The organism is Pannonibacter carbonis, assembly GCF_003012935.1.
GTDB lineage: Bacteria > Pseudomonadota > Alphaproteobacteria > Rhizobiales > Stappiaceae > Pannonibacter > Pannonibacter carbonis.
Window position 1 is genome coordinate 1 of the sequence record NZ_PUDR01000014.1, and the last position, 54,534, is coordinate 54,534.

General features: G+C 62.9%; 62 protein-coding genes (1 of these 62 only partly in view). 32 read left to right on the plus strand and 30 right to left on the minus strand.

What is annotated here, in order from left to right:
- Window positions 1-75 precede the first annotated feature (75 nt).
- A complete protein-coding gene (locus C8348_RS22445) occupies window positions 76-222 on the minus strand; it encodes a type II toxin-antitoxin system MqsR family toxin (protein WP_198647113.1) in 147 nt (48 codons plus the stop codon).
- Entirely contained in the window at window positions 222-497 is a 276-nt protein-coding gene (locus C8348_RS22450; RefSeq protein ID WP_198647114.1) for a type II toxin-antitoxin system MqsR family toxin, read from the minus strand. Before C8348_RS22450 ends, C8348_RS22445 begins: the two co-directional genes overlap by 1 nt.
- 191 nt (window positions 498-688) lie before the next feature.
- On the opposite strand from C8348_RS22450, the gene C8348_RS17635 reads away from it, so the two are divergent.
- From C8348_RS17635 to C8348_RS17685, 11 genes are all read left to right on the plus strand, one after another.
- Complete coding sequence (locus C8348_RS17635) at window positions 689-2,404, plus strand: ParB/RepB/Spo0J family partition protein (protein ID WP_106754622.1); 1,716 nt, start codon at window positions 689-691, stop codon at window positions 2,402-2,404.
- Between the two features lie 92 nt (window positions 2,405-2,496).
- Window positions 2,497-2,970 carry a hypothetical protein gene (locus tag C8348_RS17640; RefSeq protein ID WP_106754704.1) on the plus strand — a complete coding sequence of 158 codons (474 nt, stop codon included), beginning with the start codon at window positions 2,497-2,499 and terminating at the stop codon, window positions 2,968-2,970.
- Window positions 2,967-3,854, plus strand: coding sequence for a DUF7007 domain-containing protein (locus C8348_RS17645; RefSeq protein WP_106754623.1), 888 nt, complete (start codon window positions 2,967-2,969; stop codon window positions 3,852-3,854). Before C8348_RS17640 ends, C8348_RS17645 begins: the two co-directional genes overlap by 4 nt.
- The gene (locus tag C8348_RS17650; RefSeq protein ID WP_106754624.1) at window positions 3,851-4,180 is read left to right on the plus strand and encodes a hypothetical protein; all 330 of its coding nucleotides are present in this window, start codon (window positions 3,851-3,853) and stop codon (window positions 4,178-4,180) included. Before C8348_RS17645 ends, C8348_RS17650 begins: the two co-directional genes overlap by 4 nt.
- 38 nt (window positions 4,181-4,218) lie before the next feature.
- Window positions 4,219-4,605, plus strand: coding sequence for a hypothetical protein (locus tag C8348_RS17655; protein WP_106754705.1), 387 nt, complete (start codon window positions 4,219-4,221; stop codon window positions 4,603-4,605).
- Window positions 4,606-4,653: 48 nt separating this feature from the next.
- Window positions 4,654-4,956 (plus strand): DUF7673 family protein, encoded by a 303-nt coding sequence (locus tag C8348_RS17660; protein ID WP_106754625.1) that lies wholly within the window; start codon window positions 4,654-4,656, stop codon window positions 4,954-4,956.
- A 569-nt stretch (window positions 4,957-5,525) separates the two neighbouring features.
- Complete coding sequence (locus C8348_RS17665) at window positions 5,526-6,113, plus strand: hypothetical protein (RefSeq protein ID WP_106754626.1); 588 nt, start codon at window positions 5,526-5,528, stop codon at window positions 6,111-6,113.
- A 301-nt stretch (window positions 6,114-6,414) separates the two neighbouring features.
- Complete coding sequence (locus C8348_RS17670; protein ID WP_106754627.1) at window positions 6,415-7,341, plus strand: ArdC family protein; 927 nt, start codon at window positions 6,415-6,417, stop codon at window positions 7,339-7,341.
- On the plus strand, window positions 7,341-8,282 hold the full coding sequence (locus C8348_RS17675) for a hypothetical protein (protein WP_106754628.1): 942 nt from the start codon (window positions 7,341-7,343) through the stop codon (window positions 8,280-8,282). The genes C8348_RS17670 and C8348_RS17675 overlap by 1 nt, the downstream gene beginning before the upstream one ends.
- A 337-nt stretch (window positions 8,283-8,619) precedes the next feature.
- Entirely contained in the window at window positions 8,620-8,934 is a 315-nt protein-coding gene (locus C8348_RS17680; protein ID WP_106754629.1) for a DUF736 domain-containing protein, read from the plus strand.
- Between the two features lie 654 nt (window positions 8,935-9,588).
- Complete coding sequence (locus tag C8348_RS17685; protein WP_106754706.1) at window positions 9,589-9,774, plus strand: hypothetical protein; 186 nt, start codon at window positions 9,589-9,591, stop codon at window positions 9,772-9,774.
- A 237-nt stretch (window positions 9,775-10,011) separates the two neighbouring features.
- Here the strand turns inward: C8348_RS17685 and C8348_RS17690 are convergent, their stop codons facing one another.
- Window positions 10,012-10,413, minus strand: a complete 402-nt coding sequence (locus tag C8348_RS17690; RefSeq protein ID WP_198647115.1) for a WGR domain-containing protein — start codon at window positions 10,411-10,413, stop codon at window positions 10,012-10,014.
- Between the two features lie 272 nt (window positions 10,414-10,685).
- On the opposite strand from C8348_RS17690, the gene C8348_RS17695 reads away from it, so the two are divergent.
- The 3 genes from C8348_RS17695 to C8348_RS17705 all read left to right on the plus strand — a co-directional run bounded on the left by C8348_RS17695 (window position 10,686) and on the right by C8348_RS17705 (window position 13,358).
- Window positions 10,686-11,525, plus strand: coding sequence for a type IV toxin-antitoxin system AbiEi family antitoxin domain-containing protein (locus C8348_RS17695; protein ID WP_106754631.1), 840 nt, complete (start codon window positions 10,686-10,688; stop codon window positions 11,523-11,525).
- Window positions 11,525-12,427, plus strand: a complete 903-nt coding sequence (locus C8348_RS17700) for a nucleotidyl transferase AbiEii/AbiGii toxin family protein (protein WP_106754632.1) — start codon at window positions 11,525-11,527, stop codon at window positions 12,425-12,427. Before C8348_RS17695 ends, C8348_RS17700 begins: the two co-directional genes overlap by 1 nt.
- 619 nt (window positions 12,428-13,046) lie before the next feature.
- On the plus strand, window positions 13,047-13,358 hold the full coding sequence (locus C8348_RS17705) for a DUF736 domain-containing protein (protein WP_106754633.1): 312 nt from the start codon (window positions 13,047-13,049) through the stop codon (window positions 13,356-13,358).
- A gap of 169 nt (window positions 13,359-13,527) precedes the next feature.
- Here C8348_RS17705 and C8348_RS17710 read toward each other — a convergent pair whose 3' ends face one another.
- The 4 genes from C8348_RS17710 to traC are packed head-to-tail and all read right to left on the minus strand — an operon-like array spanning window position 13,528 to window position 16,429.
- Window positions 13,528-14,040 carry a thermonuclease family protein gene (locus tag C8348_RS17710; RefSeq protein ID WP_198647116.1) on the minus strand — a complete coding sequence of 171 codons (513 nt, stop codon included), beginning with the start codon at window positions 14,038-14,040 and terminating at the stop codon, window positions 13,528-13,530.
- On the minus strand, window positions 14,037-15,926 hold the full coding sequence (gene traG / locus C8348_RS17715; RefSeq protein WP_106754634.1) for a Ti-type conjugative transfer system protein TraG: 1,890 nt from the start codon (window positions 15,924-15,926) through the stop codon (window positions 14,037-14,039). Before traG ends, C8348_RS17710 begins: the two co-directional genes overlap by 4 nt.
- Window positions 15,913-16,128, minus strand: coding sequence for a type IV conjugative transfer system coupling protein TraD (gene traD, locus C8348_RS17720; protein ID WP_106754635.1), 216 nt, complete (start codon window positions 16,126-16,128; stop codon window positions 15,913-15,915). The genes traG and traD overlap by 14 nt, the downstream gene beginning before the upstream one ends.
- A gap of 4 nt (window positions 16,129-16,132) precedes the next feature.
- Window positions 16,133-16,429: a conjugal transfer protein TraC gene (gene traC, locus C8348_RS17725; RefSeq protein WP_106754636.1), complete on the minus strand. Its 297-nt coding sequence runs from the start codon at window positions 16,427-16,429 to the stop codon at window positions 16,133-16,135.
- Window positions 16,430-16,706: 277 nt separating this feature from the next.
- Here traC and traA point away from each other — a divergent pair, with 277 nt between their 5' ends.
- From traA to C8348_RS17745, 4 genes are read left to right on the plus strand one after another with little or no spacing between them, the layout of a single operon-like run.
- Entirely contained in the window at window positions 16,707-20,015 is a 3,309-nt protein-coding gene (gene traA / locus C8348_RS17730) for a Ti-type conjugative transfer relaxase TraA (protein ID WP_106754637.1), read from the plus strand.
- Window positions 20,012-20,593 (plus strand): conjugative transfer signal peptidase TraF, encoded by a 582-nt coding sequence (traF, locus tag C8348_RS17735; RefSeq protein WP_244294047.1) that lies wholly within the window; start codon window positions 20,012-20,014, stop codon window positions 20,591-20,593. Before traA ends, traF begins: the two co-directional genes overlap by 4 nt.
- Window positions 20,514-21,749, plus strand: coding sequence for a conjugal transfer protein TraB (locus C8348_RS17740; RefSeq protein ID WP_106754639.1), 1,236 nt, complete (start codon window positions 20,514-20,516; stop codon window positions 21,747-21,749). The genes traF and C8348_RS17740 overlap by 80 nt, the downstream gene beginning before the upstream one ends.
- 15 nt (window positions 21,750-21,764) lie before the next feature.
- The gene (locus C8348_RS17745) at window positions 21,765-22,367 is read left to right on the plus strand and encodes a TraH family protein (RefSeq protein ID WP_106754640.1); all 603 of its coding nucleotides are present in this window, start codon (window positions 21,765-21,767) and stop codon (window positions 22,365-22,367) included.
- A gap of 21 nt (window positions 22,368-22,388) precedes the next feature.
- On the opposite strand, the gene C8348_RS17750 is transcribed toward C8348_RS17745, so the two are convergent.
- A complete protein-coding gene (locus C8348_RS17750; RefSeq protein ID WP_106754641.1) occupies window positions 22,389-23,438 on the minus strand; it encodes a PIN domain-containing protein in 1,050 nt (349 codons plus the stop codon).
- A complete protein-coding gene (locus C8348_RS17755; RefSeq protein WP_106754642.1) occupies window positions 23,435-23,818 on the minus strand; it encodes a type II toxin-antitoxin system VapC family toxin in 384 nt (127 codons plus the stop codon). Before C8348_RS17755 ends, C8348_RS17750 begins: the two co-directional genes overlap by 4 nt.
- Window positions 23,819-24,516: 698 nt before the next feature.
- Here C8348_RS17755 and C8348_RS17765 point away from each other — a divergent pair.
- Complete coding sequence (locus C8348_RS17765) at window positions 24,517-24,834, plus strand: transcriptional repressor TraM (protein ID WP_157950457.1); 318 nt, start codon at window positions 24,517-24,519, stop codon at window positions 24,832-24,834.
- Window positions 24,835-24,838: 4 nt separating this feature from the next.
- Here the strand turns inward: C8348_RS17765 and C8348_RS17770 are convergent, their stop codons facing one another.
- The 13 genes from C8348_RS17770 to traI form a co-directional block, all read right to left on the minus strand.
- Window positions 24,839-25,774 carry an autoinducer binding domain-containing protein gene (locus C8348_RS17770; protein ID WP_198647117.1) on the minus strand — a complete coding sequence of 312 codons (936 nt, stop codon included), beginning with the start codon at window positions 25,772-25,774 and terminating at the stop codon, window positions 24,839-24,841.
- Between the two features lie 131 nt (window positions 25,775-25,905).
- On the minus strand, window positions 25,906-27,204 hold the full coding sequence (gene trbI, locus C8348_RS17775; protein WP_106754644.1) for an IncP-type conjugal transfer protein TrbI: 1,299 nt from the start codon (window positions 27,202-27,204) through the stop codon (window positions 25,906-25,908).
- A gap of 17 nt (window positions 27,205-27,221) precedes the next feature.
- Complete coding sequence (gene trbH / locus C8348_RS17780; RefSeq protein ID WP_106754645.1) at window positions 27,222-27,677, minus strand: conjugal transfer protein TrbH; 456 nt, start codon at window positions 27,675-27,677, stop codon at window positions 27,222-27,224.
- Between the two features lie 4 nt (window positions 27,678-27,681).
- Window positions 27,682-28,518: a P-type conjugative transfer protein TrbG gene (trbG, locus tag C8348_RS17785; protein WP_106754646.1), complete on the minus strand. Its 837-nt coding sequence runs from the start codon at window positions 28,516-28,518 to the stop codon at window positions 27,682-27,684.
- 17 nt (window positions 28,519-28,535) lie between these two features.
- Window positions 28,536-29,201, minus strand: coding sequence for a conjugal transfer protein TrbF (trbF, locus tag C8348_RS17790; protein WP_106754647.1), 666 nt, complete (start codon window positions 29,199-29,201; stop codon window positions 28,536-28,538).
- Window positions 29,202-29,213: 12 nt separating this feature from the next.
- Entirely contained in the window at window positions 29,214-30,374 is a 1,161-nt protein-coding gene (gene trbL, locus C8348_RS17795; RefSeq protein WP_244294048.1) for a P-type conjugative transfer protein TrbL, read from the minus strand.
- A 29-nt stretch (window positions 30,375-30,403) separates the two neighbouring features.
- The gene (trbK, locus tag C8348_RS17800; RefSeq protein WP_106754649.1) at window positions 30,404-30,631 is read right to left on the minus strand and encodes an entry exclusion protein TrbK; all 228 of its coding nucleotides are present in this window, start codon (window positions 30,629-30,631) and stop codon (window positions 30,404-30,406) included.
- A complete protein-coding gene (trbJ, locus tag C8348_RS17805; RefSeq protein ID WP_244294049.1) occupies window positions 30,625-31,440 on the minus strand; it encodes a P-type conjugative transfer protein TrbJ in 816 nt (271 codons plus the stop codon). The genes trbK and trbJ overlap by 7 nt, the downstream gene beginning before the upstream one ends.
- Window positions 31,406-33,862, minus strand: a complete 2,457-nt coding sequence (locus tag C8348_RS17810) for a conjugal transfer protein TrbE (protein WP_106754650.1) — start codon at window positions 33,860-33,862, stop codon at window positions 31,406-31,408. The genes trbJ and C8348_RS17810 overlap by 35 nt, the downstream gene beginning before the upstream one ends.
- An 11-nt stretch (window positions 33,863-33,873) precedes the next feature.
- A complete protein-coding gene (locus C8348_RS17815) occupies window positions 33,874-34,173 on the minus strand; it encodes a conjugal transfer protein TrbD (RefSeq protein ID WP_106754651.1) in 300 nt (99 codons plus the stop codon).
- Entirely contained in the window at window positions 34,166-34,567 is a 402-nt protein-coding gene (locus tag C8348_RS17820; protein WP_106754652.1) for a TrbC/VirB2 family protein, read from the minus strand. The genes C8348_RS17815 and C8348_RS17820 overlap by 8 nt, the downstream gene beginning before the upstream one ends.
- On the minus strand, window positions 34,557-35,528 hold the full coding sequence (gene trbB, locus C8348_RS17825) for a P-type conjugative transfer ATPase TrbB (protein WP_106754653.1): 972 nt from the start codon (window positions 35,526-35,528) through the stop codon (window positions 34,557-34,559). Before trbB ends, C8348_RS17820 begins: the two co-directional genes overlap by 11 nt.
- A gap of 13 nt (window positions 35,529-35,541) precedes the next feature.
- Window positions 35,542-36,165, minus strand: coding sequence for an acyl-homoserine-lactone synthase (gene traI, locus C8348_RS17830; RefSeq protein WP_106754654.1), 624 nt, complete (start codon window positions 36,163-36,165; stop codon window positions 35,542-35,544).
- A gap of 394 nt (window positions 36,166-36,559) precedes the next feature.
- Here traI and repA point away from each other — a divergent pair, with 394 nt between their 5' ends.
- The 3 genes from repA to repC all read left to right on the plus strand — a co-directional run bounded on the left by repA (window position 36,560) and on the right by repC (window position 40,482).
- Window positions 36,560-37,774, plus strand: a complete 1,215-nt coding sequence (repA, locus tag C8348_RS17835; RefSeq protein WP_106754655.1) for a plasmid partitioning protein RepA — start codon at window positions 36,560-36,562, stop codon at window positions 37,772-37,774.
- A gap of 202 nt (window positions 37,775-37,976) precedes the next feature.
- Window positions 37,977-38,978, plus strand: a complete 1,002-nt coding sequence (repB, locus tag C8348_RS17840; RefSeq protein ID WP_106754656.1) for a plasmid partitioning protein RepB — start codon at window positions 37,977-37,979, stop codon at window positions 38,976-38,978.
- Window positions 38,979-39,165: 187 nt separating this feature from the next.
- Window positions 39,166-40,482 carry a plasmid replication protein RepC gene (gene repC / locus C8348_RS17845; RefSeq protein WP_106754657.1) on the plus strand — a complete coding sequence of 439 codons (1,317 nt, stop codon included), beginning with the start codon at window positions 39,166-39,168 and terminating at the stop codon, window positions 40,480-40,482.
- A 14-nt stretch (window positions 40,483-40,496) separates the two neighbouring features.
- Here the strand turns inward: repC and C8348_RS17850 are convergent, their stop codons facing one another.
- The gene (locus tag C8348_RS17850) at window positions 40,497-41,441 is read right to left on the minus strand and encodes a recombinase family protein (RefSeq protein ID WP_106754658.1); all 945 of its coding nucleotides are present in this window, start codon (window positions 41,439-41,441) and stop codon (window positions 40,497-40,499) included.
- A gap of 282 nt (window positions 41,442-41,723) precedes the next feature.
- Between C8348_RS17850 and C8348_RS17855 the strand changes: the two genes are divergently transcribed.
- Window positions 41,724-42,842 carry an RHE_PE00001 family protein gene (locus tag C8348_RS17855; RefSeq protein WP_106754659.1) on the plus strand — a complete coding sequence of 373 codons (1,119 nt, stop codon included), beginning with the start codon at window positions 41,724-41,726 and terminating at the stop codon, window positions 42,840-42,842.
- A gap of 14 nt (window positions 42,843-42,856) precedes the next feature.
- On the opposite strand, the gene C8348_RS17860 is transcribed toward C8348_RS17855, so the two are convergent.
- Genes C8348_RS17860 through C8348_RS17875 form a run of 4 tightly spaced genes read right to left on the minus strand, consistent with a single transcriptional unit; the run spans window position 42,857 to window position 46,849 of the window.
- A complete protein-coding gene (locus C8348_RS17860) occupies window positions 42,857-44,404 on the minus strand; it encodes an SAVED domain-containing protein (protein ID WP_106754660.1) in 1,548 nt (515 codons plus the stop codon).
- A gap of 9 nt (window positions 44,405-44,413) precedes the next feature.
- Window positions 44,414-45,361 carry an AAA family ATPase gene (locus C8348_RS17865; RefSeq protein ID WP_106754661.1) on the minus strand — a complete coding sequence of 316 codons (948 nt, stop codon included), beginning with the start codon at window positions 45,359-45,361 and terminating at the stop codon, window positions 44,414-44,416.
- The gene (locus tag C8348_RS17870) at window positions 45,361-45,876 is read right to left on the minus strand and encodes an HORMA-1 domain-containing protein (RefSeq protein ID WP_106754662.1); all 516 of its coding nucleotides are present in this window, start codon (window positions 45,874-45,876) and stop codon (window positions 45,361-45,363) included. The genes C8348_RS17865 and C8348_RS17870 overlap by 1 nt, the downstream gene beginning before the upstream one ends.
- Before the next feature lie 7 nt (window positions 45,877-45,883).
- On the minus strand, window positions 45,884-46,849 hold the full coding sequence (locus C8348_RS17875) for a CBASS oligonucleotide cyclase (RefSeq protein WP_106754663.1): 966 nt from the start codon (window positions 46,847-46,849) through the stop codon (window positions 45,884-45,886).
- A gap of 150 nt (window positions 46,850-46,999) precedes the next feature.
- Here C8348_RS17875 and C8348_RS17880 point away from each other — a divergent pair, with 150 nt between their 5' ends.
- The 7 genes from C8348_RS17880 (at window position 47,000) to C8348_RS17910 (ending at window position 51,550) form a co-directional block, all read left to right on the plus strand.
- On the plus strand, window positions 47,000-47,212 hold the full coding sequence (locus C8348_RS17880) for a transcriptional regulator (protein WP_106754710.1): 213 nt from the start codon (window positions 47,000-47,002) through the stop codon (window positions 47,210-47,212).
- Window positions 47,209-47,838 (plus strand): GNAT family protein, encoded by a 630-nt coding sequence (locus C8348_RS17885; protein WP_106754664.1) that lies wholly within the window; start codon window positions 47,209-47,211, stop codon window positions 47,836-47,838. Before C8348_RS17880 ends, C8348_RS17885 begins: the two co-directional genes overlap by 4 nt.
- A complete protein-coding gene (locus tag C8348_RS17890) occupies window positions 47,835-48,335 on the plus strand; it encodes a helix-turn-helix domain-containing protein (RefSeq protein ID WP_198647118.1) in 501 nt (166 codons plus the stop codon). The genes C8348_RS17885 and C8348_RS17890 overlap by 4 nt, the downstream gene beginning before the upstream one ends.
- Window positions 48,332-49,267: an ImmA/IrrE family metallo-endopeptidase gene (locus C8348_RS17895; RefSeq protein ID WP_106754665.1), complete on the plus strand. Its 936-nt coding sequence runs from the start codon at window positions 48,332-48,334 to the stop codon at window positions 49,265-49,267. The genes C8348_RS17890 and C8348_RS17895 overlap by 4 nt, the downstream gene beginning before the upstream one ends.
- A gap of 92 nt (window positions 49,268-49,359) precedes the next feature.
- On the plus strand, window positions 49,360-49,839 hold the full coding sequence (locus C8348_RS17900) for a cytochrome b (protein ID WP_106754666.1): 480 nt from the start codon (window positions 49,360-49,362) through the stop codon (window positions 49,837-49,839).
- A gap of 101 nt (window positions 49,840-49,940) precedes the next feature.
- A complete protein-coding gene (locus C8348_RS17905; RefSeq protein ID WP_106754667.1) occupies window positions 49,941-50,222 on the plus strand; it encodes a metal-sensing transcriptional repressor in 282 nt (93 codons plus the stop codon).
- An 11-nt stretch (window positions 50,223-50,233) separates the two neighbouring features.
- Window positions 50,234-51,550: an MFS transporter gene (locus C8348_RS17910; RefSeq protein WP_106754668.1), complete on the plus strand. Its 1,317-nt coding sequence runs from the start codon at window positions 50,234-50,236 to the stop codon at window positions 51,548-51,550.
- 39 nt (window positions 51,551-51,589) lie between these two features.
- On the opposite strand, the gene C8348_RS17915 is transcribed toward C8348_RS17910, so the two are convergent.
- From C8348_RS17915 to C8348_RS17925, 3 genes are read right to left on the minus strand one after another with little or no spacing between them, the layout of a single operon-like run.
- The gene (locus tag C8348_RS17915) at window positions 51,590-52,072 is read right to left on the minus strand and encodes a DUF305 domain-containing protein (RefSeq protein WP_244294050.1); all 483 of its coding nucleotides are present in this window, start codon (window positions 52,070-52,072) and stop codon (window positions 51,590-51,592) included.
- A 40-nt stretch (window positions 52,073-52,112) separates the two neighbouring features.
- Window positions 52,113-52,871 (minus strand): MauE/DoxX family redox-associated membrane protein, encoded by a 759-nt coding sequence (locus C8348_RS17920; RefSeq protein ID WP_106754670.1) that lies wholly within the window; start codon window positions 52,869-52,871, stop codon window positions 52,113-52,115.
- A 15-nt stretch (window positions 52,872-52,886) separates the two neighbouring features.
- A complete protein-coding gene (locus C8348_RS17925) occupies window positions 52,887-53,162 on the minus strand; it encodes a metal-sensitive transcriptional regulator (RefSeq protein WP_106754712.1) in 276 nt (91 codons plus the stop codon).
- A 102-nt stretch (window positions 53,163-53,264) separates the two neighbouring features.
- Here C8348_RS17925 and C8348_RS17930 point away from each other — a divergent pair, with 102 nt between their 5' ends.
- Together C8348_RS17930 and C8348_RS17935 are read left to right on the plus strand one after the other, a co-directional pair.
- Entirely contained in the window at window positions 53,265-54,449 is a 1,185-nt protein-coding gene (locus tag C8348_RS17930) for an MFS transporter (RefSeq protein ID WP_106754671.1), read from the plus strand.
- 2 nt (window positions 54,450-54,451) lie between these two features.
- Window positions 54,452-54,534, plus strand: partial view of an ATP-grasp domain-containing protein gene (locus C8348_RS17935; RefSeq protein ID WP_198647120.1) — the 5' end (the start) only. 1,246 nt of this gene lie beyond the right edge of the window; only the first 83 of its 1,329 coding nucleotides appear in the window; it begins with the start codon at window positions 54,452-54,454; its stop codon lies off the right edge, out of view.

Consider the following 54,534-nt stretch of genomic DNA (forward strand, 5'->3'; position numbering starts at 1 on the left):
CGCCACGACGCAGGGTTTCCCCGGTCTCCGGCGAAACGATCGTCTCCGGCAGCTTCTGTTTCGATACCGCCATGGTCATTTCTCCTTGAACGACATGACCGTGAACTCGGTGATGACGTCGGCCGGGAACTTCACGTAGAGCGTCAGATCCCGCGCCGGGACATGGTAGACGTCCTGCCAGAGCCGGTGATCAGCGAAGGTCGTCATCGACTTGTAGAACATTAGAACATGCGCCCCTCTATTCCGGCGATGGTTTCGACCACGCCCGACCGGTCGAAACCGACACTATTGGCATCGCGAAGCGCGGATGACGTCATCGCCAGCGTGCTGACCGATCCCAACGCGATCTTGATCGCCTCGAGATCATAGGTCGGGCGCTTTTTTTCCCATCGCTCAATCTGCCACCTTAATGGTGGCAAATAAAGAGAGATGAGAGAGGGGGAGGAGAAAGAAGACCTTGCTCGCGGATCGGCCGAGCCGGTGTCGCTGACGCTCAACCGCGTCCTGCGCGATCCCAGCCCGTCGTCCCGCGCAGGGCTGCTAGCCCCGCTTGTCCAGCCGGGCAGGGGTGCTCGGGCGCAGTTGCACCGCCCCGTCCGCTCCGCGGGCCGGAGGGGGTCTTCGGGAAGAAGACGGAGAGGGACCGGAGTGAGGCTCCGCGTCCGCAACCCCTGGAAGGAGCATTCCCATGCATCTGATGAAGGTCGATCCGCGCGCGCTAAAGGACAATCCCGACCGCACGCGTCAGACGAAGTCTACCCCGCAGGCCGACGCCCTGCTGCTGGCCACCATCAAGGCCGTCGGTCTCGTGCAGCCCCCGATGATCGCGCCGGAGAGCGGCGGCGGCAATGGCTACATCATCGACTCCGGCCATCGCCGCGTGAAGCAGGCGATCAAGGCCGGCCTCGAGGAGATCGAGGTTCTGGTGGTCGACGCCGCCAATGACAATGGCGCCATGCGCTCCATGGTCGAGAACATCGCCCGCGAACCGCTCAACCCGGTCGACCAGTGGCGCGCCATCGAGCGGCTCGTCGCACTCGGCTGGACCGAGGAGGCGATCGCCGTCGCGCTGGCCCTGCCGGTGCGCCAGATCCGCAAGCTCCGGCTGCTGGCCAACATCCTGGCTGCCATGCTGGACCAGATGGCGAAGGGCGACATGCCGAACGAGCAGCAACTCCGCACCATCGCGGCTGCCTCGCTCGACGAGCAGAAGGAGGTCTGGAAGGCGCACAAGCCGAAGAAGGGCGATCCTCAGGTGTCGTGGTGGAGCGTCGCCAACGCGCTCACGAAGAAGCGGATGTATGCGCGCGACGCCAGCTTCGGCGATGACCTGGCACAGGCCTATGGCATCCAGTGGGTCGAGGACCTGTTTGCGCAGGCCGATGAGGACTCGCGCTACACGACGGATGTCGAGGCCTTCCTCGGCGCGCAGCAGGAATGGATGACGAGCCACCTTCCGAAGAAGGGGATCGTCACCGAGGCTAATAACTGGGGTCAGCCCGAACTGCCGAAGAAGGCGGAGCGTCTCTACGGCAAGCCGGGCAAGGGCGACTGCACGGCGATGTATCTCGACCGCGAGGGCAAGGTGCAGACCGTGCACTACCGCATGCCCGAGGAGAAGAAGGCCAAGGGCAAGGCCGACGCGGCTGTCGACGATGTCGGTACGCTGGCGAAGCCCCGTCCGGACGTCACCCGCAAGGGCATCGAGATGATCGGCGATTTGCGCACCGACGCGCTGCACGAGGCGCTGTCGCGGGCGCCGATCGAGGACGACATGCTGATGGCGCTGCTGGTGCTCGCCTTCGCCGGTCAGAACGTCCGCGTCGATTCCGGCGCCGGCGGCGAGTTCCGGTGGGGCAGCCGCTTCGGGCGCCATGCGGCGGAACTGTTCGACCAGGAGGGTAAGCTCGCCTTCGACATGGACACGCTGCGCATCGCCATCCGGAGCGTGCTGATCGACGTGCTGTCGTGCCGGGAAAATGCGACGAAGTCGGGCATCCTCGCCCTCGTCGCCGGTGATGCGATTGGCGCGGACGGGTTCTTGCCAAACATGGGCAGCGACGACTTCCTGTCCTGCCTCTCGCGTCCGGCACTGGAGGCGTCGTGCAAGGATACGCCTGTCATGCCGCGCCAGCGCGTCAAGGACACGCGTGCCGCGCTGGTCGAGCATTTCAAGGAGGGGCACTTCGTCCACGGCTCAGCGCTGTTCGCGCCGGGCACCGCGACGCTGAGCAAGTGGCTCACGGAGCACAGCGCCAGCGCGGACGATGACGACGGCACGCCCGCCGATCAGGACGAGCTCGATGGCAACGAGGCGATCGAGCCTGCGCACGATTTCGACGCGGACGAGGACCGTTTCGACGAGGCCGACATCCCCGAGAGCTTCCGCGAAGCCGCCGAATAGGCCGCTCCCTCTTCTTCCGAATGCACTTCACCGCCGCCGGTCACTCCGGCGGCGGCTTCGTTTCAACGCCTCGCGCAATCACGGAGGACACCATGTCCGCACATCTCATCTATGACCACGCACCCATAGGTTCGCTCATTGCCTGGTCCGACGGCGCGCCACGCCCGCCGGAGCGTCATCGCAAAAAGCTCGCCGCCTGGCGGAGCACCAACAGCCGGGGGCGGCTGATCGCCAGGCGCGGGGACCGCGCGATCGGGAATCTCTCCCTTTCGGCTACCTTCACCGTGCACGAGGCCGATTACGGCGCCGGTGGCGTCGTCGCCATCCGCGTGCATCGCACCTTCTCGCTGGAATCGGCGCTCAGCTTCACCATCGTGGAACGTCCCGCCATCGGCTCGGTGCGCGTGTTCGACCGTGCTGGCGAAGGCGCCGAGCTCGTCCATCTCGCCACGCATCGCGCCGCGGCCGAGGAATGGCTGTCTCGGCACGGCTATCCCCGCGCCGTTCTCGAGGAGGTCACGGAAGACGAGGTCGGCGCCGACATCATTGAAGGGAGAGCGGCATGACCAGCCCCCTTCCTGCCGGAAGCCCTTCTTCCTCGAACGTCACCCTTCCGGAGGTGGCGTTTGGCATCAGCGCGGACGGCTACGCCGTCGGGCGCGTCGGCGACAATGCCTTTGCCATGCTGCCGGGTCGCGACGGGCGGCATTATCTCGCCAGCGGCTGGAGGATATCCCGTCCGCTGGCCGAATGGCGCCGAGACGATTTCTATGGCCATTCGGGCGAGATCGCCGATGAGGCGGCGTTCCGGCTCCGCGTGCAGGAAAACGCCGAGCATCAGCGTGAGTGTCATGTGCTCGGCCGTCGCAAGATCGCGTCGCGTCTTCCTACGCCGTGGGGCACATCGCAGGGCGCGACGGTCTATGCCGAGGGCGTCGAGTGTCATTCGACTGCCGGCCACGGCGGCTTCAAGCTTTCGGCCGAGCGCAATCGCAAGGTCCATACCCTGCTGCGGGTTGCGGGCGGCTTCTACGAGGAGGACGAGGCCTGGGCGATCGTGGCGATCACCTTCCCGCATCTGTTCACCAGCTTTGAGCGGCGCTGCGCCGAGCGGATCATGAAGGATAGCTGGCCGGATGCGTGGGAGACGATCTTCGGGACGATCCTAGCTCCGGGTGAATCGCGCGAGAAGGACCGTCGGGCATTCGAGGCGGCCCATGCCGGCAACTGGATTGTGATCTCGGCGATCACCTCCGATCAGCAGAGGGGCTTCGTCGAGTGTGTCGCGACACCGGGCGGGCGACTAGGGCCGGGGACCGAGGAACGGCGTTTTCTTGTCCCTTCGGATGAGTATTCGGTCCGGCGTTTCGGGTTCGTGATCGATGCCGATCGACATGCCGTCTATGGCGGACCGTCGAGCTTCATCGGCTGGCAGGGGAGGGGTTCATGACTCCCGACGCCGAGGCCCGTGCCCGGCTGTTCCGCATGGAGGAGGCGCGCCGGCAGATCCAGCGCCAGCTCGACCAGATCGAGCGGCAGATCACGCGGCGCATGACCGCGCTGATCCCGCAGCTCCAACCGAAGCGCACCGGCTACCGGCACGGGAAGCCGACTGATCCAAAGGCATTCCTCGAACGCTATCGCGCGCATCTGTCCGCGTTCACGGCCGAGCGCCAGCCCGAGATCGACGCGCTGTCCCGCAAGCTAGCCCGGCAGGACCAGGCCATCGCGGCGCTTCGGGCGCGGGGCGATCTCGACCTGCGTCGCGCTGCCTGACCGGCGGCGGATTCCGCAACATGGATATGGAGGGCGCTATGCCTGTCTACGTCATTGAAACCACCTATCACCTGCCGGTCTATCGGCAGCGGCTCTACGAGGCCGAAACCCTCGACGAAGCCTGTCGCCTCGCCATTGAGGACGAGGGCTGGGACGACGAGCGGTCCGACGTCGACACATCGGGCGAGACCTATGTCACCGGTATCTGGCAAGGCGCGGAACGGGCCTACCAGGGGACCGCTCTTCCTATCCCGGCCTCGTTCCACGAGACGGTCCAGTACGAGGCCGAGCTCTTCAACGAGCTTCGGGCGCTTGTTCGGGAGCCGGTGCGGCCAATGGGCCTGTCCCGGGAGGAATTCGAGCGCTGGCTCCCCAAGGCCCTCGCGACGATCGAAAAGGCCGATGCGATACAGAATGGCAGGTGAACGACCTCGGTACTTCTGCCATATTACTTGAATACAGGGAGCGCCGCGATGGACGAGACGACAAGAGCAGCTTTCGAACGGCTTCTGCACATCGCCCGCGGCGATACACATCAGTCGCGCCGTGTCGCGAACTTCGTCCTCGCATGGTGGAACGCCGACAGCCTCGGCGGGTTCGATCTCGCCGACCTGTTCGCGGTCGATGCGGCCATCGCCCAGGATATGGCGCAGGTCTTCGGCCATGTCGCCAGTCTCTCCGCCGCGGAGTACCCTAGTGAACATCGGGCCGAGATCGAGGCTGTCATCGCGCAATGGCGTCCGGACGTGTGGACGCGCTCGCTGGAGACAGCCTGAGCACAATCCGGCGTAGCTCATGTCGCGATAGGCACTGAGGCAGCAGCGGCATCATCTCTCCTGTCACCAACCTTCGAAACCGTCATCCCGGTGTTGTGATCACGCGCTCGGTTTGATACCGGCCAGATCATGTGGCGGGCGGCATGCTCGCGAAGAGCGCGCCCTGTCAGCGAGGCAGGAGTCGGACTCTCGGAAACACCCCACAGCGGAAAGCGGCGGAAGGGCAGGGAGGTGGCGGCGGGGAGCTGTTGTCTCCTTTCCGGTTGCCTCGGTTCACCTGAAACGCGCTCACCGGCATCTCCTCGGGTTTGCTGCGGTCTGAACCGTCTGCCGGGCACTTCAAGGCCGCGTGCCGCGCCGCGTGGCGGCCGGCCTGTACCGATCTCGGCAGACCGGGCCCGCGTCCTGCGCGAGGGCTTGCGCCCTGCTGGTCCGCAGACCAGGTCCGCTCGCCTGGCAAAGGCCGGACCCTGAAGCGCCCGGCGGCCGCCGGTTCCATTCGACCGCACCCGAGGGGACGCCGGCGAGCGCTGGCCAGGCCTCGGATCGAAACCGGAAAGGAACCCATCATGGCCAAGGCCGCCCAAACTTCCCGCTCATCCTCCCGTGTCGTCCAGCTCCGCAAGGGCACCACCGTTGAGATGGTCCGGCTTGCCTGCCCCGACGCCCACCAGGCCGCCCTTATCTCCGAGAGCTTCGGCCTCCCGGTCCTCGATAGCGACGGCATCCGCGAGCAGCACGAGCGCCTGATCGTCGAGAGCGCCGACGGCCTCAAGGAGGGGCTCGGCGAACGAGCGATGCAGATTCATCTGCAGCGCATCGTCGGCGCCTATGTCGGCTCCGCCCACGGAGCCGGCCAGTTCTACAGCCGGGCCGTTACGGAAGCGCGTGATGCCACCGCCAAATCGGCGAACGACATACGCGACGAGGACCTCGACGGTCCGGTCGGCTTCGACAGCGGCGCCCAGCGCAAACGCGAGTTCGCGGCCGACATGGGCCTTCAGGCCCACGCCCTTCGGATGGCGGCCGAGGGCGCCGTCGCCGCCTACGAACAGGTTGTCGGCGAACGCTGGAAGCCCTTCGAGCGGCCGGTCGACAATCCCGGCCACAGCGTCGATCGCAAGGCGGCCGAACTCCAGATGGCAGCTCTCGGCTGAGCCGCCTCGGGCGGGGCCTCAGTCCCGCCCTTCTCTCTCAATCGGCTGGCGTCGCTCCCGCGGCGCCAGCCTTTTTTCATATCGCTGCGCTCGGAGGAAGAAAAAGAGGGGGGATAGCGGCGCGCGTTCGCACCCCATCCCGACTCGTGGTCCTGCCGGGCCCGGCGGCTCGCGCAACGGCTTCGCCGTCCTCCACTCCGTTGCGGTCCCTGCGGGATGCGCAACCCTCCTGATCGACCCGGCCTCCGGACCGTCGTGACGGGGTCGCGATCGGCGCGACCTCCAAGACGGAGGTGTGAAAATGAGCAGGAAAGAAGAGAAGCCGCGCGTCGACGTCTATACGCGCATCACCGACAGGATCGTCGCGGATCTGGAAAAGGGCGTGCGGCCCTGGATGCAGCCCTGGCGTTCGAGGAACGCCATCGGCCGCGTAACTCGGCCATTGCGTCACAACGGCTTGCCGTATTCCGGCATGAACGTGTTGCTGCTGTGGTCCGAGGCCATGGCGCGGGGCTATGTCTCGCCGGTCTGGATGACCTTCAAGCAGGCGATCGAGCTCGGCGGCGCGGTACGCAAAGGCGAGACCGGTTCGACGGTCGTGTTCGCTAGCCGCTTCACCAAGGCCGAGGCCGACGGCCACGGTGGCGAAGTCGAGCGGGAAATGCCCTTCTTGAAGGCGTACACCGCGTTCAACGTGGCGCAGATCGACGGGCTGCCGGATGGCTATTATGCGAAGGCAGAGCCCGTCCGCGATCCGATCGAGCAGATTGAGGAGGCCGACCGCTTCTTCGCCAATACTGGCGCGGTGATCCGCCATGGCGGCGATCGCGCCTTCTATTCTCCCGGCAGCGATCACATCCAGATGCCGCCGTTCCAGACCTTCCGGGATGCAGCGAGCTACGTCGCCGTCCTCAGCCATGAGGTCACCCACTGGACGGCGGCGCCGCATCGCGTGAACCGCGATCTCAGCCGCTACGGCAAGGACCGGAGCGAGCGCGCCCGCGAGGAACTCATCGCCGAGTTGGGAAGCTGCTTCCTCTGTGCCGATCTCGGCATCGCACCGGAGCTCGAGCCGCGGCCGGATCATGCCAGCTATCTCGATTCCTGGCTCAAGGTGCTGGCCGAGGACAAGCGGGCGATCTTCACGGCGGCCGCGCATGCGCAACGCGCCGTGGCCTTCCTGCATGGTCTGCAGCCGGCAGCTTCCGAGGATCGGGAGGCCGCCTGATGTTCCACGCTCCGAATGCTACGGGGGAGGGCGGCGAGCCCTCCCCGATCCGGTTGCGCGCGCTCTCGCTCGGGGCCGGGGTCCAATCCACCACGCTGGCCCTGCTCGCCGCCCATGGCGAGATCGGGCCGATGCCCGACTGCGCCATCTTCGCCAACACCGGCTGGGAGCCGAAGGCGGTCTACGAACATCTCGCCTGGCTGATGTCGCCGAACGTACTGCCGTTCCCGGTGCACATCGTCTCGGCCGGTAGTATCCGCGACCAGCTCGTGCAGGCTGGGGAGGGTAATCGTTGGGCCTCGATCCCGGCCTTCGCGAAGACGGTCACGCCAGCCGGCGCCGAGGTTCCGGTCCTGGACATGGACGATGTCGGCGAGCTGGTTGAGGTCGCGACGCGGCGCACGACGACCGAAACCGTGTCCATCGGTATGATCCGCCGCCAGTGTACGACCGACTTCAAGATCGTGCCGATTCGCCGCAAAATCCGCGAGCTCGCCGGCCTCACCCGCAAGCGCTCCCCATCTTTTCCGGTCGTCGAATCCTGGATCGGGATCTCGACGGACGAGGTCGTGCGCGCGAAGCCGAGCTTCGAGCCGTGGCAGATCAAGCGTTTTCCGCTGATCGAGAAGCGCTTCAGCCGAAGGGATTGCCTTGCCTGGCTGCGCCGGCTCGGCTATCCGGAGCCTCCGAAATCCGCCTGCATCGGCTGCCCATTCCACGACAGCGCACGCTGGCGGAATATGCGCGACTATGATGCGGAAGCCTGGGCTGACGCGGTCGAGGTCGATCGCGCGCTGCGCCATGGCCTGCGCGGGATTCGTGGTGAGGTTTTCCTGCATCGCTCCTGCGTGCCGCTTGACGAGGCCGATCTTTCGACGGCGGCGGACCGTGGTCAGCTCGATCTGTTCGGCAACGAGTGCGAGGGCATGTGCGGCGTGTAGGCGCGTTTTCCGAGCATTTGAGACCGCTACGCAAGAGCAGGCATGACCGCGCCGCCATCATACGCCTTTCCTGTTTGATACGCCCGACCCACCTGCGGGCTCGATGGGGCATGTCTGACCGGAGACCGGCTGCGCCTCGACCGTTATCCCGCAACGGCCGTCCTCGACTTTCTTCCCCTGGCGCTGCGCGCCATTCCTCGCGGTTCAAGAAAGCCGCTTCCGGCCGCCCTCCATTGCATTGCGGCCCCGGTGGGGTGCGGTCCGATCGTCTCCGGTCTTTGCGACAGCCATCGAGGCGCGGTGGGCGTGGCTCGAAACTCAAGGAAAGGCACATATCATGGCGACCATCGGCTCCTTCATCAGCACCAGTAACGGCTTCTCAGGCTCGATCCGCACTCTCACCTTGAACGTCAAGGCCAAGTTCGTCCGCATCGAAAATCCCTCCGACAGGGGCCCGCACTTCCGGATCGTCGCGGGCGGAAACGTGGAACTGGGCGCCGCCTGGCAGAAGCACTCCGAGCAGACCGACCGCGACTACCTCTCGGTCAAGCTCGACGACCCGAGCTTCCCCGCTCCGATCTACGCCACCCTGGTCGAGGTGGAAGGCGAGGAAGGCCTTCAGTTGATCTGGTCCCGGCCGAACCGGGACTGAAGCTCTCCCGTCCAAAACGGCCCTGCCAGACGGCAGGGCCGTTTTCGTTTTGCTGTCAGCTTTTGACCGTATCAAACGCAGCCCGTGTTCCACGGCTCTCGCCAGGTGCCTGCCGATAATCGGCGCGATTCACTGCGGGTTCCCCCCAACCATATCGACGCATCGCGCACCGCTTGGCCCAGGGACGGGGCGATTCATGAGGGTTCTCGTCGTCAGCGCTCGGGAGACTATGATGGCCTTCTTCGAAGAGTGTGGATAGCCTGGCCGCGTGGGCGCGCGGCCGCCCATCCGTTGACCCAGTGCTGGGTTGGGTTCGCGGTGAGAGCCGAGCGTCGACATCGGCGTCATCGATGTTATTTTCCGTCGTCGCTGTTGGGCTTGCGGGCTGGTCGCCTCGGAAGACTGCGTCCGCTGGCGTATTGTTCGAGAAACAGAGCGACTATGCGCCACGAGGCTCCCCGAAGGCGGTCCAATCCCGCTTTCATATGATGGCGTCCTGGTCCAACCCCGGATCTTCCACGATCAACCCTTAAAGGGTCTGCTACGCGAGCGTGCGGCCGCTGCGGCTGCGCCTGCGCGGTGATCGCGACCGGTGGCCGGACCTTTGAGGATCCATCAGCGGGAATTGGCCCGCTCCAGATGGAGCCCCAGAAAATGGCACACGATCTCTCCCTCGCCCAAAATCACGCCTTCAACCTCGCCCGCACCCTCATGATCCCCGTCGTCCTCTTCCAGACCGGCTCCGAATACGGCGTCATGCCCGCCGAAGAGCTCGAAGGCGACGAGGTCGTCATCCTCTTCGAATACGATCCCTACGAGGGCGCCCGGGCGGTTCACTGAACCTTCCGCGGTCGCCGCTCCGACCCCGCCCGCGGGCGGGGTCCGTCGCGTCAGGCCGATGAGGCCCGGACAGGCATCGAGCCCGCCCAGCCCTCACAATGCGAGACAGAGCCGGTAGCTGGGCGCTGCGTCCGTAGGCATGGTGGACGGAAGGCTTCGGGGGCGGGCGTTTAGCCTGCACCATTCGCCGAAATCGCTTCTCCTGCTCAAGCGGGTGGTCGCGCTCTATCCTGCCGTTCAGAGCCGGTTCGAAAGCGGATGGCGGATTGGCCTTGGTCTGTCCCTCAGATGATAGCCACGTTGCCGCTTCAGGCGCAGCAACGCCAAGAACATGGCGACGGCTTCTTCTTCGCGAGGGAAATTGTGCTCCATCGTTTGGCCCTGCGATCCGATACGACCCCAACGGCGCGTCAGGCATATGTCGCCGAACAGCGTGGGCGCGATAGACATGGCGTAGAACCTTGCCATGTTCTTTGATGCGTCCTTCCGTTCGATATAGAGCTGATAGGGCTGCGTGATCATATCCAAAGAGTCGCGCAGCTTCGGTTTTGCGTCCAACGACTGTTTTGAATCGGTTACAGCCGTTCGATTCATGGGATTGATGGATGTCGTTCGGGCGAGGCGCTCGGACGAGCGCACGGCTCTATTCGCTGCGCTCACCGAACCCGCAAAACGGTTTCGGCCCGTGCGGGTGACGATCCTCTCGCAGCAGACCGATGGCAGGTGGCATTTCCCGAGGGCTTATGGTCCGTCGCCACGATGGATTCGAAATTGGCAAGATTATATTATATATGATTTTTGCCCCAAAGGGACTAAAAACTAATGCGAAACGATCAATGAGGTTGACGCACTGACACCAACGTTATAGATTGCTTGATATTTGATTATGGCCCTCGAAGGGCAATGAAGCCATGGACGTCAATCTCCGTACGCTCGGCCCGGCCGAGGCCAGGGTTGTCCTGTCGTTCCAGGAACAGGGACGAACGATCGTGCGCGTAGGCGACGTGAGGGAGATTCTTGGTTCAGAAAGCACCACCCGCAAGGTCATCCGCAATCTCGTGCGCAAGGGATGGCTGTCCCGCATCATCGGCGGCAGGTACATGCTGTTGCCGTCGGAATACGGTCCTGAGAGCTTTGGTGAGAACAACGTGCTGGCGCTTGCCGCTGCCGCTGTCGATCCGTCCTATGTCGGTTGGTGGTCTGCGGCCTCCTGGCATGGCTTTACGACCCAGCGCCCGATGATGGTCCTCGTAGCCGTGACCAGGCAGGTTCCCGCCAAGGTGATAGACGGAACGGAAGTCCGCTTCGTTCAGCTTGCGGAGCGCAAATTCTTCGGCTTCGAAAGCTACGACATCTATGGGCGTCAGGTTGCACTCTCGACGCCCGCCAAGACGCTGGTCGACTGCCTTGACCGACCCGACCTATGCGGGGGCCCCTCGGAACTGACCCGCATTGCGTATGCCGCGCTGGGCGACGTCGACCCGAAAGACCTCATCGACACCGTGCTCGCCTTGAAATCCAAAGCCGTTTCGCAGCGGCTCGGTTTCATTGCCGACCTCGTGGGACGGCCGCTGCCCCAGGATCAGCGTCAGGCCCTGCGTAGGAATATTCCATCAAGCTACCGGTCGCATTTCGGGCGGCCCGAGCGCCGGGAGGGCGACGTCGGCTATGTCGCCGCCTGGGGTCTGTTCGTCAATGCGAGAAAGAGCGACCTGATGGCTGAAGTCCTTCGCTCCGGAGGGGAAGGCTGATGCTGTCGGCGAACGAGCTCAGAAAGATCGCTGCGCGTTCGGGCGCGCGCGATATCGGCAATGTCGAGATCGACGTCATCCTCACCTTCCTGCTGCAGTTGTTCGCGGAGAAGGGCATCATGGACCATGTCGCCTTCAAAGGTGGCACGATGCTGCGCAAGATGGTGTTCGGGCCTCGCGGCCGCCTGTCGACGGATCTCGACTTCACGCGCCATAGCGACATTCCGATCGACGACCTCATGCTGATGATGCTCGAGGCTCTTGGCCAGCCCTATCACGGCCTGTCGTTTCGCTTCGACAAGGATAAAGATTGGTATCTCACGGACGACGGCTGCGCGGCCAACCCGGTCTGCTTTCATGACGACAATCCGAAAGGCGTGAAGATCAAGTTGCAGGTCAGCACGCGCGAGGAGCCGGTTTTGCCTGTGATGCCGGTTGACCAGATCAAGCAGGACTATTTCGCGCAGCTGCCCTTTGTCCCGGCCGCCATTCCCTCCTTGGCGTTCGAAGAGGCTGTCGCGGAGAAGATCCGCGCGGCCAGCCAGCGCTCCAAGATCCGCGATCTTCATGATTTGTCCGAAATCGCGGGGCGACCCCTCAACCAGGAACTGGTCCGCGCTCTTGCGGTCGTGAAGCTCTGGAACAGCGGCGGTGACGGGCTCGAATATGAGCGCTTCGCGGATCGAGTGAAGGGAAGCGCCGACTATGATATCGCCGACCTGACGAGCCTGCTGCGCCGGGATCAGAAGCCCGATCTCAAAGGGATGATTGCGCGCGTGATCGAGGGCTACCGCTTTCTCGGTAACTTGACCGATGCCGAAAGGCTGCTCGCCGGAGATGGCGCGCGCAAGAACCGCAGCGCTGCTAAAGACCTCGTTGATATCCTTCGGAAGGGCGGGTGATCCCGGCGGCCAACTCCATTTGCCTCGGGGCGTGCGCGGGGCCGCTAACGAGCGTGCGGCAGAGGCGGAGCTTGATCTGGCTTCGGCTCCAACCGCCTCAATAGGTGGGACCCCGGTACTCTCTGGAGGCCTCCTCCGCTTGTTCCGAGACGTCTGATGCCGCGCTGCGGTGATTGTCCGCCGGCCGCTTGCCCCGGCAATCGCTAGACGGCAGACGAGGTCAGGCTCGGGCTGATATGATGCTCTGGCAGGCGGTCTGAACGTCGTTTGAGAGCTCGGGTGATGGCGGGGTCCATCCATCCCCGTGGAGATCGCGAAGCGCGGCCAAACCATCTCCTGTCCGTTGTCATGGTCGCCGACCCTTCCGCGGGCTCGATGGGGCATGTCTGACCGCAGAACGGCTTCGCCTCGATCGTTCTCCCGCAACGGCATCGATCGATTTTCTGACCCCTGGCGGTCCCTGCGGGCGCCGCCATTCCTCACGAACTAACAAAATCGATAGTTGCCGCCCTCCATTGCATTGCGGCCCCTACGGGGTGCGGTCCGATCGTCTCCGGTCTTGTCGACAGCCATCGAGGCCGCGAAGGGCGCGCCCCGAAAACAGCAAAGGACGAGTACCATGGCCACCATCGGCACCTTTACCTCCACCGCTACTGGCTTCAACGGTTCGATCAAGACCCTCACCCTCAACGTCAAGGCCCGCTTCGAGCGGATCGAGAACCCCTCCGAGAAGGGCCCGCACTTCCGCATCTTCTCCGGCGCCGTCGAGCTGGGCGCGGCCTGGCAGAAGCACTCCGAGCAAAGCGGCCGCGACTATCTTTCTGTCAAGCTGGACGATCCAAGCTTCCCGGCACCGATCTACGCCACCCTGGTCGAGGTTGAAGGCGAGGAAGGCCTCTCGCTCATCTGGTCCCGGCCGAACCGGGATTGAGGAGCCGCCCCAACCGGCCCCGCCACTCGGCGGGGCCGGTTGGACGAGCGAACGGCTCTATGCGCAATGCGCGGTCGAACCCGCGGCGCGGGTCGACCTGCCGTGACGACCCTCCCGCAAACTTTGATTGCGGTGACAATATCCGCAATCGAGGCGGGGCCGTACCGGTTCAATCCAACGCGCACCAGTCGCGCCGTGCTTCGTTCCAGCGCCGCGCCAGCCCCTCCGCGACGAGCATCTCGCCGATGGACTGTTCGCCCCGAGTGACGGTCCGCAGCTTGCGGCCATACCGATCCATATCACGCCAGACCGATGACAGACTGAACCCGCCGGCGTTGAGGAGAACCAGCAACTGGTCGCGGGCGAGCTCACCGGCATGCCGTTCGTCGCGACAGCGCGGAGAAGCGATCTCTGGGGCGTCGATGTCGGCGATCCTGATCTTGTCACCCTTGAACCAGAACGTATCGCCGTCAACCACGCAATTGACCCGGACCGGTCCGTCGCACAGCGAAAACCGCGCCTCGTGCATGTCGATCCGGGGGAGCTGACGCAGCCGCCCGGCTTCCGTGCGTAACTTGTCGGCGAGTCCTTGCGCCGGACCGGCGCGCTGGAGCGCGGCGATCAGCAATACGCCGAGCAATACCGCGCCCAGGATGAGCAGGAGTAGGCGCGGGGCGATCACGTCTTTTTCTCCGGTCGAAACCGAACCTGCCTAACGCACGCCTTCATGTCGTTACGCCGGAACCAGATGGCGCGGCCGCATCGCAGCGGCGCGTTGCCGGCGGTGAACACGATCTGCTCGTCGGCCCGCATGCGCAGCACCTCGTGCGGCTGGATGAGCGGGCGGGAGGCGAGCTGCTTCGAGCGCGTGCGCGAGGACCCGGAGGATTGCGAGGAGCGGCTGACCTGGTCGATCTCGACCGTCGTCATGCCGCAGCGCCTGGAGATGTAGTCGGCTGTCTCGGGATCGTTGACGGCGGCAAAGCTGATCCATGACGCCGACTCGAACCATTTGCTCGCCGCGTCCCGGCCGCCCCAGGTCTCGCGCATCTGGCCGATGGATTGGAACAGCAGTAGCAGCGTGATGCCGTATTTCCGACCGGCGTCGCGCGCGGTTTCGAGGATGCGCATGAAGCCGAGCCGGGCCACCTCGTCGAGCAGGAAGAGCGCGCGCCCGGTCACGTCGCCATTGCGGTTATAGATCGCGTTCATGAAGGCGCCGATGATCACGCGGGCGAGCCCCGCATGGGTCTCCAGCGTCTTCAGGTCGAGATTGATGAACACGTCGGTTCCGCCACCTGCCAAATCGTCAGTGACGAAGGATCGGCCCGACACCAGCGCAGCGTAGTTGGGATAGCTCAGCCAGTGCGTCTCCTTCACCGCGTTGGCGTAGACACCGGAGAACGTCTCCGGCGTCATGTTGACGAAGACGGCGACGTTCTCCTTCACGAACTGCGATTCCGAACCGTCATAGATCGCCTGCAGCCGCTCGCGCAGCTTCGGCTCCGGCTCGGACAGATTGCCGCGCACCTGGCGCAGGGTCTGGTCCTTTTTTTCCGTATGCCCGGACAGGCAGACATCGGCGATGAGCGCCGTCAGAAGCTGCAGGGCCGAGGCGCGAAAGAAGTCGTCGCGTACACCCCGCGAGCCGCCGCTGTCGCTCATGATCCATGAGGCGACGGCGGCGATATCCTCTTCCTTGGTGCCGCCAAAACGTCCGATCCAGTCGAGCGCGTTGAACCCCGTCGCCGGCTGCTTCGGATCGAGGACATGCACGGTGCGCCCCGCGCCTCGCCGATGCTCGATCACCATCGGCGCGACCTCGTTCGACGGATCGAGTGCGACGAGCGCGCCGCCCCATTTGAGCGCGGTCGGGATCGTCACCGACGTCGTCTTGTAGCCGCCGGACCCGGCGAAGACGATGCCGTGCGACGAGCCGAAGGAGGCGTCAAAGCAGAGTAGCGGCGAGCGGCCGCCTGAGCCCCAGCTCTGCCAGTCCATGGCGCGGAACGGCATGGTCGCGGCGCCGTCCTTGTCGACACGGTAGCGCTCGCCGACGACGATGCCACCAGCGTCGGGAAAGAGCCTCGTCGCTTCCGGCATCGTCATCCAGTCCGCATCGCCATGCAGCGCGCGTTTGCCATGCACGCGCTTCGGCATCGGCGCGGCAAAGGCGGCGTTGCCCTTCACCGCGACGCGCAGTGCGAAGCCGGCTGCGATCAGGGTCGCGCCGGCACCGATCATGTAGGCCGGATCGATCTGGGAAAGCGACGCTGATCGCGCTGTCGCGCGCAGCACCGCGATGACGATCGCCATCGCGCAACCCGCGATCACGCCGCACCCCGCCGTCCGAATGCTAGCGGCGCCGGCTGCGGCGAACAGGAAGATCACGCCGATCGCGGCTGCGGCGAGGAAGGGCATTGCGAGTCCGGCGCGGCCGAACATCAGGCGCTGCGCGTCCGTCTTTCCGAGTGCGGCAAGCGCCTGCTCGAATCCGGACACGCCGATCAGCGCCCCGATCATCAGCGCGATCGGCGCGATTGCGATCAGGAGCCTATTCGGCGTCATAGCCGAAGGCTTTCGCGCCGATCGCCGCAAGCCGTGCTCGCTCGGCATCATCGGATTTCAGCCGGTGATCGAGCTCGATCAGCGCCCCGAGCAGGACGGCACGTTTCTCATAGCGCAGGCCCGCCTTGGCAATCAGTCCACCCAGCTCGATCTTCTCGCGCGTGTCCTTCTTGCGGGCTTCCGAAGATGCTGCCTGGTTCATGCGCTCAGCCCTCGCCAGCGCCGCTCGCAGGCGCCCCAGTCTCGACCTTCGCGGGCGAAGCGCCGGGCTCGCCGGCTTCACCGCCCATTTTCTTTCCGGTCGCCTTACCGCCCTTCCCACGAAACCGGCCGGCGAGTTCCTCGAAAGCGGCCTGCAGATCGCTTTCCTCGATCTCGATCTCGCCGAGACCGGCCTTCAGGGCGATGCGCCCGATGCGCTCGGCCTCCCGCGTCTCGGCAGCCTTGAGCTGATCCTGGAGGCGAGCGATTTCCTCGCGGATTCTCGATGACGGCTTCTTCATTCCGGTTGGGTCTCCATGCGGTGTCCGGTTCGGCGGATTGCATGGAGAATCGTGGAAGTCGCCGAGGTGGGCGACTAATAAAATAGCTAGTCGGCAGAGCCGACGCCGCTTGAGATCATCCCGGCCGTTCCGAAGGAATGGTCCAAGGGCGCAGTAATACGTCGCTGTCGCGACGCCCTGCGTCACCCCGGCCCACGGCCTGCCGATCTGGCGGGGCCGTGGCCGCCGCTCCCGACGAACATGGTTGCCTCAAAGTTGTTCGGGAGCCCGCGCCGCCTTGGCCATCACGCATTTTACGCCCCAGCTCATCTCGCGCGGCTCCGGCCGCAGCGCCGTGCTGTCGGCCGCGTATCGCCATTGCGCCAGGATGGAGCACGAGGCCGAGGGTCGGACGGTCGACTATTCGGCCAAGCGCGGGCTCCGGCATGAGGAGTTCCTGCTGCCGGCCGCCGCGCCGGATTGGGCACGCGCGCTGATCGCTGACCGCTCGGTGGCGGGTGCCTCTGAGGTGTTCTGGAACGCAGTCGAGGCCTTCGAGAAGCGTTCCGATGCGCAGCTCGCCAAGGAGTTCATCATCGCGCTGCCGGTCGAGCTTACCGTCGACCAGAACATCGCCCTCGTGAGGGAGTTCATTGGGACACAGGTGTTGGCGCGCGGGCAGGTTGCCGACTGGGTGTTCCATGACGAGCCGGGCAACCCGCATATCCATTTGATGACCACCTTGCGGCCTCTGACCGAGGACGGGTTCGGATCGAAGAAGGTGGCGGTCGTCGGCGAGGACGGCCAGCCTCTCCGCAACGAGGCCGGCAAGATCGTCTATCGGCTCTGGTCCGGCGAGAAGGCCGAGTTCCTCGAGCAGCGCGAGGGCTGGCTCGGTCTCCAGAACAAACATCTGGCGCTGGCCGGTCTCGATATCCGCGTCGATGGCCGCTCCTACACCGAGCGCGGCATCGATCTCGTTCCAACGACCCATCTCGGCGTGGCGGCGAAGGCGATTGACCGGAAGAAGGAGACGGCCGGGTGGTCGCCGAAATTGGAGCGGGTCGAGCTCCATGAGGAGCGGCGTGCCGAGAACCGCGCGCGCATCCTGCGCCGACCGGAGATCGTGCTTGATCTCGTGACGCGGGAGATGAGCGTCTTCACCGAGCGCGACATCGCCAAGGTGCTGCATCGCTATGTCGACGATGCCGGAACGTTCCAGGCGCTCCTTGCGCGCATTCTTCAGAGCCCGGATGTGCTCAGGCTGGAGAAGGAGCGCATCGAGCTGGCGACCGGGGCGCGCGCGGCGGCGAAGTACACCACGCGCGAGCTGATCAAGCTCGAAGCCGAGATGGTCAATCGTGCCATGTGGCTCGCCGGCCGATCTTCGCATGGTGTCCAGGAGAATGTGCTGACGGCGACGTTCGAGCGCCATGCCCGGCTGTCGGAAGAGCAGCGCGTGGCCGTCGCCCATGCCGCTGGCGAGGGGCGGCTGGCGGCCGTGGTTGGGCGCGCCGGCGCCGGCAAGACCACCATGATGAAGGCGGCCCGCGAGGTCTGGGAAGCGACTGGCTACCGCGTCGTCGGTGCAGCGCTCGCCGGCAAGGCCGCCGAGGGCCTGGAGAAGGAGGCCGGCATCGCCTCCCGCACGCTCGCCTCATGGGAGCTCGCATGGTCGAAGGGCCGCGATCAGATCGACGACAGATGCGTGTTCGTGCTCGACGAAGCCGGCATGGTTTCGTCGCGGCAGATGGCGCTATTCGTTGAGACGGTGGTGAAGGCCGGTGCCAAGCTGGTGCTCGTCGGCGATCCCGACCAGTTGCAGCCGATCGAGGCCGGTGCCGCGTTCCGCGCCATTGTCGAGCGTACCGGCTATGCCGAGCTCGAAACGATCTATCGTCAGCGCGAGCAATGGATGCGCGACGCCTCGCTCGATCTGGCGCGTGGCAATGTCGCCGCGGCGCTGAAGGCCTATGAAGCGAACGGCAAGCTACAGCCGCGCAAGTTCAAGGCCGAGGCGGTCGAGGCACTCATCGAGGACTGGAACCGCGATTACGATCCGGCGAAGTCGACGCTGATCCTCGCCCATCTCCGCCGCGATGTCCGTGCCCTCAATGATATGGCGCGGGCGAAGCTGGTCGAGCGCGGCATCGTCGGTGAGGGCGATGCCTTCCGCACTGAAGACGGCGTCCGCCGTTTCGCCGCCGGCGATCAGATCGTGTTCCTGAAGAACGAGGGCTCGCTCGGGGTCAAGAATGGCGTGATCGGTCATGTCGTCGAGGCGCGCGAGGGCTGGCTTGCGGCGATGGTCGGCGAGGGCGAGCATCGTCGCCGCGTCGAGGTCGACCAACGCTTCTACGCCAATGTCGATCATGGCTATGCGACGACGATCCACAAATCGCAAGGCGCGACCGTCGACCGCGTCAAGGTCCTCGCCACGCTCTCGCTGGACCGGCACCTGTCCTATGTCGCGCTGACCCGTCATCGCGAGGATGTCGGCCTCTACTACGGCGCGATTTCGTTCCGGAAGGCGGGCGGCCTGACGCAGATCCTGTCGCAGCGCCGCGCCAAGGAAACCACGCTCGACTACCGGAACTCGTCGCTCTATCGCGCCGCGTTGCGCTTCGCGGATTCGCGCGGGCTTCATCTTGTCCGCGTCGCCCGCACGCTCGTCGGCGACAAGCTGCGCTGGACCGCCCGGCAGAAGCAAAAGCTCACCGATCTTGGCGCCCGGCTCGTCGCGCTCGGCAGCAGGCTCGGACTCGGCGCCTCTTCAAAACAGACCGCCCCGGAAACGCAGAAGGAGGCCAAGCCCATGGTCGCGGGCGTCACCACATTCGCTAAATCCATCGATCAGTCCGTCGAGGACAAGCTCGCCGCGGATCCCGCGCTCAAGAAGCAGTGGGAGGAGGTCTCGAGCCGCTTCCACTTCGTCTTCGCCAATCCAGAAGCCGCCTTCCGCAAGGTCGATGTCGACGCCATGATGACGAGCGCCGAAATCGCGACATCCACCCTCGCGACGCTCAAGGATAGGCCGGACAGCTTCGGCGCGCTGAAGGGCAAGACCGGCCTCCTGGCCAGCCGCGCAGACAAGGACGATCGCGAGCGGGCAAACCTCAATGCGCCGGCGCTCGCCCGTGATCTGGAGCGCTATCTGCGCCTGCGCGCCGAGGCCGAACACAAGCATGAGAGCGAGGAGCGCGCGGCGCGCATCAAGGTCGCGGTCGACATCCCGGCGCTGTCGCCCATCGCCAGGCAGACCTTGGAGAAAGTCCGCGACGCCATCGACCGAAACGATCTTCCGGCCGCCCTCGCATTCTCCCTTGAGGACAAGATGGTGAAGGCCGAGCTCGAAGGTTTCGCCCGGGCCGTCTCCGAGCGGTTCGGCGAGCGCTCCATGCTCGCCAATGCCGCGAAGACGCCGGACGGTCCGGCCTTCGAGAAGCTCGCCGCAGGTATGAACGCGGGCCAGCGTGAAGAGCTCAAAGCCGCATGGCCGGCAATGCGGACGGCACAGCAACTCTCCGCCCGGCAGCGCACGGCTGAGGCGCTGAAGCAGGCCGAGACGATGGGGCAGTCGCAGCGGCAGGGGTTGTCGCTGAAATGATGGTTGGTGTGCGAGCCGATGCTGATAAGGCGGCCGGAAGGAAAGACGAGACGCGCCGCCGCGCGCTGGCGATCCCGGCTGGTGGTGCGATCGGTATTGCCTTGATCGCCGGCCTGGGCTGGCTCGGCGGATTGCGGATCAACTTGACGCCGAGCGAGCCGCTCGGGCTCTGGCGGAGCGTCCCACTCGATCGGCCCGTCGCTGTCGGCGATCTCGTTTTCGTCTGCCCGCCGCCGGGACCGATCACCGATTTCGGCCTCGAGCGCGGATATTTCCGGTGGGGATCATGCCCGGCCGGCGTCGCGCCGCTCATCAAGACCGTCGTCGCGCTTGCAGGGGCTCGCATCGATGTAGGCGCCGAGGTCGCGATCGACGGCGTTGCGTTTTCCCGATCCCAGACCAGCGACCGAGACGGGGCCGGTCGGCCCCTTACGACCTGGCCTGGCGGCATCGTGCCGGCGGGTCAGATCTTCCTCCATTCTCCCTTCGCAGGTTCCTATGACTCCCGCTACTTCGGGCCGGTCCCGCTCACTGGCCTTCTTGGCCTTGCGCGGCCGCTTCTCACGATCGATCCCTGATCGCCGCCGCACTCTTTTCCTCGTGACCGGGGCTGCCGCAACCGGCTGGATCGGGTGGTCTGGTCATGTTCTGACCCTGCCGCTCACCATGCTGTTCCCGGCACTGTGGGCCTGGGCGCCAAACCGTGCCGCGGCCGCCGCAGTTGCAGTGGCCTATTTTTTGGCGGCGGCGCGCGGCCTGCCAGAAAGCGTCGCCACCTTCTTCGGCACCACGGTGTGGGCAGGTATCCTGCTATGGCTCGTGGCCTCGCTGTCTTTTGTCGTGGTGCATACCGCGTTCTGGACAGCGCGGCCGGGATGGACACGGGCGCTCCGCTATCTGGCGGCGGCCGGACTGATGGCGATCCCGCCCTTCGGCATCGTCGGCTGGGCGCATCCGGTGACGGCTGCCGGCGTTCTCTTTCCCGCTTGGGGATGGTGGGGACTGTTAGCGACGACAGTCAGCCTTGCCCTCGTGTCGACGAGGTTCTGGCTAGCCGCCACCATAGCCTTGGGAGGCTTCTGGATTTGGTCCGCCGCAAGCTGGACGGAGCCGATGCTACCGAAACGATGGAAGGGTGTCGACACGGAGCTGGGCGTGGCGCTCGGGCGCGACAATGCCCTGCAACGACATCGCCAGCTGGCCGGCATGGTGCGGACCCGGGCGCTGGAAGGAGCGCCGGTCGTCGTATTGCCCGAGAGCGCGCTCGGTCCGCTGACGCCGACTGTAGTGAGCTTCTGGGCCGACGCACTTGCCGACCTCGATGTCACCGTTGTCGCCGGCGCGGCGGTGATCGGCTCGGGAGGGTACGACAATGTCATGGTCGAGCTCCGTTCGGCGAGCGCGATGATCCGCTATCGCGCGCGCATGCCGGTTCCAGTTTCGATGTGGCAGCCGTGGCGGGCCTGGTTCGGGGACAGTGGCGGCGCGCGCGCCACCTTTTTTGCCGATCCCGTCGTGGAGATCGCCGGGCGCCGTGTCGCGCCGCTGATCTGCTACGAGCAGCTTCTGGTGTGGCCGATCCTGCAGTCGGCGCTGTATCGGCCCGATGCGATTGTCGCCATCGCGAATGCTTGGTGGGCCACCGGCACCTCCGTACCGGCGATCCAGACAGCCAGCGTTACCGCATGGTCGCGTCTGTTTGGAGCCTCTCTCGTCACATCCTTCAACCGCTGAGCAGGGAGCTCGCTTATGGCATTCGATGCAGATCTCCTCCGAACGTGCGCCGACCCTTCCCTTAAGCCGGCGATCGTCGAGCAATTCGTCAAGCAGGCGGGATCGCCCGATCCGCTCGCGGTGACCGTCCGAAGCGGCAGTCGCGTGATCCTCGTGCCACCTTTGAAAACGCCTGAGCAAGCTCTAGAGGTCGTCCGAGAGCATCTTGGAAAGTCCGTCGTTCGGGTCGGTATCACGCAGTATCCGGCCGGCGTTGGCATCCGCGATGTGTCTGAGCTTTCGCCGCAGCTGCTGCAACCTTGCGACAATATTCGTATGGGAACAGCACTGTTCGGAAAGGTCTGGCGGGTCGTGCTGAAATGGTACGGCAATCCGACGGCCGAAGACGTCATGACGCAGGTGCTCGACGACGCGCTCCATGCCTGGAAGACGGGGCAGTTCGAGGGGACGGCGGTTTTTACCGCGCCCGATCCGGGGGAGACCAAAGCCATCGCCCCGAAACTCGAAGACGCACCCCAATCTGCGCCTGTAGCGGAGCCACAGGAAACACCGGCGGACGATCCGAGCAAGTCAGGGATCCGCATCGACTTGTCGGGGATCGGAGGAAGGGCACCATAGCGAATCCGCCGACGAGCTAGGCTATTCGACGATGATGTCGCGCGTCAACAATTCGGTTTCTGAAAAACACAGGCTAGATAGATCGATCGAAACATAGATCTTCAGCCGGGCATGCGTGCGCGACGTCGTTTCTAGCTCCGTCGGGACAATGTCGTCATCCTTGTCGCGCAGTTCCTCTTGATCGAGGTAGCGCACTTTCGCATCGAGGACCGCGTTAGCTTGCAGAATCAGTCCGATTCGGTTGCCATCGAAAGCCGCCACGGCGTAGTCGTCGACGCTGATGATCTCTTCGAGCGCGGCTGACGGTACGCTGCCCTCGGTGAGCGACCCAAAATAGGTGAAGTCCACGAAATCAAGGTCGCTCTCAATCGCCAGGACGAGTTGCTCGTCAAAACCGGGGGCGGCCAATACCTCATCCGCAATCGTCTCGACATCTGTTCCGCTGCTCGCAGTTGCTGATGCGAGAACCTCGTCCAGAGCTTGCAACGGCAGGAGTGTGTCGTGACTCTCCGCGGCTTGGCGAAGCGCCACGTCCCCGCTGACCACATACATGGAGATATCATTGTTCTTGCAGTAGCGGGCGAGGCCTTCGATCACGAAGGCATCGGGAAACTCCTTGCTGCCTCTCTGCTCGAAGGGGGCCTGGCCTGCGAAATATCGCTCGAACACGATGCGGGCGGGGATCTCGAGCGCGGAGACCGAATGCCCGCGCAGGCGTTTGATCAATATCTCGACGAAGCCCGCCCACGCGGAGTCGGCCAGGGCCACGCCGTCGATGTCCTTCATCGCGTCGTTTGCCTGTCCGGCAATTTGCGAGATGCGGTTGAAATCGCGGGCTAGGCGCTTCGCATCGGCCGCTTTGGACAAGATCTCCTCGGTGAGCTGGCGCCGGATTTCGGACAGGGTGATGTCGGTGAAGTGCAGGACGATGCGGCCTGCTTCGATCTCCCCGCGGAGCAAGGCGAACTGCGTGTTGGAAATGTTGAAGCCGGCACGGCGATAGACCTCCGTGTCGAGGAAGACATGACGCGTCCGTAGCGGCTCCGTGGGTTTGCGTGTGGGCTTGGTCATGGCGTCTGAATGTCGGTCTGGTTGAAGTGATTCCCGCAAAACAGGAGGGGCTCGCCGGTGGCCTCGGCGAGGACATAGGCGAAGCAGTCGCCATAGTTCAGGCCCGCCTTGTGCCGCCCCTTGCCGAAATCGAGGAACGCCTGCCGGGCAAGCTCGCCATGCTCTTCCGTCACCGGCTTGATAGTGATGCCGGCGCGGCGGATGAAGGCTTCGGCCTGCCGCATGCCGTCGGGGCCGAGCTGTCTTTCGATCACCATCGACAGCTCGAAATAGTTCGCCACACTCATGCGGCTGATATCGGCGTCCTGAAGGTTTGCAAAGAACTCCGCTTCTTTTTCGCGGTATAGCACCGCGACCATGGCGGAAGTATCGATGATCACTTTGGCAGGCCGTCTTTACCATAGAGAGGATCGGCGTGGTCGGCACACGGACGCCTTACATGTGCCGCGGCGCGATCGGCGATCGTCAGCAATTCCTTCACGCTCGCTCTGCCCCTCCACGTTCGATCTGAGCATGGCGATCACGCAAGGCCTGGGTTACGATATGGGTCATGCTTTCGCCAGTTGATGGGGGCGATGCTCTGAGCCCATCGGTGGGCCTCCGGATCCTTGATGTTGAGGCCCATGGCCGCGATTGTTTCTATAAAAAACAACAGCCCTCTGCGACTCTATCAAGCGGCGTCGTAGTGGACAAGATCAGCCCCAAAGTGTGTGTGGCGCGACCCCCTTAGATTGGATGGCATAGACGCGATGAAAGGCCACCAAAATGCAAGTTCGTGCCGTCACTTGAGAGCAGCTTTTTAGTCAAAATGCACGCGTTGTGATCTGGCGCGAACGACCACTTGCTTCTATGAAAGTCGCAAGGTGGTACGCGCCGCCTCGGGGCTTAGAATCCCCTGATGAACGGTTGGTGCCGGCCGTAACGGCACCGAATCCTCTGACCTTGCGGCCGGGGGCTTGCGACGTATGTCCAGGCTTCCAGCTAAAGGTCGTAGGGCCGTTTCATCACGGATTCTAACCCCCGGCTTGGGGTCATGGGATGTTTGTTGGCGGGGGCGCACCGCGGACACCAAGCGCAGATGGTTGAAATGATCGGATCCGGAGAGTCAGAAACGCAAGTGCAAACGATCTTGAGGCCGATCGTCGGACTAACCCGCAATCTCCCGAAGGCGGTTCTTGAGCCAATCGTCATCGAGGCGATCCGCAAGCATCGGTTCCTTCGTGACCTCGCGGAAATGCGGCAAACCGAATCCAGCAAGTATGCGGAGCGCGAAGGTTCTGTCGGCCCCGCAGGGGCCGCCTATGTCAGAGCGATGATCGACGTGCACGCTCAGCAGACAGTGCTCTCGACGCTGCTCGATGTGCTCGGATATGTGCCGGAGGTTCCGGCCGACTGACGCGTCAGATCAGTTTCAGTTTTGTGGCGACAGCCGTCGCCTGAGCGAGGCTTGCAGCCTCGAGAGTCTCGCGAGCGTTGTTGAGATGAAAGTTGACGGTAGCGAAGGATAGGTTCTCGAGCACTGCGATATCCTTCATCGATTTGCCTTCCGCGGACCACTTCAAGCAAAGTGCCTGTCTGGCCGTGAGTTGCGGATGATGTTGTGCCGTTGGCCTTGCGTTCTTTGCTTGAAGCGCCGTATGGAGATACGCAACGGCCGTAACGGCCGCAACCTGGTCGATATCTTTATCCAGCGAAAGCGTTGGCTTGCTGGAAGCGAGCGTTAACATCGACATATGTCGGCCGGACGTTTGAACCGGAATGCTGATGCCGGATCTGATTCCGAAATCGCTCGCTTCGGAGTAGAAGCGTTTCAGCTCCTTCGTCTCACATTCTCTAAGAGCTGGGGCAGACCAGGAAAAGGCGCGCATCGTGGTGCTTGCCGTTCGAACTACAGGATCCACTTCTCTGTAGCCAACCGCGAAGTAGCGATCTTGCCATTCCTGCGCATAGTTCGAGACCGCATGCATGCGAACAGGTTCCACATAGAGGTATGCATAGCCGTCAAAACCCAGATCCTGAACCAATGCCGGGAGTGCACCCCTCAGCATCTCGTCTGTGGCGGCAACGGAAGCGACGTCTGTCAGCCTCTGGAACCATGTTCTCAATATCGTACCTCCTGCGATACAACTCCGGCTTTCATCGCGAGGCAGGTGCCCGACGGATTTCCCGTCGCCGTTGGTTTGATAGCTGGCAGTACCCCCAACCAGTGACATCGCCTCCAGAGCCCGGATCAATCGAATCGTCGCGAGAAGCGTGCTGCCACCGTCCAAATCAGTCTCGCCACTTAAAATTGATACCGAACGCTTGCGCGATGGGCAATATTCCAGCCATGTCAAGCTTGCTCAGTGAGCGACTGAGCAGGTTGGGCAGGGAAATAAACGATGCAGTGAGAAAATATTATCGATATATATTTAATATACGTTCGGGAGTGGAGAGATATATTCGAAATAATCAGTTTAAAGTCATTCTAATATTTATATGGCGTCGGGAACACGATATCTTGATCGACGAGGATGTTGAACCGGTAGCCGGGTCTGATCTCGAGGGTGGGCTGAACGTCAAGGTTTTTGTTGATAGTGCGCTCGGCGACGCGGCCGAATGTCTCGGCGAAATTGCGACGGGCGGCATCGGACGCTGTGTCCTGGGTCGCCAGCGTCGAGCTCTGCGGGATAGCCATGTCCATGCCGGTGCCGATGATAGCGAGCAGGATCGCGGAGCCGAATGTCTTGAAGTAGTGGTTGTCGACCTTGTCCTTGAAGCCTCCATAACCTTCTGCGTCAGTGCCGGCCATGCCGCCAATCTGGAGGGTCGAGCCGTTCGGGAAGATAATATCAGTCCAGATCACGAGCACCCTGCTCTGCCCGAACGATACCTTGCTGTCGTAGCGGCCCATTAACTTCGTACCTTGCGGAATGAGAAGGCGGTGCCCGGTCGCGCTGTCATAGACATTTTGGGACACCTGGGCGGTGATGCGGCCTGGAAGATCAGAATTGATACCGGTGATCAGCGTTGCGGGAATGACCGAGCCGCGCTTTAGCTCGTAGAGGGAACGCTGCGGTACGACCTGGTTAGGCAGGTAGCCGAGCTTGGCCAGATCGGCGTTGAAGAAATTTTCCTTCTTCGTTTGTCCGTTGGGGTCGAGGTTCTGGCCGTTGAGGCCGGCCTGCAAGGCGGTGCTGTAAAGATCGGACGCTGATGGCGTGGCCACCTGTGCCGGGTTTGCTGGATTGACGGGGCCGGCTGCGGTCGCGGCCGCCTTCAGCTTGTCGGTGGTGATGGCGAGCGGTGCATCATAGGCCACATCATTCGCCTGCAGGCGCGCCATGCGCTGGCGCTGACGCTCGCGCCACAACTGCTCTTGTCCCTCTCGCTCGAGGCGCGCCCGCCAGACCTCTTCCGGTTCGAGTTCGACCTGGCGGGGTTCCTCCGCCCGTTTTGGTGCGGCGACGAATGGATTGGCGGAGCCCTCCTTCCGGTCGACCTGAGGCGTGACCAGCACGGGCTGGGGTACGGGCTGGTCTCCGATGATACCGTCGGTGACGCCGCGCTTCAGTTGATCGGCAAAGGTAGTCGCCGGCGGACCGCCGGAAGTGGTGATGTCCGGTGCCCCCCGGAAGATGAGACCGCGCGAGGTCAGTCCGTAGAAAATTATACCGAGGAAAAGCACGAGAAGCACGATTGCGGTGATGATCGGTAGACGATTGAGGCGCCGAATGCCCTTCTTGTCCGTCGCGGCCGACGCGCCGCCAAGCTTGAGGGATTGCATCGCGGTCCCCTCCCCTCTCAGCTGCGCTTCATCACGGAGACCGGGCTTGCGGGAGCTGCGCCGGTCTGTGTCATGGTGTAGACGCGCCCAATTTCGATCGATCCGGTCGAAAGGCGGGCAAGCACCTGGCCGTCGACGGGGACGAGGACATACGCAAGGGGGATCGCCTTCGGGTCTTTGGAATTCTGCTCGGACGTGACGGCATAGCCCCAGGTGCGAAGTGAAGCTTCGAGAGCGGAACCAAATGTGGAGCTATCCGCCTTCAGAATGATGGTCGCCGTGCCTGGTCCGATCTGTTCTGCGAAGCGCGGCACGAGGTCGCCGGCGACGGCCGACGCCGCGGGCGCCGTCAGCTCCGTCGGCGCGCTGCTGGCGACAAGCCCGCTGCCGCCAAGAGTCTGGCAGCCGGAGAGAACGGCGGCGACGAACAGGAGCGCGGCCGGTCGGATGGTTGGAAGGAGCTTCCTGAGCATGGCGTCACCCTCCCCGCCGGATGGTGATCTTCTCCTGGCCCCAGAAGCCGACGCCGGAGACGAGAATGGCTTTGTCGACTGCGTAGTCGACGATCATCATGTTGCTGTTCATGCGGTAGTTGACGATGCGATTCTGGCCGCCGGAGACGACGAAAAGCACGGGCGCGTCCTGCGAGGCGACGGATGACGGGAACTGGATGTAGGTTTTGGCGCCGTCGGTGTAGACCCGTGTTGGCCGCCAGCTGGCGTTACCCGAAATCGAATACTGGAAATTGAGCTGCTCGGCCGGGACGCCGGCGCCGGGGATCGTGCTGGCCTCGAGGCGTGCATTGACGTCGGCGAGGCGCGTCGAGACGTCTTCCGGATAGTCGAAGCCGACACGGGCCATGTACTGGCTCCCGTGCGACTTCAGCTGGATGTGGTAGGTCCGCCGCGACGTCGTCACTACCATCGAGGTGACGAGGCCAGCCTCGGTCGGTTTGACGATCAGATGGATCGCCTGCCCGCCCGACGCGCCGGAGGTCGCGGGCTCGACCTTCCAGCGCACGGTGTCGCCGACGAGAACGTCGCGAACGATCTCTCCGGCCTGGAGTTCGATGTCGCAGACCTGAAGCGGCGAGCAGATGACGGAAGGTTGCACCTCGCCGTACAAGAAGATGACCTTGCCATCGGGGCCTCTGGTGACGAGCCCGGTGCGGCCGCGCCACTGGCCGGAGATGTCAATGCCTTTAATCTCCTTTCCCGTGAGGTTCTGGGCGTGGACGCCGCCGGCGACCGACGTCAACACGATGGTGGCCGCAATCAGGACGGCCGACCGGGATAGGGGTCTTGTATTTTGCATGAGGTCGGGCGCGCCTTTCAGATCTGTGCGGTCCAGTCAAAGTCCTTGAGGTAGAGGCCGATCGGATTGAGACGGATCACCGCCTCGTCCTGGGGCGGGATCAACACGACGGTGGCGACGCCGCGGAAGCGGCGCGTTGCGACCTCCTTGCCCTTCCGGTCGCGCTCATATTCCGTCCAGTCGATCTGGAAGGACTGGGTGGAGAGCGGCACGACATTGTTGACCTCGACCGAGACGGTCGCGGTCTTCGCCTTCTCGAAGGGCGAGGCGGAGCGGAACCAGCCATTGACCTTCTCGGTCGCGGGATCCGTTGTCCGGAGCATCGCATAGACGCGGTCGATATATTGCTTCTGGACCACGGCGTCGGGCGTCACCGAGCGGAAGTTGGTGACGAAGCCGGCGAGCACCGCGCGCACGACGCGCGGATCAGCATATTCGATCTGGGCGGGGAAGCCGGCATTCACCGCCGAGCCGAGCTTGTCGACCTCGACGATGTAGGGCACGAGCCGAACTTGCGTGCTCTGGTAGAGCGCGTAGCTCGTACTCACCAACGCCAGCGCAAGGCTGGTAACGCCGACGATGCGCCAGGCGCTCGCCGCCTTGACATAGGAGCCGTAGCGCTCGGTCCATTCCTGGCGTGCGGCGATGTAGGGATTGTCTGGGGTATCGGATCGCCTGGCCAAGACGCGTCTCCTTTATCGATCGTCTGGCTTGGGCGGCGGTGTCGGCCCGCTGCCGCCGCTGCCGCCACGACCGGATGCGTTGTCAAGCTTGGCGTTGGCGAGACCGAGCAGCGAGCCGGCATAGGCGCCGGGCGAACCGATCGCCTTGTCGCGGGCGGCCGAGGCGACGGCTCCTCCTGCTGACGCGGCGCCGCGAAGACCGGCGACGGCCGCGCTGCCGAAGGAGGCTCCGCCGGCGCGGGCAGCCGTATAGGCCGAAGCCCCTGCCTTCGCCCCGCCCCAAGCGAGCGCTGTGCCGCCCGCGGCAAAGCTCGCGGCCTGTGCCCCATGGCGGATCGATTCCATGCCGCCAGTCACGGATGCGCCCTGAATCACACCCTGGACAATGTTGGGCACATACATGGCGATGACGAAGATCACTACGGCGAGGCCGGCGATCGCGAGCGCCGTCTGGTACTGGTCGCCGACGCTCGCATTGTTGGCGAGGCCGATCAGCACATCCGAACCGATCTTGGCGATCATCACCAGCGACATGAGCTTCATGCCTACCGAGAAGGCATAGACGAGATAGCGGACGGCAAAATCCTTAGTGAAGGAGGAGCCGCCAAGACCGAGCATGATCATGCCGGCCATCAGCCCGACATACATCTCGATCAGCACCGAGACGAAGATCGCCGCGACGAGTGCAAAAGCGATGACGCTGATGATCATGGCGAGCGAGGCCGATAGGGCCAGCGCATTATCCTGGAACACGCCGAAGCTGATCTTCTCCGACATCTTCGAGGCGACGGTCAGCCCGGCATTGAAGACGTTGGCGGGCGAAGCCGCCCCGCCGCCGGCGCCGATCTGGTAGAGGCTGTCGACGATGGCCTTCCCGAGCGCGGGTCCGCGATCGAGCACGAAGGCGAAGAAGCCGATGAACATGATCCGGCGCACGAGCTCAGCGAACCAGGCATCGAGCGAGGCCGCGCCGATGGCGAGCCAGACCGCGGCGATGCCGATCTCGATGCCGGCGAGAATCCAGAACAGCGAACGGGCCGCGTTCATGATGGTGGTTTCCCAGCCCTTTGCGGCCGTCACCACCTGATTTTCGAGCGTGTTGAGCACGCTGCCGTCCTGTGCGAGCGCTGGTGCGGTTGCGTAGACCAGGACGAACAGGGCGAGAGCGAACATAAACGTCGACCGGAAGGAAGGATGTTGCGCTACCATCGCGGCTTCATCTCCTGGCCGTTCGTCGTGTCGTACTCCTTCGGGGCGGCGAAAAAGTCGCGCGCCCTCTTCCGACGCTCCTCCTCCGACAGAGTTCCGGCGCTGTCAGTCGGGGCGTCGCTCCATCCGGCCGGGCGCGTGACGATCCACAGTGCGACGCCTGCAGTGAAGCTGAGGCCGGCGGCGAGAGCGATCAGGATGATCTTCGTGCGGCTCACCATCTCGGCTTCATCTCCTGACCGCCGGTCGTGGAGGGTGCCGTCGATTTGAAGAATTCCTCGCGACGCGCCTGCGCAAGATCCTTCTCGGCCTGTTCGGATTGGTACCAGGTCGCCATCATCGTCATCTGTTGGGAGACGAGACCGCGCAGCTTCTGCATCTGCGCAACCTGTTGGGTCGCAATCTGGTGCCCGACCTGCAGCGCCTTCATCTGCCCGTCCGAGGTCTCCGACAGCGTGCGCAGCTGCGACATCGTCGTTTCCTCGGAGGAGAACTGATCGGCGGTGAGCCCCGCTGCCTTAAGTGTGCCGGCGATCGTGTCGCGATTGGTGGTCGACCAGGTCTGGTAGGTCGAGGAGAATGTCGCCTGGTTCGGCAGGTTGGATTTGAAGTCGGCGAAGGTCTTGAAGCGCTGCTTCAGCACGTCGTCTATGTTGCCCATCGAGAAGGCGATGCCTTGCCCTTGCACAACCACGCTTTGCAGCTTGTTAAGATCGTTCGCGACCTGTCCCCAGACTTGGGTTGGAAGCTGCGCCGTGTTCTGCAGAAGGTTCTTATAGATGTTGAGCTGATTCTGGATCTGCTCCGCGAGCTGCGTGATCTGCTTGATCTGGTTGTTCACCTGCTCGGCCGATTTGCCGACGAGGCTGATGAGCTCGCCGTTGTTGAGCATCTGCGTCCATTCGGTGGCGCCGCCCGTCAGGCCGCCGCCAGCCAGGGCATTGCTGGCCACAAACGGAAGCGTGATGGCAGCAGCAGCAGCGCCGCGCAGAAATTCAAGCCGGGTCATGTATGAGAAGCGCTTCAGCATGGCCGATCCCCCTTTCTTCCATCCAGCGCGCCGGCCATCCCTGACCGTGAGCAGCCTTCAGCTCTGTAATGCGTTTCAGATGATCGCGGCCCGAGGCGCCGGCGAAGGCGAGCGCGACCGGACCGAGTGCCATGTCGAATAGCCGTCGGCCGGCGGGTGAGGCGACGTAGTATTCGCGCTTCGGAATCGCGGTCGCGACGATCTCGATCTGCCGCTCGTTGAAGCCGAGCTTCTCGTAGAACTCGCGCGTTCCGGGCTCGCGCGCCGATCCGTTCGGGAGGCAGATCTTTGTCGGGCAGGATTCCTTCAGCACGTCGACGATGCCGGAGCGTTCGGCGTCAGAGATAGACTGGGTCGCGAGCACGACGGCGCAATTGGCCTTGCGCAGCACCTTCAGCCACTCCCGGATCTTGTCGCGGAAGACCGGATGACCGAGCATGAGCCAGGCCTCGTCGAGAAGGATCAGGCTTGGCGCTCCCGTGAGCCGCTTTTCGATCCGGCGGAACAGATAGGTGAGCACAGGCACGAGGCTGCGCTCGCCCATGTTCATCAGCTCCTCGATTTCGAACGTCTGAAAGGCACCGAGCGTCAGCCCGTCGGTCTCCGCATCGAGAAGATGCCCCATCGGCCCGTCGACAGTGTAGTGATGCAGCGCGTCCTTGATCTCACGCAGCTGCACGCCTGAAACGAAGTCCGATAGTGAGCGCCCCGGCGCATTGGCCATCAAGGCGACCTGGCGCGAGATCGCATTGCGGTGCTCCGGCGAAACCGTGACGCCCTGGAGGGTCACGAGCGTCTCTATCCACTCCGAGGCGAACGCGCGATCGCCGTCGCTGCCGAGTTCGGCAAGCGGGCAGAAGGTCAGTTGCGGCCCCTCCCCTTCCCCGTCGCTGCCGATCTCGTAATGGTCGCCACCGGCCGCGAGCGTTAGCGGCATTAGCGAGCGGCCCTTATCGAAGGCGAAGATTTGCGCGCCGGTATAGCGGCGGAACTGCGCCGCGATGAGCGCGAGCAGCGTCGACTTGCCCGAGCCGGTCGGTCCGAAGATCAGGCTATGGCCGACATCATCGACATGGAGGTTCAGCCGGAACGGAGTGGAGCCCGACGCGACCTGCATGAGCGGCGGTGAGCCTTCCGGATAGAACGGGCACGGCGCGGAGGGGCTCCCGGACCATACGGAGTTCAGCGGTAGAAGGTCGGAGAGGTTGCGGGTATTGATCAGCGGCTCGCGGAGATTGGCGTACCAGTTACCGGGGAGCGATCCGAGGAAGGCTTCGGTCGCGTTCAGTGTCTCGACGCGGGCGCCGAAGCCCTCGGCCTGCACCACGCGACGGATACCCTCGCATTTCTCCCGAAGCTGCTCGGCGTCGCTCTCGTGCAGCACGATGACAGGAGTGTAGTAGCCATAGGCGACGAGCTGCGATGCGGCTTCCGCGATCGCATCTTCGGTCTCCGTCACCATCGCCATGGCGTCTTGGTCGACCGATCGGCTTTGCGTCTGGAACAGTTGGTCGAAGAAGGGACGCACCTTCTGCTGCCACTTTTTTCGGGTGCGTTCGAGCTTGTCGCGGGCCTCGATCTCGTCGAGGAACATGAAGCGGCTCGACCAGCGATAGGTCAGCGGCAGCTGATCGAGCAGATTAAGGATGCCGGGCCAACTCTCGGCCGGCAGACCGTCGATCGCCACGACGCCGACATAACGCCCGTCGACCGTCGGCGTCAGGCCATGCTCGTATTCGGCAGTGACCAGCCAGTCGAGATACATCGGGATCTCGGGCAAGCGCACCGGATGGTTCTCGCCAGTGATGCAGAAGCGGACGAACTGGAAGCCCTCGTCGTAGCGGGCGATGCGCTCCCCTCCCCGCTCCGGAACCTCGCGTGTGCGCATGCGCTGGATCGACAGCGCGTTAGACAGATACTGCTCAACCTCGCGGATCGAGTTGCGGAAATTGCCGAGCGCCGTATCCGCGAAAGTGGCGGACCGGCTGTCGCGGTCGGAATAGACGTACTTTGCGACGCCGGACTTGCGTCGTTCCGGAGGGCGCCAGGTCAGGATGAGCGCGTGCCGGCTCTCAAAGTGCCCCCGCTCCCGCTCGAAATGTGCGCGTCGCTCGGCATCGATCGCTTGCGTCACCGCGTCCGGGAAAGCGCCGGCGGCTGGATAATCGGTTGTGGGGATGCGCAGCGCCTCGACCTGGATCATCCAGCCGGAGCCGAGGCGGGCAAGGATGGCGTTGATCTGGCGTGAGACCTCGTTGCGCTCGGCATCGGTCGAGCTCTCGCTGTCAGGCCCGGCGAAGTACCAGCCGGCCATCAGCGAGCCGTCCTTGAGCAGGACGATGCCATCGTCGACTAGCCCGGCATAGGGAACGAGATCGGCGAAGGAAGGGCCGGAATGGCGGAATGTGCGCAGCGCGACCACCGGATTCTCCTTCAGAAACGCCGCCAGGGCGTCGAGGTTGGCCGGTAGTGCTGGCGATAGCCGACATGACGCAGATAGACGCGGCGCATCATCGGGTCGGCCTTGGCCATCATCCGTAGCAGGCCGACGATCACCGTCCAGATTGCGATGCCGAACAGGGCCGCGTACCAGGTCAGCACCACGAAGATCAGGATGACGGCGGCAAGCCCCGTCAGCAGGACGAGCTCGCGGTCCGCGCCCATCAAGAGGTTCGGGCGCGACAGCGCCCGATGGATGCGGGAGCGCGCCAGTCTGGAGCCGGCTTCAGCCATGTCCACCCTCCCCTCCTCCGACGGCCGGAACCGGTGGCGCGGAGGGTTCGGAAGGGGCTGTCGTCGATGTCCCGATCGAAGCGCCGGTCGAGCCGAACAAGGCGACGATCTGCGTGGCTCCGAGCAGGATGCCAGCTACCAGTACGACGTACATCAGCCGACGAGCGAAATCGTTCAATTCGCCGCCGAAGATCAGCATGCCGCCGGCGATCGCCACCGCTGCAAGGGCGATGAACCCCGCTACGGGGCCGGTGATGGATTGCTGGATCTGCTGGAGCGGGGATTCCCATGGCAGGCTGCCGCCGCTCGAAGCTAGGGCTTGCGATCCGAGGTGCAGAACCAACAGCGCCGCTACGGCGCTTGCGGCGAGAAATGTTTTACGGTCATGCGACATGGACGTCCTCGTCGAGTTGGGCATAGGATTCGGTGTGGTAGCGGCCGCCTTCGAAGCGCTCGACATGAACGACGTCGCGCACCCGCCGGCCTCGCCCGGAGCGTTCGATCGAGACGATCAGGTCGACGGCCTCGCCGATCACTTCCTGCATCGGCTGCTGGCTGACTTCAGCGGTGAGCTGCTCGAGGCGGCGTAGCGCCGACATGGCGGTGTTGGAATGGATCGTGGTGACACCGCCGGGATGACCGGTATTCCACGCCTTGAGCAGTGTCAGCGCCGCGCCGTCGCGTACCTCGCCGACGACGATGCGGTCCGGCCTGAGGCGCATCGTGCTCTTGAGAAGACGTGCCATGTCGATCGTATCGCTGGTGTGCAACGCTACGAGGTTCTGGGCCGGGCATTGTATCTCGGCGGTGTCTTCGAGGATCAAGATGCGATCGTCGGGAGCAGTCTCGGCGATCTGCGCGATGACGGCATTGGCGAAGGTTGTCTTGCCGGAGCCGGTGCCACCCGAGATCACGATGTTGAGCCGCGAGGCTATCGCATTCCTAACGATCTCGGCCTGGCGACGTGTCATGACCTTGTCGTGCACATAGTCATCAAGCGGGATAAGTCGCGAGGCCCGACGACGGATGGTGAAGACTGGTGCCCTTACGACCGGGGGCAGCAGGCCTTCGAAGCGATGCCCTCCGATCGGCAGTTCACCCGAAATGATCGGGCGCTCGTCATCTGCCTCCGCGTGCAAAGCATGTGCGACGCTGCCGATCACGATTTCGGCTGTCGACGCTGCCATCTCGCCGGCGGGCGCAACCCCATGGCCGAGCCGCTCAATGAACAGCCGGCCATCCGGGTTCAGCATGATCTCCACAACCGAGGCATCGTCGAGGGCGACACACAGTTGATCGCCCAAAGCCTCCTGCAGCTTCCGGACCAGACGAGGGTGGGAACGCAGTTGCGTCATGCCGCAGCTTCCCTCAAGCCGCGCGCCGCAGTGGCGCGATGGAGGATACGTAGCCAGCCGGCCGGACCCGCTCGAAGCTGTCGGCATCTGTGGGAAGTAGACCGACGACGGCATTTGTGTTGCCGAGGCGCTTGGGCTCGCCGATTCGCGCCATCGTCCAGCCGGCCCGACGGAGGATACGCTCAATCCGGACGTCGGTGGCCGTAACGAGCTCGGTGTATCCATTCTCCATCGACCATTCGATGATCGCGGCGAACATAGTCCAGGTCGCATAGTGGAGCGCCTGCCCTTCCCGCCCAGTCTCGAACGATGTATCGACGCAGAAGCGAGAACTCTCGATCATAGTGGCGTGCGGACAAAACAGCCCACGCTCGCCGAGTTCCGGGAACAGCACAGACAGCAATGTCGGCCCTGTCGCCGGAAGTAGGCGGGCACATCCGACCACCTCGTTCCGCCCCGCCACGGTCAGAATGTAAGTCGGTTTGCAGTCGTCGAAGCCGTCCGCCTCGCGGCCATCCCTGACGTCGACATCCCAGTTCATACGATCGCGGAAGATGCGCGCTCGAAGTTGATGCATGTCACTTAGAAGATCAGTAAAGTCCTTGTAGGTATCCGGCGCGATAGCCATTGCCCGCATGTTCTGTTCTCCGACTCGATTGAGGTCGGATTACAAAAGCGCACCATCGGGAAGGAGCCGCGACTAGTGAATTTATGAGCGCGGTTCTCGACAGAGGGTACTGAGTCGGGGGGCAAGTGGCCGCAAATCGCTCCGGGGATGAAAGAAAAGCGGGCCAATATACCTGATGAATTTATTAGTCGGTATCAGAGCTCGATGTCGGACGCTGAAGTCCTATCTAATTGAAACGGTGGCATAAATGGTAACCGTGTGTCGCGAGTCGCGGCCATTGCCCGACATTCGTTAATACCTCGTTAACCTTAATCCCGTTGCCCGCCAGGGGGAATCGTGCCTATTGTCGGAGACGGAAAGAGCGCGTCTGACGCTCTAAAAGCGTTTTGCGACGAGGGCGACATTGAAGTCTGCGGCATCATCTCTGGAAATCGAGAGCACTTCGGCTCGAATTACGCGCCGCGCGGAGGCGCTGTCGCTTCGTCTTCGGGCTGTGGGTGAGCGGGCATTTCCCCCTACAGCCCAGAAATCTCTCCGTTCGTTCTCGTCAGGCGAAGTTGCCCAGATCGTTGGCGTGTCTGACGGGTATCTGAGGCAACTTTCTATCGACGGTTTGGGCCCGGCGCCGGACGTCAGCTCGAGTGGTCGTCGATCCTACACGCTCGAGCAGGTGAACGAACTGCGCGAATATCTGGCTACGGCGCGTCCGAAGGAGGCGTTGAGGTTCTGGCCTCGCCGTCGCGATGGCGACAAGTTGCAGGTCATTACCGTGGCCAACTTCAAAGGTGGTTCGGCAAAAACGACAACGTCGCTCTATCTCGCGCAGGGGTTGGCTCTACAGGGATATCGCGTCCTGGCGATCGATCTCGACCCTCAGGCTTCGCTGTCCGCGATGTTCGGCCTCCAGCCGGAGTTCGACATTGCTGAGAATGCGACTCTCTACGGAGCCATCCGCTATGATGAAGTGCGCGTGCCGATGAGGGAGGTAGTGCGTTCAACGTACTTTCCGGGCATCAGTATCGTGCCTGGCAATCTTGAACTCATGGAGTTCGAGCATCAGACGCCTCGACACATGATGGAAACGCGCGGTCGTCCAGAGGAGCTGTTTTTTCGGAGGGTGGCCCGAGCGATCGCCGAGGTTGACGATGACTACGATGTCGTTGTGATCGACTGCCCCCCGCAGCTTGGCTTTCTGACGATGGGTGCGCTCAACGCCGCAACGGGAATGATTGTGACAGTCCATCCCCAGATGGTGGATGTGGCGTCCATGAGCCAGTTCCTGCTTATGACCTCCGATTTGATAGCGGTGATTGAGGATGCAGGTGGCCGTCTCGACTATGATTTCTTGAGGTTTCTGGTGACGCGACATGATCCGAGGGACGTGCCGGAACAGGAGATCGTTGCGTTGATGAGAGACGTGTTTGATTCGGATGTACTGGCGGCCACGGCCTGGAAATCGACTGCAATAGCTAATGCAGGTCTGACCAAACAGTCCCTGTACGAGCTCTCGCGTGGTTCGGTAGGGCGCTCGGTGTACGATCGCGCGATGGAATCGATCGCCGGTGTGAATGAGGAAATTATTGCGTTGATCGGCGCGGTGTGGGGGAGAGGCAAATGATGCTCTCCTCGCCTTGCTGTTCGCGCACGGTGTTGTCTGCAGACAACGTGAAATCTTTCGCGGCGGCGTCAGCAGTGTTGCGCGCTGCTCACGTCCCTTCAATGTTGTCTGCAGACAACATGCTTAGCCGCGCAAGCTCCGCCAAGCGCAAGGCCTCGGGATGGGCTGAGGGGGCTCTCGGTAAGGAGTGGAGGGCCTGGCATTGAGCAAGCGGACCCAATCTATTCGATCGATGTTCGCGGCCAAACCCGAGGAGGCGTTGTCTACGGACAACAAACACCCCCCGGCAAGGGTGTCTTCCGGCGCGGTGCGGTCTTTGAAAGACACGTTTTCTGGCGTTGAAAAGGACTATCAGGAGCTCCGAGAGAAGCTCGCTGGCGGCACTGTAGCAATTGAAATCGACCCCGCGACTGTCGATCCATCTCCGCTTGCCGATCGCTTCAGTGATGGAGACCCCCAGTCGTTCGAGCTCCTGAAGCAGTCCATCGCGGAGCGTGGACAGGAAATCCCGATCCTGGTGAGGGAGCACCCGAGCGAACCTGGGCGATATCAAAGCGCCTATGGTCACCGTCGGGTACGAGTGTTGAGGGAGCTTGGCCGCCCGGTAAAGGCCTACGTGAAAATTTTGACGGACGAGGATCTCGTTGTTGCTCAAGGTATCGAGAACTCAGCCCGAGAGGATCTCAGTTTCATCGAGCGCGCGGTATTCGCCATGCGTTTGGAGGAGGGTGGGTTTAAAAGGGCCGTGGTGCAAGCGGCGTTGTCTATCGATAGAGCGGAGGCCTCCAAGCTCGTAGCCGTGGGAAAGAGTGTTCCGCCCGACATTGTCGAAGCGATTGGACGAGCCCCTAAGATTGGCCGCGGCCGCTGGCAGTCGCTCGTCGACAACCTGCAACAAGCGGGAGCAGCTCAACGCGCTCGAGCTGCGCTCAACTCGGATCGGGCGAAAGCCAAAGCCAGTGATGAGCGATTTGCATTGGCCTTGTCAGCAGCGACGAAAGCGGAACAGCCCGATGGAGGCGTTGGCGAAGCCATCGTTGCGCGAAGCAGCCGCGGAGACGAGATCGGCAGATTGACCCGTACCGCGAGGCATTGCCGTATCCAAATCGATCGGGAGAGAAATGACGCATTCGCTGAGTTCGTCATTCGCAAGCTTCCCGATCTCTACGCCGCATACTCGCAAGAGGAGAAAACGGACGAATGAGCAGGGCATAAAGCCTGAATAAGAACCAGCAAAGAAAAAAGGCCCCCGAAACGGATTCCGGAAGCCCTTTCTCGATCTTTGGCGAGTTTGAGAATCGCACTTCCCCGAATCACAGTCAAGCATCCTTTGCGGGATGAACGTCGGTCTCGGCGGCCGAATTTCTTTGCCTAGCGATAGGTGAAGGACAATGCAGACACATATTTCAACGACGCCCTTTGGGCGGCGGCCGATGACACTTGGCCAAATTTCAAGTCAGATGACGGCAAAGGCTAGGAAGCCTGAGGCCGCCGCCCACAAGTGGAAGGTGTTCCAGGACATTCGGGAGGCGCGGGATTTGCTTGGCGCGACAGATCGCTCGCTCGCGATCCTCAATGCCCTTCTCACCTTCCACCCCGAAACAGCGCTTACCGGTGACGCCGAGCTTATCGTCTGGCCGTCGAACGAGCAGCTTGCAGCCCGGGCGAACGGGATGCCGGCGACGACGCTGCGCCGGCATATCGCCGTGCTGGTCGACTGCGGGCTGGTCATCCGGCGCGACAGTCCGAATGGCAAGCGCTTCGCGCGAAAGGGCAGGGGCGGGGAGATCGAGCAGGCATACGGGTTCGACCTTGCTCCGATCGTCGCACGAGCTGAGGAGTTCCGGAATCTCGCTGAGGCCGTGGAGGCCGAGAGGAAAGCCTTCCGTGTTGCCAAGGAGCGTCTGACGCTGCTGCGTCGCGACGTCGTGAAGCTAGTCGAGACGGGAATCGAGGAGGGGGTTCCTGGCAACTGGGGCAGGGTACAGCAGACCTACCAGGCGATCGTCGACCGACTGCCTCGCTCTGCGCCCCGTCAACTGCTCGAGGATATCTGTGCCGACCTCCACGGTCTTTATGTCGAAATCCGCGAAGTGCTGGAATCCTTCACGAAAACACAGAATCCGGATGCCAATGAGTCCCATTCTGGTCGTCACATACAGAATTCAAAACCAGATCCTACATCTGAATCTGAATACGGCCTCCGAAAAGAGAAAGAAGCGAGTGGCACCGTCTCGGAAACCGACAACGTGCGGAGCCTGCCGAAACGGGAATTGCCCCTTGCGATCGTGCTGGACGCTTGCCCCGGAGTGCGGGAACTTGCCCAGAGCGGTGAAATCCGACATTGGCGGGACTTTCTTGCCGCGGCGGAGCTTTTGCGGCCCATGCTTGGGATTAGCCCCAGCGCTTGGCGTGAAGCGCGGGAAGCGCTGGGGGAACAGCACGCCGCGATCACGCTGGCTGGCATTTACCAGCGTGCTGATCAGATTGCGTCGCCCGGCGGCTATCTGCGCAGCCTGACCGATCGTGGCAAGGACGGGAAGTTCTCAACCTGGCCGATGATCATGGCGCTGCTGCGCGCCAAGCTCGATGGACAAAAGGCTTCCAACGCTGCAGCTGTGCCAGCAGCTTCTACTGGAGTGAGTGGCGGCAACCTTCGGGCGTCGGATAACCTGCTGAAAAGCCTCAATAAGCCGAAAGCTCGCTGATGGTCGATGGCGTTTCAGCTCCGCGTCGGCGCGACGTCGTCATCGGCGAGAAGGCCGGATCGACGGGCTCGGTCGATGAGGTTTTTCACCGAGGAGGGAGACCATTTGGTGCCACCGCGCGGGGTGCGCTCGTGAAGGCGCTCGAGCTGTCCGGCGACTTCGCGAAGCGTGAGGTTTGGGTTCACGGCTTGGATACCTGCGACCAGTGTCATCAGTCGATCCTCGGGCAGCCGGGGAGGGGACTTTTTGAGCAGCACTGCGTCGGCCATACGCTCGCTCACCATCCACTTCACGGCCCGGCGCAACCGCTCCGGCGTCCACTCGAGGCCGCGCTGCTTCAGCACGCGGGCGATGTCGTCCCAGGTGTGGTCCGGGCGCATGCGGCGAACCGTCGGAAGCCACTGGCTGGCCGTTGCCTGGACCCGATCGCCATAGGCCGCCTTCTGCGCCGCCGTCATCTTCGCCAAGGCTTCTGGCCGGCGTTCGCGGACACCTGGATTGCCCGGAAGCTTCCCCCGAGCTTTGGCGGCACGAATTCCGGCCTTCGTCCGCTCAGAGATCAGTGCGCGCTCCAACTGGGCGACGGCGCCGAGCACCTGCAGCGAGAACATGCCCTGTGGCGTCGAGGTGTCGATCGGATCGCGCAGCGAGCGGAAGTGAGCTCCTTTAGCGGCGAGATCCTCGATTACCTCGAGCAGATGGCTGACGGAGCGCGCCAGACGGTCTAGCCGAACAACGACCAGCGTCTCGCCGATGCCGATATCGCGGATGAGTTTGGCAAGGGCGGGGCGTGCTCGCGATGCACCGGAACCGTGTTCCTGGATGATGATATCGCAGCCGGCCGCGCGTAGCTCGATCTCCTGCGCTTCCGTCGCCTGCTCATCCGTGGACACACGCGCATAACCGATTAGCCGCCCCTGAGATCGACGGGAAGCGCGATTTTGTGTGTCAGCGGCCATTTGCAGCGCCTAAGAGAGCATTTAAAAGTGAGTTCCAAATGCAGAGGATACGCATAACCGTTCGTTTGTAAACGTCTCTTATGCCCCCCTTTGCTGAGGAGCTCAGCTGAAAATCCCATGAAATCAATGACCTAGGGGGGGTGAAGGCGGTGTCAGGGGACTGCTGTTCAATCGGGAGAGCCACGGCGCACCATACTGTACACGCGTCAGAAAAAGATATCCATGTGACGGAAGCGAATTGCGCTATAGCTTCTGTATGAAGATAAATGCGACGTATCTGCAATGACTTATGAAATCGATGTATTGCCCTTGCAGACCCTGCTTCCGGCCATCGCCCGGGCCGAGGACCAACTCGCGCGCCTCGACGAGATCGTGCGGCGCAGCGCGGTCGGCGAGGGCTTCACAGAGAGGGGGCATTTCTTCGACGCGGCTGCTAGCATGTGGGTGGCTGGCGAGCTCGTCCATATCGAGGATCTGGTTCTCCACGACGCTCGCATGGATATCCGGGCGCCGACGCATGAGCTGACCATCGCGCACGCCATTCTTCGATCACGCCGCCGGATCGCCGCAGGCGAGCCGGGGTGGGCTCTCAGCGAGTCTGGCGTCGCGTCGCTTGCTGGAACGACCGCTGTCAAGCCGGAACCCGATCCTGTTCCGGTCGAGCGGGAAGGGGAGAAGGCGCGGGATCCCGATGACCACGATGACGACCCACTCTTCCGCGAGTTCGCCCATATCGACGCCATCATCAATCGCTCGCAGCGAATTCTGGACGGAATAGCCGACGGCTCAATGCCGGGGCCGCTTGAACGACCGTCATTGTCCGTCGGCGATCTCGTCATCCGGGATCCGGACTGGGACGAGCGCGAGCGGATGGCGCAATGGCGGGCTGTGCTGAAGGAGACCGAAAGTCTGCCGCCCACGCTCTCCGCGGCGCTCCTGTTCGATGCGTGGGAGACCATTGAGCCTCTACAACGGCAGCATCCGCTCGGCGGTCAGCTCGTCGCGGCCCACTTGCGCGCGCGTGGAAAGGTTGCGTCGCACCTGCCTGGGTTTCATGTCGGGCTAAAGGCTATTCCGCGGGAGCGCCGACGCGCGCACGGGAGGACGACGCGGCTGTTTGCTTTCCTCGACGCGCTGTCGGCCGCGGCTGAGGCCGGTATGAAAGAGATCGTCCGACTCGGTCAGGCGCGAGAGCAGATGGAACGGAAGGTGAGAGGGCGGCGGTCCTCAAGTAGCTTGCCGGCTGTGATCGATCTGATTCTCGCGAGACCGATTGTCTCGGCGGCGACAGTCGCGCAGGCGGCGGACGTCACGCCCCGCGGCGCCCTGAACCTACTCGCGGAGCTCGGCGTCAGAGAATGCACCGGGCGGGGCCGTTATCGTGCTTGGGGTTTGCCCTAACGACCCATCGCCCGTCATGCGTCTATGGGTTCTTGGGAGAACGTCCTATGTAGAGGTAGCGTGAGGGCGGCAGTATACGATCGCCCGCGTTGGCCGTCGAAATCAAACTCGTAGAGGCAGATCCTGCCCAGGGCTGTCTGGCGCTGCCCGAAGAAAAAGGTGAAGGCGTTTGGCGCGGCCACGAAGAGATGTGTCAATCCGGCGCCGCCGGCCTTTGCGTCCCGTATCGCTCCGCTGGCCGCGTCCGCGAGTTCGAATGCATGCCGTCCGCATATCACCGATTGCGCGCCCGGTCCTGTGTCGGGCTTGAGAACGAGGAGACGGCCTGCCGTGGAGAGCGTGGTTTCGCAATAGCGCTGGACGTCGGCCGTGACGTCATGCGTGAGCCCGATGGCTACGGCGAGGTCTGACCCGTCCGGTCGCAATTCTATGAGCTCGGCCTTGAGGGTGGGCCATGTGGAATCCGAGGTCGCGTCGTCGGCCGACCAGATACGGCGACCAGTCCCTCGCTGCTCCAGCTCGACCTGGCGCCCCGACTTGATATTGATCACCGATCCTGCCGCGAAGGCCAGCGTAACGTGGGCATCGAGTGCAAGTCGGAGGCGCGGCTCATTCTTGGCTGCCGTGAGAAGGAAAGCTCTCAGTTCTGGATAGAGTTTTGCTTCCCAATCCGCATCACTGCGGATGTAACGCTCGTCAAAGGACGGGATCAGGTCGAGGACGAGGTGACAGCGTTCCTCCAGTTTATCGAAGGCATGCTCAAAGGACTTTACGCCGTAGACTTTGGGCCCGCCCTCAGCCGATCCCAGAATATCTTCCCGAGCGCAGACCGCGCGGAAGCTCGCCCGGTCAAATTCCAGTCGTCCCTGCGCCATCCATTGGAAAACGATATCGTCATATGGAAACGCGCTTCGGTTCGCGGGGATGCGTTTCAGGCCTACCAATCCGAAGAGGATGTCGAGCTGATCGCGCAGGCCATCCAGGGTGTCGGTCGCCTCGCCGAACGCCAGCGTCCGCGCCAGAATGCGCAGCTCCGCCTCGTCGATGCCGAGGTGCTCTCGCCACGCCTTGCGCACGGAGCCAGCCTTGCTGTTGTCGGTCACCGAACCATAGAGGCGATCGAGACGCATGGCGCCTGAACGCATCCCCACCATCTGACGCAAGGGATCGGCCCGGTCGAGGCGCCAGTTGGTCACCAGCTTGAACCGTACACCGCTTCCGGCTGGAGCATAGCTGAGCTGCGCCTCCCGGGCCCGCTGTAGCAAGGAGCGAGCATTTGCGTTGATGAACTCGGGATCGACGAGGTGGGAATAGCCATAATTGTCGGGCGTCACATGCCACTTGCACTGCATGTGCTCTCGCAGCAAGGGTTCGCCATACTGATCCGAGGCGCAGCGCACCGGATCATATTCGACCCAGATGTCGTCGAAGCTTTTCGGCCCGCTCTCGAATCCCACCTTTGTGACGGGACTTACCGGATCCAACAAGCGCGCGGCATGCCACCAGAAGAGCCGGGCCTGGAAGGTGTCGCCATCGCGACGAACGGTCACCGCCTGCGTCATGCGTTCACCTCAGATCGCAGTCTCGCCGTCCCGGAAGGGAGGCGTCGGAACCATCGCGCGAGCGATCTCCACCGCGCGGGCGCCATCGATTGGTTTCGACGGATAGGCGTCGAGCACGATAGCCGGGAGCAGTCTCTGGGTGAGGTCAGAAAAGGTGAAGCCATACTCGCGGCCGCCGCGTTGTGGCCCGGTCGCGGTGACCAGGGCGTCAATCTGCTGGCGGGCGAGACCAATCGGTTGCAGCCGGGCGGTGAGGACGAAGCGACGCTGCTCGTCGCCGGGACGTTCGAAACTCAGAATGTCGGCCGCCCTGCGGCGCACTGCGGGGTCGAGCGCGCTGATCCGGTTCGTGCACATCAAAACCGCCGCGGGAAGTTTCGCATTGGCGATACGGTCGATTCCCCGGATGAAAGCGTTCACGCCCGCCTTGTCTTCATGATGCATCTGGGCTGCCTCACGCGATTGGGCGAGGGCGTCTGCTTCATCGACGAGCAGGATGACGGCGCCGCGGGCCTTGCCCGACGGGGACTTGAGCTTGGTCGCCTCCGCCACGGTGTAGTCGAAGGCGGCGGAGATCAGCTGCGTCATCTCGCCGACGCGCCCTTGTCCCCGCGTCGAGAGGCTGAGGGGCAGGAGCGTGATGTCGATCTTCTCCTGCCGGGCCACCGCGTCGCCAATCGTCTCGGCGAGCTCTGTCTTGCCCGAGCCGACGTCGCCGGCGAGAACCACAAGCGGGGGGCGCCGCAACACAGTGTCGAGAAGCGAATCGGCATCGGGATGATGCTGGCGCGCCCAGGCCATAAGACCCGTCGGGTTGACGAGCAGACCGAGAATCTTTGCCAGCCGATTTTTTTGATCGTCGAGGCCAACCAGCCGCGCGAGCCTAGCCTGCGGATCGAAGTCGGGATATGTGATGCGCCGTTCGAAGAGTTCGTCCAGTGTCGGCTTCGTGCTCATCAGAAACTCCTCACAGTCGCGCGGTCGAGGGCCTTGCCGCCGGACGAATAGGTCCGGTCGCTGGCGAGATAGCCGGTGATGCCGGGTTCGGCCGCTCCGCCTCGGGAAATCGGGAGCGTCTTCTCGAAGGCGTCGCGCTCCGCCTGGGTCAACTGACTCCACGCGGCACTGTGGGTCAGGTAGCTTTTGAAGACCGCGCCGCTGACATTGGCGTTGTGGCGCACACGGCCGGGATCGTCGTCATTGGCGGATGACCCGGCGAGATCCTTTGCCGTATAGCGCAGTGTGGGCTCGATCCAGTTTCCGTCTTTTTGGAAGCCATAGGTGACGGTGCCCAGATAACCGGCCCGGATCAGTTCGGTCACTTCCGCCTCGAACTGTGCAATGCGCTCGTCGGACGGGCTGCCGTAGAAACGCTGCATGCGCTTGAGATCCGCCGCGACCTTGGCGGCCATGTGCCGCGCATGGGTGACCGTGAAGGTCGCGGTTTCCGTGTAGCTGTAGCTTGTGGACATGGCGACCTCATACCTGGAAGGAAGAGCCGAAGACCTTCTGCCAGTAGGCGACGGTCAATTGCTTGTTGGGAGCGGCGAGCGCTGCGTCGATGGCATCTCCAGCATCGAGAGCCGCCTCGACGATCGCATCTGCATTCGCGGCCGTGTAGAGCCGCGCGACGTTGTTGACGGCATTCACGGGGTCGATGATTTGTACCGGATCGGAAAACGTTCCAACCGAGGACCTGGGATAGTAGTCGTCGAAGATAATCTTCTCCCTGAAGTCGGTGCGGGCGATGTAGGTGAAGAAGTGCTGCAGCGCCTCCGGATAGTCAGAGAAGTCCAACCCGTCGTCGCACAGCTTGGCGAGGATCATCTCGATCATGAACGACTTGAAGCGGAATCCGTCTCGCTCCTGCTTCGTGCGCCTTGACCAGAATTTTGCGAGACGCACCACCTGCGCGAAGTGCTTCTCCTGGGCGCGCCTGCGCTTGCCCGCGAACTCCAGATGCAAGGGAATGCTTGTCTTCAGGAAGGAGCCGTCATCCTGGCTGACGAGATTTCCATACCATTGTGCGTCGCCCTCATAGAGGATCGGCACCACATCGACGTCTAGCCCGCTCCCACGGAAGGAGACCGTGACCGAATAGGTCTGGGGTTGGACCTGATCGGGGCTGAAGTTCGGAAATGCCTTGCGCAGCCTTTCCGCCAGATAATCGAGCAGCGCTTTGACATCCTTCGGGGCCGCCGCGCCACTGATGTAACAGGCGACATCGATATCGTTGAGCGAGCGAAGCGCCGTGCCCTTCGCGAGGCTGCCCGACAGCATCATTTTCCTGAGCGTGAAGTCAGGGTGCTCGGCGAGATAGCCCTCCAGCTTTTCGCGAAGCCGCCGGGCCTGGGCCCGATATTCATCCGCCTTGTCCTTCGGCAGGTTGACCTTGTCCTGCGCGAAGGCGGCGATCTCATTATGACCGACGTGCTGTCGCCCCATATCCCGCTCCTGTTCCCGGGCACTCTGGCCCAGCCTCTGACATGGATATAGTAGCTAAAAAATAGCTATTCAAGATGTGTATGCTAGCTATTTCACGTTGACAAAATCCTCTTGATTCTCTATATGCTGCATATAACGACGGAGGATGAGATGACGGCGAAGCGAACCATGACGCTGAACCTCACCGACGCCGAGATGCGTGTTCTGGACGATCTTTCGGCCCGGAAGGACATCACCAAAACCGCTGTGCTCCGGCAGGCCTTGCGCCTTTACCAGACGATCGATGCTCGGGTCGAAAGGGGTGAAAAGCTCCTGTTTGAGAATGACACGACCAAGGAAAAGGCGGAGCTGATGCTTCTATGACGGTCGAGGTCTCGAAGGTCTATCTTCTCGACGTCGCAACGGGTGAGGGCGTCGAGGCCGAGTTGCGCGATGCGATCGAGCAGGCGCAGATCGATGATTGGGCGAAACACTGGATTCCGGTGGTACTCGCAGCGATCCAGGATTTGGTCGCACGCCAGGTGCCGCGCGCAGACTGGCCTCAGAGCCTGCATTGGAACTGGCCAAAGAAGATCACACGCGTGCAGGGCATGCTGGCCTTCCCCGGGTTCAGCGTTGTCGCACAGGGGGTCACCCAGGGACTGGCGCAGCTCGATTTGACGAGAGGCTGCCAAGAACCTGGCCAGAAAGGTAAGCCTCTCGTCTACGTCGAGTATCTCGAGGTGGCGCCCTGGAATCGCTCCGAGCTTGGGGCGACCCCTCGGCTTCGTGGTGTCGGTACCGTGCTGCTCACGGCGGCCATCGCGCTGAGCTACGAAGAGGGATTCAAGGGGCGGATCGGCCTGCATTCCCTGCCGCAAGCCGACGCTTTCTACCGCAGGATCGGCATGACCGACCTTGGGCCGGATCCCGCCTGCCAGAATTTGCGATATTTCGAGATGACCGTCGAGCAGGCTCGCGCGTTCTTCGAAAAGGAGGAAGGACGATGAAATTTGAACGGAGCAAAGAGTGGTGGATGGCTCGGGCACGTCGTGAAGGCGACGCCGTCATCGGCGCCGGCTTGCTCGCGTTCGATCCGATACCCGAGGAGCGTCCAGCCAGCGCTCCCACGGCGGTCGTCGAAGAGACCCGTATTGCGTTTGGCCGTTTCGTGAATCTGATGCGCCGTCGTCGTGGGTTCTCGATGGAGCGGCTGGCTCAGGTCGCGGACCTCGATGCAAGCGAGCTTCTGGTGATCGAGGACGATCTTCATTACGTGCCGGAGCCGCGCACGGTGTTCAAGCTGGCGGAAACCTTCGAGGTTTCTCAGCAACGACTTATGCAGCTTGCAGGATTGGCTGCGGCAAACGATGCTGGCTTCCGTCAGGAAGCGGTGCGTTTTGCCGCGCGCTCTGAGGCCGTGCATAAGCTGACCCCTGAGGAAAGCTCGGCTCTGGAGGCGTTCGTCGCTGTGCTGAGTGAGCAGGAGCCCAAGCGAGTGAAGTGAAGAACGTCAGTCTCGGACATCGCACCGTCGCCGACATCAACGGACAGATTGCCAAGGTTCTGCGTGGCCTTGGCAATCCCGAGCCGCCCATAGACCTGCGCGTTGTTCGGGATCTCCTGAAACTTGATCGCGGCTACTACAGCACCACGGACGACAGTCTTTTGCGCGAAATGTTCTCCCGCATGAAGGTTGCTGGCCTGCAGGTCCTCAAGCGCCCGACAATCCTGCGGGAGGCCGTTCAAACACTGAGCCTGAAGGCGCTCTATCTTCCAGATCAGAAGCGTATTCTGCTCGACAAGGATCTCCCGCCGCTCAAGCACCGTTGGAATGAAGCTCACGAGATTGGTCACGACATCATTCCCTGGCACGCCGGAATGATGCTGGGCGATACTGAGCAGACCCTCACGCCTTCCTGCCACGCCATCATGGAAGCCGAAGCGAATTTCGCGGCCGGGCAACTTCTTTTTCTATCTGACCGCTTCGCCGCCGAGGCGGGCTCCTCCGCGCCCAGCCTCGGGCTTGTCAAGAGCCTCAGCAAGAGCTTCGGCAATACCATGACTTCCACGCTCTGGCGGTTCGTCGAACAGGCGCATGGTGGCCGGCCTATCGTCGCTCTCGTAACGGGGCATCCGCATCCCACCCGCAGAAAGGCCGATTTCGATGCGGCTAATCCCTGTCGATACTGCGTTGAATCGCCCCCGTTTCGTGAGCGTTTCGGTGCTTTGCGCGAGGTTGATCTGTTCACTGCGATCGTCGGCTATTGTGGGTCCCAGCGCGGAGGGTCTCTCGGCCGTAGCGAGGTCCTGCTGCAAGACCTCAATGGGGATCGGCACAGCTTCGAATTCGAGACGTTCTTCAACAGCCACGAAGCCTTGACGCTAGGATCCTGGCTTCGTCCCTACAATGCGCTGACGATCGTGCGGTCGTTTTAAACGATCGTCAGCTTCGGATCGATTTCGGTCAGTCGGGTTCAGACAACCTAAATGTGGCCTGTGGTAGGTTCTTCGCCCAGGAGAGCCGGTCATTGACACGCAAATATTCCAATCTTCAGATTGCTCTGCATTGGGCGGTTGTCCTGTTGATCGTCGCGCAATGGTGGACGGCGGATGCGATCCCGCGCACCCACAATCCCTTCCTCCGGCCGACAATGGCGGATTTGCTGCAACACAAGTTCCATAACTACAGCGGAATGACGATCGGTGTGTTGATCGCGTTGCGGGTTGCTTTGCGATTTCTTCGCAAACCCGGCAGACTTCAAATCACCAAGGGTTGGCGCGAACGCGCCGCTGAATGCGTTCATTGGGGGCTGTATGCCACGCTCGCGGCACAAGCGTTCACTGGTTTCGTCGCTTCCTACATGTGGGCGCCTGCCGCCGGGATACACAAGGCGATCTGGCTGGTGACCATGACGTTGATCTCGATCCACGTCTCGGCAGCTATTTGGCATATCGCCCGGCGCGACGCCGTCCTCGCCCGCATGCTGCCATGCAAGCGGGCGCCGTAACCGCCGGGCTGAGGCCTACTCTTCCAAAGGAATTCGTCAAGAAACGGCGACGGGAGAAGCTGTATATTGCTTTATCCCCTCCAGGGGGATAGCATTTTAGCATGACCCTAATCACTGCCGCACACGAATCTCATGGGCCCATCGTCAAGCGGCTCAGGCGCGCTGATGGGCACCTTCGCGGAATTATCGACATGATCGAGGCGGGGCGTCCTTGCCTCGACATCGCCCAGCAGCTCCACGCCGTCGAGAAAGCGATTGCCCAGGCCAAGAAGACGTTGATCCAGGATCACCTCGATCACTGCCTCGAGCACGTCATTGGGCCGCTTGCGAAAGAGCAGCGCCGGTCAATCGACGAGTTCAAGGAAATCACGAAGTATCTTTGAAGTGGTGACGCATGCTGCAGGTGCTTGCAAATCGTACGTATCGCCATCTGTTTCTGGCGCAGGTCATCGCGCTCGTAGGAACGGGACTGGCGACGGTGGCGCTCGGGCTTCTGGCCTACGACCTTGCCGGCGCTGATGCCGGCGCCGTCCTCGGCACGGCGCTCGCGATCAAGATGGTCGCCTATGTCGGCGTCGCGCCGGTGGCGGCCGCCTTCGCGGAAAAGTTGCCTCGCCGGACGATGCTGGTCTGTCTGGACCTCGTCAGGGCCGGCGTCGCGATCCTGCTGCCGTTAGTCACGGAAGTCTGGCAGGTCTATGTGCTGATCTTCGTGTTGCAGTCGGCCTCGGCCGGCTTCACACCGACCTTTCAGGCGACGATCCCCGATGTGTTGCCAGACGAAAAGGAATATACGCGGGCGCTTTCGCTCTCGCGGCTCGCTTACGACCTGGAAAGTGTCGTCAGTCCGATGCTGGCCGCTGCACTGTTGACGGTCATCAGCTTTCACGACCTGTTCGCCGGAACCGTTGTCGGCTTCCTGTGCTCGGCCGCGCTCGTGATTTCCGTCACGCTGCCGAGCCCGAAGGTGACCGAGCGCCGCGGCATCTATGATCGCACCACGCGAGGTTTGCGCATCTATCTCGCTACGCCGCGTCTGCGCGGTCTGCTCGCTCTGAATCTCGCCGTGGCGGCGGCGAGCGCCATGGTGATCGTCAATACAGTGGTGCTCGTACAGGCCGACTTCGGCCTTAGCCAGCGTGCCACGGCACTCGCATTGGCGGCCTTCGGAGCGGGCTCCATGACGGCCGCGCTGTTCCTGCCGCGCATGCTCGACAAGCTCCCCGACCGAACGGCGATGATTCTAGGCGCCGGCCTTCTCGTCGCAGGATTGTTCGCCGGCTCTACAGTCTTCAGCTATGGCGTTCTGCTGCCGCTTTGGTTCGTCCTCGGCCTCGGCTATTCTCTGGCACAGACGCCATCCGGGCGGCTGCTCCGACGTTCTGCTCACGCGGAAGACCGGCCCGCGCTTTTTGCGGCTCAATTCGCGCTGTCGCATGCATGCTGGCTGGTCACCTATCCGCTCGCCGGTTGGCTGGGGGCGGAAATGGGGCTGACGCCGACATTCATAGTGCTAGGCATCGTCGCCGCTGCCGCTGTCGGTGCCGCATCTCTCCTGTGGCCAGCGAGCGATCCGGATGAGATCGAACATGTCCACGACGATCTTGTCCCGAGCCATCCGCACCTTGTCGACGCGGTTGCGGTTACAAGAGGGTGGCGCCATCGTCATGCTTTCGTGATCGATAGCCATCACGCTACCTGGCCACGATGATGGGACCGTCGCGATAAGCCGGAGATCCGGGACGGCACGTTACTGGAGCCGGCTCGCGATCCGCTCCATTTGCTGGATCTCCGCGCGTTGCGCCTTGGTGATGGCTTCGCATAGCGTCTTGAGCTCGGCGTCGGCGAGTTTGGCTTCACGGCACATAAGGATCGCTCCCGAGTGATGCGGGATCATCGAGGCGATGAACTGCCGATCGCCGATCAAGGCCTGGGTGCGAGTGGCCCAGAAGGAGCCGGCGGTCAGGATTACGAGCGCGACGTAGAGCCCGATGTTGGCGCTCCGGTTCGGGAACATGCCAGGCATCGTCGCCAACATGAATATGCCCATCGGGGCCCACATGGTGACCGCCATGTAGAGCATGTTCAGATTGTTCCTGAAGTCGCCCCAACCGTCGATCATCGAGAACATCACGATGTACATGACGGCGAGCCCCAGGATCATGTTGATCCAGAACATCAGGTACGGTCGCCCGTGCCCGCCATGACCGGCTCTGTCGTGATCGTGTTTCATTGTATTGTCGCTCCGCATATCGTGCTCCTCTCTTCCCGCTTTAGTGCATGAGGCCCAAGGGCTTGACGATCATCCAGACCGCCATGGCGACCATCATCAGGTTCTCGGTCAGCGAGACGAAGCCGAGCGGTACATTGCTGTCGCCGCCGACGCAGGCGCACTTGAGTTCTCGCTTGTCGATGTAGACAGCCTTGAACACCGAGATCGCACCGATACCGCCGATGAAGAGAGCGACGGGGATCGACAGCCACATCAGAGCACCGGCCATCATCAGAACGCCTGCGAGCGCTTCGGCGAACGGGTAGATATAGGCATAGCGGACCCAGCGCTGCGCCAGCAGATCGTAGTTCAGGAACATGGTGGCGAAGCCCTCCACGTCCTTGAGCTTCTGGAGTGCCAGCAGACACATGGCGATGGCGACAAACCACTCCGCCGTCTGCACGGTCGCGAAGTTGCCGAAAGCTGCCCAGCTCGCCGCGACCGCCATCAGCGCGGCCATCGCGAACAGAGCGATGACGGGTTTGTAGGTGACGGCGTCCTTCTCCTTGACCTCGCCGCCGAAGAACTTGACGAGGTCGTCGTACCCGCCAATCCGCTTGCCGTCGATGAAGGTCTGAGGGGTCGTTTCGACCCCATATTTCTTCTTGAACGCGTCGGTTTCCTCGCGTGACGTCAGATGGTGATCGTCGACGAGGTAGCCTTCACGCTGGAGCAGGTCGAGTGCTTTCAGCCCATAGGGACAGGTGTGCTTCTCCATCACCATGCGATGGAGCTCGGCTGTTTTGGATCCAGATGCCATAGGGTGCCTTTCTGATCAGAGCTTCGCCTTGGCGAAGACCTCGACGAGTTCGTCGAACTTCCTTCGCTGAAGGATGGGATCGCCGGAGGCCATCGCCTCCTCGACACAACAGGCAGCGTGCGACCGCAGGACCCTATCCTCGACCTTTGAGAGGGCTGCCTTCACGGCATGAATCTGGTGGAGGATGTCGATGCAGTAGCGTTCATCCTCGACCATCTGCCCGACACCGCGAACCTGGCCAGCAATCCGGGCGAGCGAATCCGTAATCGCCTTCTTGTCTTTCGAGCACATTTTTCTACCCATACCCTGTCAGGGTATATAAGCCTTAACGGAGCCTTCGGTTCCCGAAGGATATTGGCTTTCTGACCAAGGAGGTTCGATCTGAGGAGCGAGATGACGGATCAATCAGGCGCGCGACGCAACATTGCCGTTTTGACTACCGCGCAGGCGCTCGGGGGATCGAGTGCGCCAATCGTCATGTCGCTCGGTGGGCTGGTCGGCCAACAACTCTCAGGCAATCCCGCTTGGGTGACGCTACCCGTCAGCCTTTTCGGGGTGGGACTTGCCCTCGGCACGCTACCCGCCGCTCTCCTTATGCGCGCCTGGGGGCGGCGCAACGCTTACGTCTTCGCCGCGGCGGTCGGCGTTGCGGCGGGCCTGATCGCCGCTTTCGGCATCTTCCTGACGTCGTTCGCGATCTTCTGCATCGGTAGTTTCACAGCGGGGCTCTACGGGTCCTACATCCAGAGCTACCGTTTTGCGGCGGCCGACGCAGCAGAGGGCGCCTTGAAGGCGCGCGCGATTTCCTGGGTGATGGTCGGTGGCCTGATCGCAGCCGTTGTCGGGCCGCAATTGGTGATCTGGACACGCGATGCCGTCACTCAGACACCCTATGCCGGAAGTTTCCTCAGTCAGGCCGCGCTGGCACTGTTGTCGGTCCCGGTACTGCTCATGCTGCGCGCCTCCGCATCTGGCGGAGAGGCCGCGTCCGAGAACTCAGGCAGGTCACTGCTCCAGATCCTGGCGATGCCCAGATATCTCCTCGCGGTCGCGACCGGCGTCGCATCCTACGGCTTGATGGCTTTCGTCATGACCGCCGCTCCGATCGCAATGGTCGGACACGGCCTTTCCGTGGATGATGCCGCGCTCGGCATCCAGTGGCATCTCCTGGCGATGTTCGGCCCAAGCTTCGTCACCGGTCGGCTGATCGCGAGGTTCGGCAAGGAGCGCGTATCGGCCGCGGGACTGGTGCTGATCGCGCTCTCGGGAATCGTCGCGCTTGCCGGACCAGGCCTTCTCAGTTTCTGGTTCTCGCTCGCTCTCCTGGGGATAGGCTGGAACTTCAGCTTCATCGGCGCGACCGCGATGGTCACCGAATGTCATACGTCAGGCGAGCGCGCGAAAGCCCAAGGGTTCAACGATTTCATGGTATTCGGCGTCACGGCGGTCGTCTCGTTTCTGGCAGGAAGCGTGCTTCACAGCTGGGGCTGGGAGACAATCAACTGGTTGTTGTTTCCGGCAGTCGCCGTGATCCTCGTTCCGTTACTTCTGCAGGCAGGGCGCGGGGGCGCGAGGTAGATATGGATATGGGCGGTGACGCGACTTCTCGGGATATGAATGCAGATTGTGTCTGCCTCACGCTGGACCGGGCCGCTCTGGAACA

Excerpts from the sequence above, each read along its gene's own strand:
- C8348_RS17910 (WP_106754668.1), top strand. The coding sequence starts at position 50,234 with ATGCTGCAGGTGCTTGCAAATCGTACGTATCGCCATCTGTTTCTGGCG.
- C8348_RS17870 (WP_106754662.1), bottom strand. The coding sequence starts at position 45,876 with ATGTCCACAAGCTACAGCTACACGGAAACCGCGACCTTCACGGTCACC.
- C8348_RS17880 (WP_106754710.1), top strand. The coding sequence starts at position 47,000 with ATGACGGCGAAGCGAACCATGACGCTGAACCTCACCGACGCCGAGATG.
- C8348_RS17885 (WP_106754664.1), top strand. The coding sequence starts at position 47,209 with ATGACGGTCGAGGTCTCGAAGGTCTATCTTCTCGACGTCGCAACGGGT.
- C8348_RS17905 (WP_106754667.1), top strand. The coding sequence starts at position 49,941 with ATGACCCTAATCACTGCCGCACACGAATCTCATGGGCCCATCGTCAAG.
- C8348_RS17915 (WP_244294050.1), bottom strand. The coding sequence starts at position 52,072 with ATGAAACACGATCACGACAGAGCCGGTCATGGCGGGCACGGGCGACCG.
- traC (WP_106754636.1), bottom strand. The coding sequence starts at position 16,429 with ATGAAGAAGCCGTCATCGAGAATCCGCGAGGAAATCGCTCGCCTCCAG.
- trbG (WP_106754646.1), bottom strand. The coding sequence starts at position 28,518 with ATGCAAAATACAAGACCCCTATCCCGGTCGGCCGTCCTGATTGCGGCC.
- C8348_RS17890 (WP_198647118.1), top strand. The coding sequence starts at position 47,835 with ATGAAATTTGAACGGAGCAAAGAGTGGTGGATGGCTCGGGCACGTCGT.
- C8348_RS17640 (WP_106754704.1), top strand. The coding sequence starts at position 2,497 with ATGTCCGCACATCTCATCTATGACCACGCACCCATAGGTTCGCTCATT.
- C8348_RS17745 (WP_106754640.1), top strand. The coding sequence starts at position 21,765 with ATGGCATTCGATGCAGATCTCCTCCGAACGTGCGCCGACCCTTCCCTT.
- C8348_RS17875 (WP_106754663.1), bottom strand. The coding sequence starts at position 46,849 with ATGGGGCGACAGCACGTCGGTCATAATGAGATCGCCGCCTTCGCGCAG.
- C8348_RS17700 (WP_106754632.1), top strand. The coding sequence starts at position 11,525 with ATGCTGTCGGCGAACGAGCTCAGAAAGATCGCTGCGCGTTCGGGCGCG.
- trbH (WP_106754645.1), bottom strand. The coding sequence starts at position 27,677 with ATGCTCAGGAAGCTCCTTCCAACCATCCGACCGGCCGCGCTCCTGTTC.
- C8348_RS17665 (WP_106754626.1), top strand. The coding sequence starts at position 5,526 with ATGGCCAAGGCCGCCCAAACTTCCCGCTCATCCTCCCGTGTCGTCCAG.
- C8348_RS17670 (WP_106754627.1), top strand. The coding sequence starts at position 6,415 with ATGAGCAGGAAAGAAGAGAAGCCGCGCGTCGACGTCTATACGCGCATC.
- C8348_RS17860 (WP_106754660.1), bottom strand. The coding sequence starts at position 44,404 with ATGACGCAGGCGGTGACCGTTCGTCGCGATGGCGACACCTTCCAGGCC.
- traF (WP_244294047.1), top strand. The coding sequence starts at position 20,012 with ATGATGGTTGGTGTGCGAGCCGATGCTGATAAGGCGGCCGGAAGGAAA.
- C8348_RS17855 (WP_106754659.1), top strand. The coding sequence starts at position 41,724 with ATGACTTATGAAATCGATGTATTGCCCTTGCAGACCCTGCTTCCGGCC.
- C8348_RS17650 (WP_106754624.1), top strand. The coding sequence starts at position 3,851 with ATGACTCCCGACGCCGAGGCCCGTGCCCGGCTGTTCCGCATGGAGGAG.
- C8348_RS17655 (WP_106754705.1), top strand. The coding sequence starts at position 4,219 with ATGCCTGTCTACGTCATTGAAACCACCTATCACCTGCCGGTCTATCGG.
- C8348_RS17660 (WP_106754625.1), top strand. The coding sequence starts at position 4,654 with ATGGACGAGACGACAAGAGCAGCTTTCGAACGGCTTCTGCACATCGCC.
- C8348_RS17740 (WP_106754639.1), top strand. The coding sequence starts at position 20,514 with ATGACTCCCGCTACTTCGGGCCGGTCCCGCTCACTGGCCTTCTTGGCC.
- C8348_RS17820 (WP_106754652.1), bottom strand. The coding sequence starts at position 34,567 with ATGTCGCATGACCGTAAAACATTTCTCGCCGCAAGCGCCGTAGCGGCG.
- trbK (WP_106754649.1), bottom strand. The coding sequence starts at position 30,631 with ATGGTGAGCCGCACGAAGATCATCCTGATCGCTCTCGCCGCCGGCCTC.
- C8348_RS17850 (WP_106754658.1), bottom strand. The coding sequence starts at position 41,441 with ATGGCCGCTGACACACAAAATCGCGCTTCCCGTCGATCTCAGGGGCGG.
- C8348_RS17675 (WP_106754628.1), top strand. The coding sequence starts at position 7,341 with ATGTTCCACGCTCCGAATGCTACGGGGGAGGGCGGCGAGCCCTCCCCG.
- C8348_RS17645 (WP_106754623.1), top strand. The coding sequence starts at position 2,967 with ATGACCAGCCCCCTTCCTGCCGGAAGCCCTTCTTCCTCGAACGTCACC.
- C8348_RS17865 (WP_106754661.1), bottom strand. The coding sequence starts at position 45,361 with ATGAGCACGAAGCCGACACTGGACGAACTCTTCGAACGGCGCATCACA.
- C8348_RS17750 (WP_106754641.1), bottom strand. The coding sequence starts at position 23,438 with ATGACCAAGCCCACACGCAAACCCACGGAGCCGCTACGGACGCGTCAT.
- trbI (WP_106754644.1), bottom strand. The coding sequence starts at position 27,204 with ATGCAATCCCTCAAGCTTGGCGGCGCGTCGGCCGCGACGGACAAGAAG.
- C8348_RS17765 (WP_157950457.1), top strand. The coding sequence starts at position 24,517 with ATGGTTGAAATGATCGGATCCGGAGAGTCAGAAACGCAAGTGCAAACG.
- C8348_RS17680 (WP_106754629.1), top strand. The coding sequence starts at position 8,620 with ATGGCGACCATCGGCTCCTTCATCAGCACCAGTAACGGCTTCTCAGGC.
- trbJ (WP_244294049.1), bottom strand. The coding sequence starts at position 31,440 with ATGCTGAAGCGCTTCTCATACATGACCCGGCTTGAATTTCTGCGCGGC.
- C8348_RS17925 (WP_106754712.1), bottom strand. The coding sequence starts at position 53,162 with ATGTGCTCGAAAGACAAGAAGGCGATTACGGATTCGCTCGCCCGGATT.
- C8348_RS22445 (WP_198647113.1), bottom strand. The coding sequence starts at position 222 with ATGTTCTACAAGTCGATGACGACCTTCGCTGATCACCGGCTCTGGCAG.
- repC (WP_106754657.1), top strand. The coding sequence starts at position 39,166 with ATGCAGACACATATTTCAACGACGCCCTTTGGGCGGCGGCCGATGACA.
- C8348_RS17705 (WP_106754633.1), top strand. The coding sequence starts at position 13,047 with ATGGCCACCATCGGCACCTTTACCTCCACCGCTACTGGCTTCAACGGT.
- C8348_RS17815 (WP_106754651.1), bottom strand. The coding sequence starts at position 34,173 with ATGGCTGAAGCCGGCTCCAGACTGGCGCGCTCCCGCATCCATCGGGCG.
- trbB (WP_106754653.1), bottom strand. The coding sequence starts at position 35,528 with ATGACGCAACTGCGTTCCCACCCTCGTCTGGTCCGGAAGCTGCAGGAG.
- C8348_RS17920 (WP_106754670.1), bottom strand. The coding sequence starts at position 52,871 with ATGGCATCTGGATCCAAAACAGCCGAGCTCCATCGCATGGTGATGGAG.
- C8348_RS17685 (WP_106754706.1), top strand. The coding sequence starts at position 9,589 with ATGGCACACGATCTCTCCCTCGCCCAAAATCACGCCTTCAACCTCGCC.
- traG (WP_106754634.1), bottom strand. The coding sequence starts at position 15,926 with ATGACGCCGAATAGGCTCCTGATCGCAATCGCGCCGATCGCGCTGATG.
- trbL (WP_244294048.1), bottom strand. The coding sequence starts at position 30,374 with ATGTTCGCTCTCGCCCTGTTCGTCCTGGTCTACGCAACCGCACCAGCG.
- C8348_RS17930 (WP_106754671.1), top strand. The coding sequence starts at position 53,265 with ATGACGGATCAATCAGGCGCGCGACGCAACATTGCCGTTTTGACTACC.
- traD (WP_106754635.1), bottom strand. The coding sequence starts at position 16,128 with ATGAACCAGGCAGCATCTTCGGAAGCCCGCAAGAAGGACACGCGCGAG.
- traI (WP_106754654.1), bottom strand. The coding sequence starts at position 36,165 with ATGCGGGCAATGGCTATCGCGCCGGATACCTACAAGGACTTTACTGAT.
- C8348_RS17695 (WP_106754631.1), top strand. The coding sequence starts at position 10,686 with ATGGACGTCAATCTCCGTACGCTCGGCCCGGCCGAGGCCAGGGTTGTC.
- C8348_RS17635 (WP_106754622.1), top strand. The coding sequence starts at position 689 with ATGCATCTGATGAAGGTCGATCCGCGCGCGCTAAAGGACAATCCCGAC.